Raw genomic sequence first — 57,671 nt, 5'->3', positions numbered from 1 at the left:
CCTGATCGGCTGGGACGGCTTCGCCGAGCGTCGCCGTGACGCCGCCGAGCGGGGGCGACGCATCGGCATCGGGATGGCCTGCTACGTCGAGGGGACGGGGGTGGGGCCGTACGAGGGCGCACACGTCCATGTCGAGACCAGCGGTCGCGTCATGGTGTCGACCGGGCTGACGACGCAGGGGCAGGGCCACGAGACCGCGTTCGCGCAGATCGTGGCGACCGAGCTGGGCGTACCGCTCGAACAGGTGCACATCACGACCGGCGACACGCGTCGCTTCGGGTACGCCGTCGGCACGTTCGCGTCACGGGCGGCGGTCATGAGCGGCAACGCGATCGCGTTGGCCGCGCGGGCGGTCGCCGAGAAGGCCCGCCTCGTCGCAGGCAGGGCACTGGAGGCCAACCCCGAGGATCTCGAGATCGTCGACGGCGTCGTCCGGGTCAAGGGCAGTCCGGAGGAGCGGATCCCACTCAACCAGGTGGCGGTGCTGTCGAACCCGTTGCGCTACTCCTTCAGCAAGGCGGCGCAGGCGGCGACCCAGTTCTCGCTGCCCGCCGATCCGGACGATCCGCCGGTCCGCGACGGGGAGGAACCCGGTCTCGAGGCGAAGGCGTACTACTCGCCACCGCGGTCGACGTTCGCCAACGGCATGCACGCGGTGATCGTCGAGGTCGACCCCGAGACGGCCGACGTGTCCGTGCTCGACTACGCGGTGGTGCACGACTGCGGCAACCTCATCAACCCACGGATCGTCGAGGGGCAGATCCACGGGGGTGTGGCGCAGGGGATCGGCGGAGCGCTGTACGAGCGGATGGCGTACGACGAGCACGGGCAACTGCTCAACGCGTCGTTCATGGACTTCCTGATGCCGTATGCCAGCGAGGTGCCGCCCGTGCGCACCGACCACCTGCAGACCCCGTCGCCGTTGAACCCGCTGGGCATCAAGGGCGCCGGCGAGGCCGGTGTGATCCCGGGTGCGGCGGCCATCGCCGCGGCGATCGAGGACGCGACCGGGCTGCCCGTCAGACGGATGCCGTTGTCACCCGACGAACTGTTCCGACTGCTCGACACCGACGGGGAGGCGGTGCTCGCGCCGGTCGGCGCGCTCGGCAGCAACATCGCCCACCTCGAGGAGGTTCATCGAGCATGAAGGTCAACGGCAGCCACGTCGTGCACGCGCCGAGGCAGCGGGTCTGGGACGCGCTGCAGGACCCCGCCGTGCTCGTGCGGACCATTCCCGGCTGCCAGGAGCTGGCCGAGGCGGGGGACGACACCTACACGGCACGGGTGCACGCCGGCATCGCGTCGATCAAGGGGATCTACGACGGCGAGGTGCAGCTCACCGACCAGGACCCGCCCAACTCGTACACCCTGCGCGCGACCGGCAGTGGCGGGCCCGGCACCATCGACGCGACCGCGGTCGTGACGCTCGTCGAGGACGGCGACGCGACCCGCGTCGACTACGACGCCCACGCCGTCATCGGCGGCCCGATCGCCGGCGTGGGTCAGCGCGTCGTCGTCGGGGTCGCCAAACGCAACGCGAAGAGCTTCTTCGACGCCGTCGACGGCCACCTGGCCGACCGTGGTGAACCGGCGGTCGGCGTCACGCCCGATGCCGAGGACCGGGAGCCGGCCACCGGGGCCCCCACACGGCCCGGACCGCGCGACGGCGTGGTCCACTACCGGCCGCCGGAGCCGCCACGACCGATCAGCATGCTCGCCCAGTTGCTCTCCGCCGCCCTGGTCGGCGCGGCGATCGCGCTGGCCGGTGTCGCGGTCGGTCAGCGGCGCCGGACCTAGACGCATCTGGCAGGCCGTCATGAACGACCGTCTCCACGAGCTCAGCGCCACGCAGGTCGCTTCAGCCATCCGCACCGGTGACGTGACGGCGACCCAGGTCGTGACCGCGTGCCTCGACCGCATCGCCGAGCGCGAGACGCAGGTGCGGGCGTGGGTGCACGTCGACCGCGATGCGGCGCTCGCCGCGGCACGGCTGCGCGACGAGCAGGAGCCCACGGGACCACTGCACGGCGTGCCGGTCGGCATCAAGGACCTCATCGACACGGGCGACGCGCCCACGTCCTACGGGTCGCCGATCTACGCCGGACACCGACCGGCGCGGGACGCGATGTGCGTGCAGCGGCTGCGCGATGCCGGCGCCGTGGTCCTCGGAAAGACCGTTACGACGGAGTTCGCGCTGTTCCACCCTGGACCGACGGCGAACCCGTGCGACCTGACCCGGACCCCGGGCGGCTCGTCCAGCGGATCGGCAGCGGCGGTGGCCGACCGCATGGCGCCTCTCGCGCTGGGCACGCAGACGGCGGGCTCGATCGTGCGGCCCGCGTCGTTCTGCGGCATCTACGGCTTCAAACCGACGTTCGGCGTCATCGGCACGACGGGTGTCAAGCCGATCGGTCCGAGCCTGGACACACTCGGGCCGCTGGCCCGGAGCGTCGACGATCTTGCGGTCGCCGCCGGCGTCATGGCCGACGGTGCTCCGTGGGACGTGCCGTCGGCGCCTCCAGCGGTCGCGTTCGCGCGGACGCATCAGTGGGAGCAGGCCGCTGCGGCCACCCGGGACGTTTTGACGGCGCTCGCCGAACGCCTGGGGTTGCCGCACATCACACTGCCCGACGAGTTCGCCGACCTCGTGGACGCGCAGGCGCTGATCATGGGCGTCGAGGTGGTCACCGCGCTCGATGCCGAGCACCGGGCGCATCCGGAGGTGTTGAGCGAGGACCTGCGCGCTCTGCTGGCGCAGTCACGCGCGATCCGGCCGGACGACCTGGAGGAGGCGCGGGCGTTGGCGGACCGCTGTCGCGGCGCGCTGCCCGCAGTGTTCGCGCAGCACCCGGTCATGCTCGTGCCGAGCGCGATCGGTGAGGCGCCCGAGGGTCTGGGCGCGACGGGTGATCCGGTGTTCTGCCGGATGTGGACGCTGCTCGGCACGCCAGCCGTGGCGGTGCCAGGGCTGCGCGGCCCGGACGGTCTGCCGCTGGGCGTCCAGGTCGTGGGCGACCGCAACGACGACGGCGCTGTGCTGGCCGCAGCGCGATGGCTGGGCGATCAGCTCGCGAAGGAGCCGGTGTGACGCTGCGGATCGGTGTCGACACGGGCGGCACGTTCACCGACGTGGTGGCGTTCGACTCCGCGTCCGGCACCGTCACCATCACCAAGACGCCGTCGACGCCCGACGACCCGGCGCGCGGATTCATGGCGGGGATCCGCAAGATCCTCGCGCGCCTGGGCCGCGACGGCGACGGCGTCGCGTCGGTCAGCCATGGCACGACCGTCGCCACGAACGCGCTGCTGGCCGACGACTACGAGGGGCTGGGCTTCGTCACGACCGCGGGCTTCCGGCACCTGCTCGAGATCGCGCGGCAGAGCGTGCCCTCGGGCTACGGCAACTCGTACTTCTGGGTCAAGCCACCGCGCATCGTGCCGTTGCACCATGTGCGAGAGGTGCCCGAACGGCTCGGTCCCGACGGCGAGGTCGTGCGCGAGCTCGACGTCGACGCGGCCGCGCAGGTCGCGCGCTGGTTCGCCGCGAAGGACATCGCGTGCGTCGGCATCAGCTTCTTGCACAGCTACGCCAACCCCGCGCACGAGCAGCGGGTCCGCGAGATCTTCGCCCGCGAGCACCCGGACTGCACCGTCTCGATCTCGTCCGACGTGCTGCGGGAGTACCGGGAGTACGAGCGCGCCGTCACCACCCTGGTCGATGCGTTCGTCAAGCCACGGGTCGGCCGCTACGTCGCGCAGATCCGGTTCGGCCTCGACGAGGTCAGGCAGGGCGTCCCGTTCTACGTGATGAAGTCCAACGGCGGGGTCATCTCGGCGGAGGAGGTGGCGCAGCAGCCGATCACGACGATCCTGTCGGGTCCGGCCGCAGGTGCGCTGGGAGCCGCGGTCATCGCCGACGCCGTCGGTCATGACAAGGTCTTGACGCTCGACGGCGGTGGCACGTCCACCGACGTGTGCGTCGTCACCGCCGGGGAGCCGGCGCTGACCACCGAGGGGACGGTGGGGCGCTTCCCTACCAAGGTGCCGATGATCGATGTCGTGACAGTCGGTACCGGCGGCGGATCGATCGCGTGGCAGACCGCCGACGGCGCGCTCAAGGTCGGTCCACGGTCAGCGGGCGCGGATCCGGGACCGTTGTGCTACGGCACCGGTGGCACCGAACCCACCGTGACCGACGCGCATCTCGTGCTGGGACGGCTGCCGGACGCGCTGCTCGAGGGGGAGATGGCGCTCGATGTCGACGCCGCGCGTGGGGGAATCACGAAGCTCGCCGGCGCGTGGGGCATCGACGATGTCGAGCGTTGTGCCGAGGGTGTGCTCGAGATCGCGGTGTGGAACCAGGCCAACGCGATCCGCCAGGTGACGGTGAAGCGTGGGCTGGACGTGCGCGACCACGTGCTCGCGGCATTCGGTGGCTCGGGACCGCTGCAGGTGTGCCGACTGGTCGACCTGCTGGGGCTGTCGGCGGCGCTCGTGCCCGCCAACCCGGGCAACCTGTCGGCGTTCGGACTGCTGACAGTCGACGTGCGCAACGACTTCGTGCAGACGTTCGTCCGCACGAACGCGGATCTCGACGTCGGCGAAATCGCAGCCGTCTACGCCGGCCTGCACGACCGCGCGGCCGAGGCATTGCGCGCGGAGCGGTTCGACGGGGCCGATCGCACATACCTCCGCCAGGCCGACCTGCGCTACGCGGGCCAGGCGTCGGAGGTCCGCGTGGATGCACCCGGCGGCACGATCGATGACGCGTTCACGACCGAGGTGGTGCGCCGGTTCCACGACGCCCACGACGCCACGTACGGCTACTGCTACCGCGACGATCCCTCGCAGGCGATCGAGTGGGTCAACGTACGGGTCAGTGGCATCGGTCCGATCGAGCGCCCGAAGGTGCGTCGTCTGGCGACGGGCGACGGCGACGTGGAGCGCGCGCGCATCGGCGTGCGTCCGGTGCACGTCGACGGCCGGTGGCTCGACGCGGATCTGTACCGCCGTGCCGACCTGCTGGCCGGTGATGAGGTGATCGGCCCCGCCGTCGTCCAGGAGTTCTCGTCGACCGTGCCACTCGCGCCCGGGTTCGTCGCGCGCGTCGACGACCTGGCCAACCTCGTCATCCGGCGCCGGGAGGGGGCCGCGTGAGCACCGCACGCTCCGACATCGATCCGATCACCATCGAGATCGTCGAGGGCACGCTCGCCTCGGTCGAGGCGGAGGTCGAGGAGGCCATCGCCCGGACCGCCCGGTCACCGATGATCCGCGACGCGCACGACTTCCGCGCCGGCATCCACGACCGGCGCCTGCGCAAGCTGACGGGGCGCAGCTACAGCGCGCTCGTGCATCCGGTGGTGCGCGACTTCCCGTTGGACACGATGCGTCCCGGCGACGTGTACTTCCACAACGACGTCTACACGTCGGAGGGCGGCATCGGCCACCTGCCCGACCTGTGCGTCACGGTGCCCGTCTTCGATCCCGGTGATCGGGTGCGGGCGAGCGCCAGCGAGCCGGGGGGTGGGGACCGGCGGGTGCGGGCGAGCGCCAGCGAGCCGGGGGGTGGGGATCGGCCAGCCGACGCGCCGGAGGTGGTCGCCTTCGTCCAGGCGTTCGGTCACCACGACGACATCGGTGGCGCGGTGCCCGGGTCGATGCCATCGGACGCGACGGAGGTCTTCCAGGAGGGCCTGATGGTCCCGCCGATCAAGCTGTGGGACGCCGGCGTTCCCAACCGGGCGGCGCTGCGGATCATGACGCGGAACTCGCGGATGCCCGACCACCTCGCCGGCGACCTGGATGCCGAGGCCAGCGCCTGCACGATGGGCGCGCGGCGGTTGGCGGACCTGTTCGCCCGGTACGGCCGCGACGTCGTCGAGGCGTGCTTCGACGCGATCCTCGACCGCACCACCGAGACGTACCGGCGCGAGATCCTCTCGAAGATCCCCGACGGCACGTTCGTCTGGGAGGACTACGCCGAGCACGACGGCGTCGACCCGCCGAGGCTGCACGGCCAACGGATCACCCTGACGAAGTCCAACACCGGGATCGTCATCGACTTCACCGGGACGTCGCCGCAGGCGAAGGGCCCGATCAACCACGCGGGCGACTACGCCAACGGCAACTTCCTGGCCAAGTGGCTCGCGCCGATCCTGCGCAACCTCGCCGACACGCCCGAGCGGATGGCCGAGTTGGACGTCAACGAGGGCGTCGTGCCCCTGATCGAGATGCGCTTTCCAGACAAGGGCACGCTGCTGACGCCGATCTTCCCTGCACCGACCAACGCGCGGACGTTCGTCATCCTGCGCCTGCTGGGTGTGCTTGCGGGCGTGCTCGCCAAGGCGACGGGTGGGCGCATGCCGGCCGATCAGGAGACCATCCGCTACACCGGCGTCTACGGCGACGACGAGGACGGGCGCCCGTACCTCATGCGCGAGGTGCTCGGTGGTGGTTCGGGCGGGCGCTGGTACGCGGACGGGGAGGACACCATCCACGTCGTGCCCGACTCGCGCAACATCCCGGTCGAGTTCGCCGAGAGCCGGCACCCGTTCCGCGTCGAACGACTGGCGCTGGCGACCGACTCGGGCGGACCGGGCGATCACCGGGGCGGGCTCGGGTACGACAAGTGGATCCGCATGCTGCGCGACGCGAGGTACATGTCGATCGCGGACCGCTCGATCCTGTCGTGCTGGGGTGTGGCCGGGGGGATGGCCGGCGCACCGTTCCGCGTGACGATCGACCCGAGCGGCCCCGACGAGCGGGAGATGGAGGGCCTGACGTCGGGAGAGCCGATGCGGGCCGGCGAGGTCGTGCGGATCCGTACGACGGGCGGCGGCGGGTGGGGTGACCCACTGGACCGTGACCCGGATGCGGTGCTCCTCGACGTCGTGCAGGGCAAGGTGTCGCGTGAGGCGGCTACGCGGGACTACGGCGTGGTGCTCGCCACCACCGACCCGACGCGGCGGTGGCCGCCGACCGCGGTCGCGCCCGTCGCGGTGCCCGACGAGCCGGTCGACGTGGTCGACGTGGGGGCCACGGCGGCGCTGCGCGAGCGCCTGCGCACCGAGCGGGGCGACCGGCCATTCTTCGATCGGGGCCCCGGCTATCCCCGCCTCGCGGACGGCGCCGACCGTTCGCCGTTCGATGACCTGTCCGATGCGGAGCGTGCCGCGCTCGCGCGCGGTGACGACGCAGGGGGTGGGTGATGGCCGGACCGTTGGCCGGCGTACGGGTCGTGGATCTCACCCGCGCACTCGCGGGACCGTACGCCACGTTGATGCTGGCCGATGCTGGCGCGGACGTGCTGAAGATCGAGCGCCCCCGGACGGGCGACGACACGCGTGGCTGGGGACCGCCGTTCGCCCATCCGCCGGACGGCGGCGGTGGTCGCGTGTCGACGTACTTCCTGTCGATCAACCGGAACAAGCGCTCGATCGAGCTGGACCTCAAGGACGACGGCGGTCTGCGGCGGCTGCGTGACCTGATCGCCGACGCCGACGTGCTGGTCGAGAACTTCCGTCCGGGCGTCATGGAACGTCTGCACCTGGGGGAGGAGGAGCTCCAGGAGCTGAACCCGCGGCTGGTGTCGCTGTCGATCACCGGCTTCGGCCGGGGCGGCCCGCACGGACATCGTCCGGGGTTCGACCAGATCCTGCAGGGCGAGGGCGGCCTGATGAGCTTCACCGGTCCCGTCGGCGGGCCGCCGACGAAGGTCGGCGTGCCCATCGCCGACATCCTCGCCGGCATGTTCGGCGCCTACGGTGTGGTCGCGTCGCTGTACGAGCGTGAGCGCAGCGGCCGTGGTCAGCGCGTGCACAGCTCGCTGCTCGGCGGGATGATCGCGATCCACACGTTCCAGGGCACGCGGTGGCTGGTCGCCGGTGACGTGCCGGCCACCGGTGGCAACCGGCACCCGTCCATCCAACCGTACGGGACCTTCCGCTGCGCTGACGGACGCATCAACCTCGCCGTGGGCTCGGAGGGCCTGTGGCGCCGGTTCGCGCCCCTGGTGGGCCTCGACCCGGACGACGAGCGGTTCGCCAGCAACGGCGACCGCGTCGCGCGTGTCGACGAGCTCGAGGCGCTGATCGAACAGGCGCTCACGACGGACGGAGTCGACCCCTGGCTCGCACGGCTCGACGAGGCGGGCGTGCCCGCGGGGCGCATCGCCGGGCTCGACGAGGTGTACGACTCACCGCAGGTCGCCCATCTCGGCCTGGTCGACGAGGTCGAGCATCCCACCCTCGGACCGGTCCGCCTCCCGGGTCCGCCGGTGGCCTACAGCAGATCGCAGCGCGAGCCGCCGACACCGCCGCCGCGGCTGGGCGAGCACAACGGGCAGGCGTGGAGGGTGCCGGATGGGTGACCGTGCCGGTCACTCGTGGTCGTGCCCGGAGCTGCGATGACCCGGCGGGTGTCCTCGGCCGACGTCATCGACGCCGTCGCCGGTGGCTTCGCGCCGTGGGACGACGACCTGCGATCGGGCGATCCGCTGCACTTCCACGACACGCGCGGCTACGCCGACCGGCTGGACGATGCGGCAGAGAGGGCGGGCACGTCGGAGGCCGTGGTCACGGGGCGGGCGCGCATCGCGGGCCGACCGGCGGTGGTGATCGTCGGCGCGTTCGAGTTCCTCGCGGGTACCCAGGGGATCGTGGTCGGCGAGCGGGTGGCCCGCGCGTTCGATCGCGCCGCCGCACAGCGGTTGCCGGTCGTCGGGCTGCCGACGTCCGGCGGCACCCGCATGCAGGAGGGCTCGCTGGCGTTCGTGCAGATGCTCAAGATCGCCGCGTCGGTCGGTGCCTACCGGCGCGGTGGTGGGCGGTACATCGCGTGGCTGCGTCATCCGACCACCGGCGGGTCGCTTGCGTCGTGGGGGTCGCTCGCGCACGTCACCTGGGCGCAGCCAGGTGCGCTGATCGGTCTGACAGGTCCACGGGTCATCGAGACGACCGAGGGCGCCGCGCTACCCGATCACGTGCAACGGGCGGAACATCTCGCCGAGCACGGCGTGGTCGACGAGGTCGTCACGGCACGCGCACTGACGACCCGGTTGCCCGCGGCGATCGATGCGCTCGGCCCGGTGACACCCGGCACTCACGCGCCGCGTCACCCCTGGCCCGACGATCCGGTGCCGACGCCCGGCATCGGTCCGCCGACGAGGGCGGACGCGTGGACGGCGGTCGAGGTGTCACGGCGCGGGGACCGTCCCGGCCTGCGCGCGCTGCTGGCCGGTACCGAGGACTTCGTCCGGCTGGCCGGTGATGGCGCGGGCGGACGTGACGACGGGTGCGTGACCGCGATCTGTCGACTGTCGGGCACCCGTCTCGTGCTGGTCGGTCACGACCGGCGACCGGGGGAGCGGGGCGCCGGTCTGGGAGCTGTCGGCCACCGGGCGGCACGCCGGGCCATGGGCGTCGCCGGTGAGCTCGGCCTGCCGCTGGTGACCGTCGTCGACACCCGGGGAGCCGCGGCCTCGGCCGCCGCCGAGACGGGTGGGGTCGCGCGCGAGATCGGCCTGTCCATGATGGCCATGGCCGCGCTGGCGGTGCCGACGGTGGGGGTGCTGCTCGGCGAGGGGTCCGGCGGGTCCGCGCTCGCGTGGCTTGCGGCCGACCGCGTCGTCGCCGCCGAGCACGCATGGCTGGCACCGATCGCACCCGAGGGGGCGTCGGCGATACTGTTCCGGTCGGCCGACCACGCGGCGGACATGGCCCGCCAGCAGGCGATCACCGCATCCGCACTGCGCTGGGCCGGGCTGGTCGACGACATCGTGCCGGAGTACGACGGCTGGATCGGCACGCTGCGCGACCGGGTCGGCGACCACTTGACGTCATTGACGGCCGTCCCCGCGGACGAGCGCCTGCAGCGCCGCGGCGAGCGGCTGCGCCGCCTCGGCACACCAGCCTGACGCACGGCGACCCGGCCCCGGACGTGTGGTCGGACGCGCCGCGAGCTCAGAGCAGGGACCGGTACAGGGCGGCTGTGCGTTCGGCGATCGAGGACCACGAGAACTCGGCCAGGACGCGCTCGCGGCCGGCGCGCCCCCACGCGGCGGCCCGAACGGGATCGCTGACGAGGTCGTTGATCGCGGTCGCCAGGTCGCGGGCGAACTGCTGCGGGTCCGCGGGCGTCCCGTACCCGCCGCCGCCCGAGGCGAACTCGACCAGATGTCCCGTCCGGCCCTCGATGATGATCTCGGGGATGCCACCGACCGCGGATCCGACCACCGCAGCCTCGCACGCCATCGCCTCGACGTTGACCAGGCCGAAGGGCTCGTAGATCGACGGGCACACGAACACTGTGCTGTGGGTGAGGATCTGTGTCACGGTGGCCCGCGGCAGGTGCTCGGCGATCCACCAGACGCCGTCGCGTGCGGCACGGAGCTTCTCGACCTTCGCGACCACCTCGTCCTGCAGTTCCTGCGTGTCCGGCGCACCCGCGCAGAACACGAACTGCGCGGCGGGTACGACGTGCGCGGCGGCGTCGAGCAGGTGCGTGAACCCCTTCTGCCGGGTGATGCGACCCACGAAGGTGACGATCGGGCGTGCGAGGTCGATATCGAGCTGCTCGAGCGTGTCGGTGTTCGGATCCGGCCGGTACTCGTCGGTGTCGATCCCGTTCGGGATGACCGTGATGCGGCCGGGATCGGCGTCGGGGTAGCTGGCCAGCACGTCCTCGCGCATCTGTGCGCTGACCGCGATGACGGCGTCGGCGTTGGTGATGGCCGTGCGTTCCGCGAACGTCGACAGCTCGTAGCCGCCGCCGAGTTGCTCGCGCTTCCACGGGCGCTGCGGTTCCAGGCTGTGCGTCGACAGCAGGTGGGGGATGTCGTACGCGAGCTTCGACAGGTGCCCGGCGAGGTTGGTGTACCAGGTGTGGGAGTGCACCAGATCGGCGCCCTCGACCCCGGCGACCATCGCCAGGTCGGTCGAGAAGTGGCGCAGCGCGGCGAGGTGCTTGGCGTCGCCGTCGAGCGCGGACCACGGTCCGTACGAGGCGGCGACCAGCGGATCGTGACGCTCCGCGCCGAAGCAGTGGACCTCCACGTCGAGCAGAGGCGCCAGCGCCCGCGACAGGTACTCGACGTGGACGCCGGCGCCCCCGTAGACCTCCGGTGGGTACTCGCGGGTCAGCAGCGCGGCGCGCACCATCAGATCCCCGCCCGCCGGCTCGCTGCGCTCGCCCTCACCCGGCAGATCCCCGCCCGCCGGCTCGCTGCGCGCGCCCTCATGCCTCGACCTTGTCGCCCTTGCCGATCACGACCACGCCGCCGTCGGACACGGTGAACCGCTCGCGGTCGCGGTCGACGTCCACGCCGATCTGCGCCCCTTCCGGAACCTGAACGTTCTTGTCGATGATCGCGTTGCGGACGACGGCGTGACGGCCGATGTTCACGCCGTTGAGCAGCACCGATGCGGACACGTCGGAGTAGGAGTGGATGCGCACGCCGGGCGACAGCACCGACCGCCGCACGACGCCGCCCGACACGACGACACCCTGGCTGACCATCGAGTCGAGCGCCTGGCCGCGGCGGCCCTCGTCGTCGAACACGAACTTGGCCGGAGGGCCCGGCTCGTTCCACGTGTAGATCGGCCACTCGCGGTTGTACATGTTGAAGTCAGGGTCCACCGAGATCAGATCCATGTGCGACTCGTGGTACGAGTCGAGGGTCCCGACGTCGCGCCAGTAGTCGCGGTCGCGGTCGGTGGAGCCCGGCACGTCGTTGTCGGAGAAGTCGTACACGTACGCCTCGCCGCGCTCGACGAGGGCGGGAATGACGTCGCCGCCGATGTCGTGGTCGGACTCGTCGTCCCTGGCGTCCTCGGACATGATGCGTCGCAGGGTCTCGATCTCGAAGATGTAGTTGCCCATCGACGCGAAGACGTGGTCGGGGTCGTCTGGCAGCGGTTCGGGGTTCTGGGGCTTCTCGAGGAACTTGGTGATCCGTCCGTCCTCGCCCGCCTGGAGCACGCCGAACTGGTCCGCATCGTCGACCGGCACCCGGATGCCGGCAACGGTCACCCCGGCGCCGGAGTCGATGTGCGCCTGGAGCATCTGCCTGGGGTCGATGCGGTAGATGTGGTCGGCCCCGAAGACGATGACGTGCCTGGGCTGCTCGTCGTTGAGCAGGTTGAAGTTCTGGAAGATCGCGTCCGCCGATCCCTGGAACCAGCGGTTGCCGCGGCGCATCTGCGCCGGTACCGGGGTCACGTAGTTGCCGAGCAGCGGCGACATCCGCCATGTGAGGGCGAGATGTCGGTCCAGGCTGTGGCTCTTGTACTGCGTGAGCACGACGACCTTCAGGAAGCCGCCGTTGGCGAGGTTGGACAGGGCGAAGTCGATGAGCCGGTACTGGCCGCCGAAGGGAACGGCAGGCTTCGCCCGCTCGCGGCTCAATGGGTACAGCCGCGTTCCCTTGCCACCAGCGAGGACCATCGCGAGAACGTCACGTGATGCCATGTGATCGACCGTACCCAACGATTGGCGAAGGTATCGTGCACAGGGCAAACGGAACCCCGAATCGGTCGTGAAGGAAGGGCGACGGATGGTGCAGCCCACGAAGTACCTGCTCGACGAGGCGTCACTGCCCGAACGTTGGTACAACATCGTGCCCGATCTGCCCGCGCCGCCGCCACCGGTGCTGCACCCCGGGCGGCTCGACCCCGTTGGTCCCGACGACCTGGCGCCGCTGTTCCCCATGGCCCTGATCGGCCAGGAGGTGTCGAGCGAGTCGTACATCGACATCCCCGAGCCCGTGCGTGACGTCTACCGCCTGTGGCGCCCGACCCCTCTGATCCGCGCGCGACGGCTCGAGCGGGCACTGGGTACGCCCGCGAAGATCTTCTACAAGTACGAGGGCACCAGTCCCTCGGGCTCCCACAAGCCGAACACCGCCGTGCCGCAGGCCTTCTACAACGCCGAGGAGGGGATCCGGCGGCTGACGACTGAGACGGGGGCCGGCCAGTGGGGCAGCGCGCTGGCGTTCGCCGCGGCGCTGTTCGGCCTCGAGTGCGAGGTGTGGCAGGTCGCGGCGAGCTACCACCAGAAGCCGTACCGCCGATCGATGATGGAGGCGTTCGGTGCGACGGTGCACGCGAGCCCGTCCGATCGCACCGCCGTCGGACGGGCGATCCTCGACGCCGACCCCGACAGCCCGGGCAGCCTCGGCATCGCGATAAGTGAAGCCGTCGAGGTCGCCGCGTCCGACGAGAACGCGCGGTACGCACTGGGCAGCGTGCTCAACCATGTGCTGCTGCACCAGACGGTCATCGGCGAGGAGGCACTGCTGCAGTGCGCCGACGCGGGTGAGACGCCTGACGTGCTCATCGGTTGCACGGGCGGCGGCTCCAACTTCGCCGGTCTGTCGTTCCCGTTCCTCCGCGAGAAGCTCGCAGGCCGCAACGACGTCCGCGTCGTCGCCGTCGAACCGGCGTCGTGCCCGTCGCTGACGCGTGGCACGTACGCCTACGACTTCGGCGACACCGCCGGCATGACCCCACTGGTCAAGATGCACACGCTGGGTCACGATTTCGTGCCCGACCCCATCCACGCCGGAGGGCTGCGCTACCACGGCATGTCGCCGCTGCTCAGCCACATCTACGAGCTGGGCCTGATCGAGGCGCAGGCGCGACCCCAGCGGGAGTGCTTCGCCGCCGGCATCCAGTTCGCGCGGACCGAGGGCATCATCCCGGCACCCGAGCCGACGCACGCGCTCGCGGCCCTCGTCGACGAGGCGCGTCGCTGCGCCGAATCAGGCGAGGCGAAGGTCCTCCTGACAGCGCTGTGCGGCCACGGGCACTTCGACATGTCGGCCTATGACAGCTACCTGGCGGGCGAACTCGTCGATCACGAGTATCCGCAGGCCAAGGTCGACGACGCGCTGACTCGCCTGCCCGCGGTCCCCGCCTGACGCAACCCGAACCGTGGCGACCCACGCCGGCGTCCCGGGGCGGGCTGCCACGCTGAGCCGCGAGCGGGACCCGGCGTCCCGCGGCGCTCAGCGAAGGTGGCGATCGAGCCAGTCGAGCACCTCGCCGTACCAGACGAGGGAGTTGGCGCGACCCTCGACCCAGTGGTGCTCGTCGGGAAAGTGCAGCAGCCGGGCCGGGACGCCCTTGGCGCGGAGCACGCCGTAGAGCGCGAGCCCCTGGTCGATCGGCACACGGTGATCGTTGTCGCCGTGGATGACCAGCGTCGGAGTGGTGTAGTCGGCGTAGTGCGCGGCGGGGGAGCTTCGGAGCGAGGCCGCGTGGTCCTTCCACGGGGCGCCGCCCAGCGCGTCGGCCCATCCGTACGTCCAGTCACCAGCCCACATCCCGCCGAAGTCGGTCACCGCGGCGTGGGCGACCGCGCAGGCGAACCGATCGGTGTGCGCCGCCAGCCACGTGACGAGGTACCCGCCGTACGACCCTCCCGTGATGGCCATCCGTTCGGGATCGACGGCGTCCCGGGCGATCAGCGCGTCGGTCGTCGCGTGGATGTCGGCCGCCGGCAACGTGGGCCACTCGCCGTGGATCGAGCGTGTGAACGCGTGGCTGTACGAGGTCGAGCCGTGGAAGTCCACCGTGGCGACCAGATGGCCCCGGCTGGCCACGACGGCAGCGTTCCAGCGCCACGACCACGCGTCCGCGAACAGCCCGTGCGGCCCTCCGTGGATCAGGTGCACCAGCGACGGCGGGCCGTCGGCGGTCCCCCCGGGCGGGTGCAGCAATCGGACGCCGACGTCGTCGCCCGCCGCCCCGGTGACGACGAGGTCGGTGACCATGCCGAGATCACGGCCCTCGAGCGCGTCCGCGCACAGGTCGGTGACGAGCGTCGTCGTTGCGCCGATGCGGACCACCTCCGGCGGTGCTGTCAGCGCGCTGTGCAGGGCGAGGACGTCGTCGCCGGCGGGCACCGGCGACGTCAGCGAACCGGGCGACGAGGTCGCAGGTCGCAGGTCGCTGACGCGTTCCCCGTCCGCGAGCGGGTGCGCGGAGCGCTCGCGCACGGTGCACAACACGCCCCGCCCCCTGCGTTCGGTGGCGAACACGACCTGTCCGGCGGTCGTGACCTCCCACGCGTCGGGTTGGAGGTCCCAGTCGTCGAGCAGTGGCTCGCGGTCGCCGGTGCCCGGGTCGACGACGAACAGATCGCACGGCGACGCGTAGAACTCCAACTCACGTTGGAAGCCCGCCAGGATGCGGCCGTCCGGCAGGAAGCGGGGCCGCCACACGTGCGCCGGGGCTTCGGGGGTCAGGCACCGTGACGGGCCGCTGCCGTCGGTCGGTGTGACGTGCAGCAGGTAGCGCGGGGCATCGTCGTCGTCACGGACGGCGCACCACGCGACCGTGCGCCCGTCAGGGGAGACGGCGACTTCGTCGCCGGGGTCGCCGAGGCCGGGCAGCATCGCGAACCCGACGTCGCCGGTCAGATCCACCGGGTCCGTGCCGGGCCGGTCGAGGTCGACGCGCAGCAGGTGCATCGTCGTCGCGTCGGTCAGCCACGTGTCCCAGAAGCGGTACAGCCGACGTTCGGTCACGTGCGCGGTGTCGGCGCGTCGCTCCTGAGACTCCCGGTACGCGCGCGTGCCGCCGAGTGACGGATCATCGGTGGACAGGCGTGCCGGGACGATCACGCTCCGCTCGTCGGGCAGCCAGACTGGACGTCCCGCGACGCCCAGGGGCAGGTCCGTGACGCGCTGCGCCTCTCCGCCGTCCAGCGGCAGCACGTGAACCTGCGACCTGTCCTCGTGCTCGCGCACGAAGGCCAGCAACGCACTCGACGGCGACAGGGCCGGGGCGGTGGCCGACGCGTCCTCGGTGGTAAGCGGCGACGGGCCGTCGACGCCGACGCGGTACAGCCGCGTGACCGGATCGTCGCGGGTGGTGTCGGTGACCGGTACGACCACGACCCGACCCCTGCGGTCTGTGACCGGCCGACCGACCCGCGGCAGCGCCCAGAGGTCCTCCGGGGTCAGCCGGTCCGACGCGTCGTGCGAGGGGTCAGATCGAGTCACTGCGGGGCATGGGCTTGTGCAGGTGCGCACGGGCATCGCCGAGCACGCGGACGATGTCCTCGGGACCCTTCACCCTGCGCTGGATCACCCGGCGGTGGTGCGATCGCAGACTGCGGAGGTCGCCCAGCGCCTGCGCCCTGATCAGCGTTGCGAAGCCGTGATCCTCGGTCGGGATCTCGACGTCCCCGGCGGGCACGTCGACGAGTTGGAGCACGACGACCGAGTTCGGTCCACCCTTGTGCAGCTGACCGGTCGAGTGGAGGAACCGCGGACCCCAGCCCGCCGTCGTGGCCACCCGCAGGCTGTCACGCACGATCATGCGCAGCTCGGTCAGACCCGCGGCGACCTTGCGGTCCGGTGGCAGGTACGACTGGATGCTGAAGTAGTCACCGGGCCCGATCGAGTCCAGCAGCTTCCCGAGGTCGCCGTCCTCCGGGTCGGGCAACGCCGTTCCGGCGGCCACCTCGGCGAGCACGTCGTTGGTGTTGCGCTTGCTCTCCGCGACGTTCGGCTGGTCGAACGGGTCGATGCCAAGCAACACCCCGGCCAGTGCCGTGGCCATCTCCCATCGCACGAACTCGCCACCGAGGGCGTACCGGTCGTCGAGCGTGATGCGGAAGACGGGCAGCCCGGCGTCCTCGAGCGCCTCGATGCCCGGTACGGGATCGGCGGCGTGGTCGATCACGACGAATGCGCGGTCGTCGCCGTACACCAGCGGTGACGCGACCGGCTCACCGACGACGGGCACGATGCCGGTGCCCTGCTTGCCGGTCGACTCTGCGATGAGCTGCTCGAGCCAGTCACCGAGGCTCGCCAGCACGGGCGATGTCAGGATCGTCAGCTTGTCCCGGCCCGAACGGGCGAAGCCGCCCATGAACGCCCCGAGCATCAGTGCGGGGTTGTCGGCGCCGGTCTGGGATGGCCCGCAGGCGGTGAGCATCGACTGCCCCGACCGCCAGATGGCGCCGACGTCGACGCCGAGCAGCCTGGCCGGCACCATGCCGAACAACGACAACGCGCTGTAGCGCCCGCCGATGTCGGTCGGGTTGCGGAACACCGCCCGCCAGCCGCGCACCGTCGCCTCCTTGTCGAGGTTGCTGCCCGGATCAGTGATGGCGACCAGGTTGCGGGTGCTCGGCACGTGCCGCTCGGCGTACAGGGCGAACGCCCGGGTCTCGGCGGTGGTGCCGGACTTCGACGAGGCGATGACCAGCGTCGAGTCCAGGTCGTCGGACGGCAGGACCTTGTCCACCACGTCGGGATGGGTGGAGTCGAGCACGACCAGCGTGCGCGCCGACGCGTCGGCGAACACGCGTGAGAACACGTCCGGCGCGAGGCTGGAGCCGCCCATGCCGGCGACCACCACGCGGTCGATCCCGTCGGCGTCGACACCTGCGGCGAGGTCATCCAACGGCGCGTTCCACGCGGGGTCGCCACCGGCGACGTCGAGCCAACCGAGCCGCTGCGCGATCTCGTTCTGAACGTCGGCATCATCGCTGAACACGCCGGCGTCACGGTCCCACAGCCGCTGGACGGTGTCGGCCTGCTGCAGATCGATGACGGCTTCCCGCATGACGTCGTACCGGGCGTATAGATCGGCGGGCTTCATGATGGCTCCTGCGTGGGTTGTGTGTGACCGGGGGTCGGATCCGGTGCCAGCACCTTGTACCCGGCAGCCCCACCACGATCACCTCACCGTCGCACTCGTCGCTCGTCATGTGTGCCGACGACGCGGGCGCCGTCGCCAGGCACCGGTGACGTCATCGGCGCCCGTGGGGAGTCGGATCCGCGGCGGACCCACGATGTAGCGTGGCGCGCCGGCAGGGTCGACGAACGGAAGCGGTGTGGCAGCGAGCGACGTGCTGGTACTGGGCGCGGGCCCGGCCGGCAGGGCCGCTGCCGCCGCGTGCGTGCAGGCCGGCCTCGGCGTGCACCTGTTGGCACCGGCGCCCCACGCGACGTGGACGCAGACCTACGGGGCCTGGCTCGACGAGCTCGGCGCGGCGGGGTTCCCGACCGTCGCGGGACATCAGTGGGACACCGTGCTCGTGCGCACGTCACAGCCGGCGCTGCGTCCAGTCGGCCGTACCTATGCGCTGATCGACAACGACCGCCTGCGTACGACGCTGACCGACCGCGCCCGTGACGCGACGACGACCGCCGGCCGCGCGAGGGAACTGGTGACCGCCGGCGACCGCCTGGTCGTCACGACGACGGCGGGGGAGCGGCTGGCGGCACGGGCGGTCATCGACGCGACGGGTCATCCGCGGTTCGCCGGGCGCACACAGGCGGCTGGGCTGGCGTACCAGACGGCGTTCGGGATCGTCGCGCGGTTCGACCGGCCACCGATCCCACACGGCACGATGTGCCTGATGGATCTCGATGCCAGTGCCTTCGGCGACGACGACCCTCCGACGTTCCTCTACGCGATGGATCTCGGTGACGGCACGTGGCTGGTCGAGGAGACCTCACTGGCAGGGCGTCCGGCGGTACCCCTGGGGCTGCTGCGCCGACGCCTGGAGCAGCGGCTCGCGCACCTCGGGTGCACGGCGACCGACGTGCTGGCGACCGAGCGTGTGGCCTTCCCCATGGACGCTCCGGTGGCGCGATCGGGTCCCGCCGTCGCGTTCGGTTCGGCGGCCGGCATGATCCATCCGGCGACCGGCTACCACGTCGCCACGGCGCTGCAACGTGCGCCCGCGCTCGCTGCCGTGCTGCGCACGGCGTTGTCCGGCGGCGCCGACCTCCACGCCACCGCCCGTGCCGGTCACCGCGCGGTGTGGAGCCATGACGACCTGCGGCGCGACGCGTTGTACCGGTTCGGGCTCGACGTCCTGCTGACGCTGGACGCTCGCCAGACACGGGCGTTCTTCGCCGGGTTCTTTGCGCTACCCGCATCCGACTGGCGTTCGTACGTCTCCCGTACCGCCTCGCCGCTGCGGCTGCACCGCACGATGATCGCGCTGATGGCACGGGTCCCGGCTGACGTCCGACGCCGGGTGGTGCGCGCGGTCGTCGCGGACGGCGCGTGGCGCCGCCTCGGTCCGCTCGTGCTGCCGGCGGCGGTCAGCGGTTGACGGACCGCCAGACCGTTCCCTCGGGTGTGTCGCGCAGCTCGATCCCGGCTGCGTCGGCCGCGTCCCGCAACAGGTCGGCCAAGGCGAAGTCACGCCGGTCGCGCAGCCGGTCGCGCGCATCGACGACCGCGTCGATCATCCCAGCGATCCGAGCGGTCGGATCGGTCAGGCCGTCCGCGGCGGCGGCGCCGAGCCGCACGATCAGACCGCGCAACGTCTCGCGCGCGCGGTCGCCCTCGTCGGTCTGGGTGGTGTCGGCCGACCACGAGGCGATCGCGGCCTCGAGCTCGAGGATCGCCCCGGCGGCCTCCGCGCCGTCCCCCCGCCCGAGCGCGGCATCGAACGCGCGTGCAGCCGCCTTGGCCCGCTCGGTCAATGTCATCGTCGCTGCGTCGCGGTCGCCGTCAGCGGCGCCGTCACCCCCGGGTTCGGCGTGCCTGGTCAGATCGACGGACAGCGGGCCCGCCTGCTCCGTCGTGAGCGACCCGAGCGGCATCTGCGCACCGCTCGGAATGGTGCGCAGGACAACCCCGTCCCGTCGGACGGTGACACCGCCGCGGCCACGCACCGTCGCCGCGTCCGCATCGAGGTCGAGGATCAGCGCCGTGTGCTCGTCGACGCCCAGCACGTACGTGCCCGCGTCGAGCTGACCCTCCATCTGCGCCAGGCGGCGCGCGCCCAGGTAGCAGAACCGCGTGTCGTGGGTGCCGCCCTCGGCGTTGTCGAAGTGTGGGATGACGGCGGCGTCGATGCCGGCGACCCCGAGCAGGTCCAACCCGTCGACCCAGTGGGGCGCCTGCCCGACCTTGTAGATCTCGTAGACGGGTACGGCCGCGCGCCCGAGCCCGACCGCGGCGGCGCTGGCGAACACGACGACACCACCGGTGCGCAGCTTGTCGGCGACGACGTCGGCGAACGCCGAGCCGCGCCACTGCTGCAGCGCATAGGTCGGACTGCCCGGTCCCGCGAAGACGTAGCCGGCGGTCTGCAGCCGCGCCGTCTCGGTCGCGACGGTCATGTCGCCGTCGGACGAACGCAACCCGATCGGCGTGATGTCGCGTCCGACGTTGTGCGCGAAGTACCCGACGGCCCGTTCACTGATCTCGTCGGCGTTCTCCTGGAATCCGTACGGGGTTTCGATCAGCACGGCTGGCACGTCCGCGGGAAGCTGTGCCAGCAGTTCCTTGTGCACCGTGACCATCGTGGGCGCGGTCTCGCCGGAACCCATGATCGCCAGGATGCGAGGCAACGGGGGCATGATGTGCGACTATCCCCGACGCGGCGACCGCACCGCGACCGGCGTGCCGGACGAGAGACGTTGCGGGATCGTGCGCCTGCTCACCATCGGTCACCTCACATGCGGTCGGCCGTGACGTGGTCGGCTCCAAGAGTACGCACCGACGTCGGTGGCCCGCGGGCCACGTGACACGCATCGTCGGTGTCGCGATGGGAACAGTGGCACCCGCAACGTGAGAAGGAGAAGCACACATGGCGCTACGATTGCCGGGATCAACGCCCACGGTCACGTCGGCGGGCGGTCATCTCGCGGGCGCGCTCAACGATCTCGTGACGGCGACGGGCCGGTGGCTGGCGCTGCAGCCCGCCGCGCAGGAGATCCCCGTCTACGCCGAACGCGCGCGCCGCGCGTCGTCGGAGACCATCGGACACGCCACCGACTGGGCAGGTGCCACCGCGTCGCGCGCCCGCGACGCGACATCACAGGCCGCCGGCACTGCGCGGACCCAGCTCATCAACCTCGTCGTGGTCGCAGTGCTGCTGTGGTGGGTCGACCGGCTGCTCGCAGGCTCCGACAGCGGTTAGACCGCCCGCCGTCGCGTGAGCGCCCGGGCACCCGCGAGGTTCACGGTCGATCGAGTCGAACAACATTCCAAGGACGCATTCCCCACGGACGCGGTCTACGGTCCGACCGACGGGGCGACCCTGCGGCTGATCACGTGCGGGGGTCGTTCGCCGGAGCTACGACGACAACGTCGTCGTGTTCGCCACGCTCGTGTGACGGCGAGCCCGGCCGACGTCGCTCACGTGACGGTGGCGATGTCGAGGATCCCGCGGAGACCCATGTCGCGAGCGAACTCGTCGGCCGATGCGAGCAGCCGATTGGCGCGCGCAGGGTCGTGGTCGAGCAGCATGCGGCCGTGCGCGGCATCGCCGAGCGCGAGGTAGGCCGGTGCCCGCATGCGCTCATGCAGTTCGCGGGCCTGCTCGAAGCAGTCGTCCGCCGTGCGCGCCTCGCCCAGGAGGCCGTGCAACATGCCGCTGTAGAACGCGCCGGCCGGGAACGGCGCCCACGGCACTCCTGACATCAGGTGGCGCACCGGCTCGATGGCGTCGATGAACGGCGCGGCCCAGTCACGGTCGCCAAGCGTGACGACGGCGGTTGCGCCGGCCGCCAGCCCGATGGTCCCGAGGAACAGCTCAGGCAGCCGGGCCAACCTCTCTCTACGCACACGCTCGAGCAGCGCGCGGGCCGCGCCGTCTGCGCCCGCGTCGGCCTCGACCCATGCCAGCGTCAGCCGCATCGGCTGCCCCCCGTACCGCTCGTAGGCGGCCACCGCGCGCTCCCGCGAGTCAGCGACCCGACCGTCGAGCCAGTCGGCCAGCAGCAGCTGCCATCCGTGGTTGCCGACCGACGCGTCGCCCCAGGCTCCGACCTCCAGCGCGTGGTCGGCGAGCTTGCGGGCGTCAGCCGTCCGCCCGTCAAGCAACGCCACACAGGCCGCCAACTGTGTCCCGACGGTGGCGTCCCCCGCCGCGAGCCGCGGGTCGGACAGATCGAACGACGCCGCAGCCTCGCGGTAGGCGGCGCCGTCGGCTCGCCAGAAGTCAGCGGACGAGATCCCGACCAGGTCACCCGGTGCCACGGCCAGCGGCACCGCTGTCGCGGTCGCGCCGAGCTCACGACGGACCTCGTCAAGCTGATCGATGGCGAGTGGTGCCGTGATGGCGACGTGTCGCGCGACCAGCACGGTGGCGAGCAGCGCCGGATCACCCGAAACACGGGCGCGGGCCACGGCGTCGGCGGTGATGCGGTCGCGCTCGGCCAGCCCGGCGGTGAAGATCGAGAACGCGGCGAGACCAGCCTGCAGCGCCGCGCGGCGGTCCTCGTCCGTGGGCGGGCACCGGCTGATCGCCAGTCGCAGCAGGCGCTGCGCGGTGTCATCGGCGTTATCCACCCACGGATTGCCGCCCCAGCAGCGCAGCGCCGCACGGGACAACAGGTCGAACCGTCCCTCCTGGTCAGCCAGGCGAGCGGCCTCCTCGAAGTGGGGGACGGCCTCGGCCAGACGCGACGCGTGGTTCAGGCACTCACCCAGCTCGATGTGCAGTCCCGCGCGCAGCTGTGGCATCGCCGAGAGATCGACGCGCAGCGCATGCTCGAGCACCGCTGCGGCCTGGTCCGGCTCGCCGGCGGTCAGCGCGGTCCGGGCGGCGTCGCGGGCCGCTCCGACCGCCGTGTCGACGCCGAGCAGCGGCGCCGCCCGCAGCATGTGGGCGGCCACCTCCGTCCCGGGTGCTCCATCCGCGCGGAGGACGTCCGCAATCGTCGCGTGCAGGCGGGTGACGCGCGCGGCGGACGGACGTGTCGCCAACGTGTCGGCGATCAGGGCGTGGCTGAACTGGAACCTCTCCGGGTCACCCGACACCTCCAACAACATTCGGGCGGCGACCGCCTCCTCGGCGGCTTCGAGCGCGGCGGCGCTGTCGAGGCCGGCGACGCGGGCGACCAGTTGCAGGTCGAACCCGTGCCCGACCAGGGCGCCGATGGTCAGGAGCCGGGTCGTGTCGTCGCGCAGATGCGTCGTACGCTCCGTCACGAGATCCCGGACTGACGTCGGCACGCCCGTGTCGCCGCCTCCGGCGCGCGCGCGGCGTATCAGCTCGACGGCGAAGAACGGGTGCCCGCGCGTACGTTCCCACAACTTCTCGGCGTCGAGGCTCGAATTGGACCGCGATACGAGGTCGGCGATCGTCGGAGTGGGCAGCCCTTCCAGGCGCAGAGCGGTGACGCCCGGAAGTCGTTCGAGCGCGCCGGTCGTGACCTGCCTTCCACCGGTCGGGACATCGCGGTACGTCGCGATCAGACAGGCCGCGCCGAGATCCGGGACACGCAGCAGATGCTCGAGCAGCGCCGCGCTCATGGCGTCGGCCCACTGCAGGTCGTCCACGACGATCAGCACAGGCGTGCGTCGCGCCGCATTTCGGAGGAGGTTCGTCAGCCCCGTGAACAGGCGGAACCGCTCGGCGTCCTGGTCCGCGTCCCGTGGACCGGGGTCATCGGCGAGGAAGCCCAGGGCTGCGATGTGGCGGGCCAGCTCCGGAGCGAACACGCCCGCGTCCGCCGCGACGATGGAGCGGTCGACCTCGGTGACATAGGACGCCGCCACGTGCTGGAGCGGTTCGAGCGGCGTCGTCGCATGGCGCTCGCACCGGCCGGCGAGCACCAGCCCGCCGTCGTCGACCACGCGGCGCGCCATCTCCACTGCGACCCGTGTCTTGCCGGCGCCGGGCTCACCGCCGAGCAGCACGGCGCGCCGCCGCCCGTCCCGCGCCGCCCGCCATGCGTCCTCGAGCACGGCCAGCTCGCCTCGCCGACCGACGAACGGGAACTCGTCGTCCACCACCAACCCGGTGTCCGGCGCAGGTGGCGGCGGTAGCCGCCGCCAGTCCAGCGCCCAGCAGTGGATGGGCGTGCCCAGGCCTTTGAGCGTGCGGGGTCCGCGATCACGCAACGGATGCTGTGACCACGAGCCCGCCAGCGCGCGGACGACGTCGGCGACCAGGATCTCCCCGTCGTCGGCCGCGGCCACCAACCGTGCCGCTTCGATGACGGGTGTGCCGGAGACGTCATCGTCGGTCTCACGGACATCGCCCGCGCTCACGCCCACGCGTGCGTCGATCGGCACATCGACGCGTTCGGCGAGCGCATCGAGACGCGCGGCCAGCCGGCCGGCCGCGCGGAGCGCGTGGTCGGCGGCCGGGAACACCGCCAGGATCCCATCGCCGAGCCCCTTGACGATCCTGCCTCGCTCGGATCTGATCACGTCGGCCTGCACGACCTCGGCACGCGTCAGGACGTCCTCGGCGTCGCGTTCGCCCAGTGTGGTCCGCAGCCTGGTCGACTCGACGATGTCGGTGAACAGGACGGTCAACGTGTCGAGCCGCTCGGCGTGCATCCGGTTGGATTCTACGGTCGACCGCCGGATCCACCCATGGCGTTTCGATGTTGGCGGATCGGGTGGCTGGCGCGGCTGTCACGCGTCGTTGTTGCGGTCCTTGCGCACGCGCCTGATCGGGCGGGTCTCGTCATCGTCGTCCTGCGCCGCCATCGGGGCCGTCAGATCGGGCTCGAATGCGCGCGTCTCATCATCGTCCGATGCATCGCTTGACCGGTCCGAGTCCGCCGGTGGGGGAGGAAGGTCCGAGGTCGACCGGATCACCAGATCCTCGGCCTCGCGCTGGCGTCGGGCTTCCTCCTCGGCCTCGCGTTGGCGTCGGGCTTCCTCCTCGGCGTCGCGTTGGCGGCGGGCTTCCTCTTCGGCCTCGCGCTGGCGGCGGGCTTCCTCCTCGGCTTCGCGTTGGCGGCGGGCTTCCTCTTCGGCTTCGCGCTGACGCTCACGCTGCTGCTGCGCCTCGTCGCGCACGCGGACAGCCTCGTCGTCCAGGCGGGTGAGTGCGCGCTCCCAGCGGTCGCGCATCGGTGCGATGCCGCCTCCACCGACCGCAACGACGGTGACACCGACCACGATCGCCAGCACGGCGTAGAACAGACCGGTGACGATCGTCGGCGCCACGGCGAGCTGGTCCAACGCTGCGAAGACCCCCAGGCCAACGATCAGGACGTACGCGGCGGTCGCCAGCGCGCCGCCGTAGGACAGGCCACCGATCAGCGCTCTGATGATGTCGCGTACCGCCGCAGCGACGGCGGCCGCCACGATGAGCAGGGCGATGGCGACCACGATCCGCGGGACGAAGGCGATCAGCCGCTGCAGCAGCGACGAGGCCGGGTTCGGGCCGAAGATGCCGAAGGCGAGCTGCAGCACCAGCAGCATCAGCCCGTAGAACACGAGCATCGACAACAGCCCGCCGACGTCGTGGCCGGACCGCGCCAGCGCCTCCCGGATGCCACCGCGATCGAGCGCCCGCCCGACGCCGAACCGCTCCAGCAACGCATTGACCGCCCGCTGCAGCGCCCGTGCGACGAGGTAGCCGACGAACAGGATCGCGATGAACGCGAGCAGCTTGATCAGCAGCTCGGCGGTCCCGATGAGCGTCGGTCGGACGAGTTCGGTCTGGGCGAGGACGATCACGGGTGCTCCTGCGGTCGGTGTACGCCGATCAGCGTTGCCGTGAACGTCCCCTGGCACGCATGCGCCCGCACGTGCGGGGATCGGCAGTGAACCTGCGCGGTGAGCCGTGAGGCGGATCGTCGCCCAGGGCGCGGCCTTCAGCCGTCCGTCAGGCGGAGGACCGTGCCCTCGAGCGACAACGCGTACAGCTCGAGATCCGCATCCTGTCCATACGACACGAGCGATGGCACGCGAACGTCGAACGCCCGTTGCTGCACGACCGCCCCGTCCTCGACGACGATGGCCCGCACGACCCCGTCGCAGAAGTCGCTGTAGACGTACGCACCTTCGAGACCGGCGACGTCATCGCCGCGGTAGACGTAGCCACCGGTCACCGAACAGCGACCGTCGTGTGGGTACTCGAACACCGGCGGCACGGCGTCCGGCGCCGGCGCGTCGGTCAACCGTTGGGTGCCCTCGAACGCGTTCCACCCGAGGTTCGTCCCGCCCGCCCGGTCGAAGGGCAGGCGGTCGATCTCCTCGACCGCGCTCTGACCGACGTCGCCGATCCATACGTCGTCGGTGTCGGCGTCGAACGAGAACCTCCAGGGGTTGCGCAGCCCGTACAGCCACAGCTCGTCGCGGCCGTCACCGTCCACGAACGGGTTGTCCGCCGGGATGGTGTAGGGCGCGTCCGCCGACGGCGACGGGTCGATGCGCAGGATGCCGCCCAGCAGCGTGGACCGGTCCTGGCCGTTGCCGCCCGGGTCGTTGGCCGAGCCGCCGTCACCGAGACCCAGGTACAGCAGGCCGTCGGGACCGGTGACCACGTTCCCGCCGTTGTGGTTGCTGAACGGCTGCTGCACCGACAGCAGGTTGCGGCGGTCGCCCGCCGCGTTCCCGTCCAGCGTGTAGGCATCGAGCTGACTGTCGCCGGCGAGGTCGGTGTAGGACACGTACAGCGTGTCGCCCGCCGGCGAGAACGCCAGTCCCAGCAGACCTCGTTCGCTGTCGTCGGTGGTCTGATCGGTGATGTCGAGCACCGGTGTCGCAGCGGCGGTGCCGTCGACCACCCGCACGACCCGGCCGGCACGCTCCGCCACGTACAGCGCATCGTCGCCAGGACGGACCGCCATCGCGATCGGACCGTCCAGCTCGACGACCGGTCGGGCGACGAGGGTGACAGCGGCCAGGTCGGGGTCCGCCCGCTCATCCCGATCGCTCGACGGCGCCGGCTCCGGCGTGCGTGACGCGGCGGGGATGGACGACGGTGCTTGTGCCGATGGTGTCCCGACCACCTGCTCGGACCCGCCGGTGCCGCCGTCGACCGACGGCGAGCACGCGGTGCTCGCGACGATGACCGCCGCGACCATCGCCGTGCGGCGCGATCGGAGTGACACCCAGCCATGATGGCATCCGAACAGGTGCCGATCGGCATATGAGCGATCGCCCGGGGGCACAGTCCGACGAGACTTCCGCACCCGATCTCGACCCGGACTGGAGACCACATGTCGTCGGTGGACGTCCTCCTCGCAGCCGCCGAGGGCAGCAGTGGAGGAGGCGGAGGCGGCGGCGAGCCGCTGTGGGTCTGGGGCGCGTTCTTCGCGCTGATCGCCGTGCTGCTGCTGATCGACCTCAAGGTCGTGATGCGTGAGGCGCACGAGGTGTCGACGCGCGAGGCGGCCATCTACAGCGCGGTGTGGATCGCGCTCGGGGTCGCGTTCACCGGCGTGATCTGGGTCTGGATGGGTGGTTCGGCCGCCCAGGAGTACATCACGGGCTACCTGATCGAGAAGAGCCTGTCGATCGACAACGTGTTCGTGTGGGCGGTGCTGTTCACGTTCTTCGCCGTGCCCAAGAAGTACCAGCACGGTGTGCTGTTCTGGGGCATCTTCGGCGCGGTCGTGTTCCGGCTGGCGTTCATCTTCGCGGGTGTGGCGCTGCTCAACTCGCTGAGCTGGATCGTGTACGTGTTCGGTGCGTTCCTGCTGTACACCGGTTACAAGCTGTTCACCAGCGACGACGTCGAGATAGATCCAGAGAACAACCCCGTGCTCGTGCGGATCCGGCAGTGGCTGCCGGCCACCGAGGACTACCGCGGCGACAGGTTCTTCGTCGTCGAGAACGGCAAGCGGATGGTGACGCCGCTGCTGACCGTCCTCGTCTCGATCGAGTTCACCGACATCCTGTTCGCGGTCGACTCGATCCCGGCGATCCTGGCGATCACGAAGGACCAGTTCATCGTCTTCAGCTCCAACGCCTTCGCCATCCTCGGCCTCCGCGCCCTGTACTTCCTGCTCGCCGGCATCAAGGACAAGTTCATCTATCTCGACAAGGGACTGGGGGTCATCCTCGGATTCGTCGGCGTCAAGTTCATCGCCGAGGGCGTCGGCGGTGAGCGCTTCCACATCCCGACCTGGACGTCGCTCGCCGTCATCGCCGTCGTGCTCGCCCTCACGTTCTGGCTGTCGTGGCGGCACCAACCGGACGATGTCGAGGGCGACGCCGACGCCGGCACGGAGACGAAGGACGCCGTGACCTCGGAGGGCAGCGGCGACTAGACCGGACCCGACCTGCGATCCAGGCCGCCGATGCGCCCCGGCGGCCCGCGTCGCATGCTGGTGCCGTGCCTTCGGATGGTTCCGCCGACGCCCGCACGCGCCTGTCACGAGGTGGCCAGCTGGCGCGCCTGTCGGCTGCGGCTGGCAAAGGCCTGCTCGCGGCGCGTCGTGCACAGCGCCGCGGCGACGTCGCCGGCGTCGGGCTGTCCCACGACGACATCGCCGACATCGTGCTGGACACGCTCGGCTCGATGAAGGGCGCGGCCATGAAGGCCGGTCAGCTGCTGAGCTACCTCGACCTGCCCGTGGACGAGGCCACCGCCGCCCGCTACCACGACCGCCTGTCCGAGCTGCAGGACGCGGCGGCACCGTCGGACGCGGCCACGATCGCAGGTGTGATCCAAGCCGAGTACGGCGCTCCCGCGGACGAGGTCTTCGCCGCGTGGGAACCGACGCCGTTCGCGGTCGCCTCGATCGGGCAGGTGCACCGTGCGCGGCTGGACGACGGCTCCGAGGTCGCGGTGAAGGTGCAGCATCCCGGTGTCGCCGAGTCGACGCTCGCCGATCTCGCGAACCTCGAGCTGCTCGTTCCGATGCTCCGGGTCCTGAACCCGCGACTCGAGCCCGGACCGCTGCTGGCCGAGGTTCGCGCCCGCCTCGACGAGGAGCTCGACTACCAGACAGAGGCCCGGTACCACCAGGCCTTCGCCGAACGGTACGACGGGCACCCGTTCGTGCGCGTGCCCAGGGTGCACCATGACTGGTGCCGGCCCCGGGTGCTGGTGACCGACTACGTCGACGGCGGCGCCTTCGGCGACGTGGCGCGGACCTGTGACGACGCGACGCGCAACCGCTATGGCGAGATCATCTTCCGGTTCGTCTTCGGTTCGCTGTACCGCTTCCGGATCTTCAACGCCGATCCGCACCCTGGCAACTACCTCTTCCCAGGCGACGGCACCGTGGTCTTCATCGACTTCGGCAGCTGCAAGACGTTCAGCACCGCCGACCGGGAACGCCTGCATGCCGTGCACCGCGCCGTGCGCGACGACGAGGCGGCGCAGCTCGACCGTGCGATGCGTGGTGCCGGGCTGCTCGGCGGCCGGTTCGGCGGGGACTTCGACGTCGTGCGCGACTGGTTCCGCCTGATGCACCGGCCGATGGGGACCGACGAGCCATTCACGTACACGACGGCGTATGCGCGCGAGGTCACCGCCGCCAGCATGGACCCCGACGCGGGCTACGTTGAGACGCTTCGCCAACTGAAGATGCCGGCGTCGTACCTGATGCTCAACCGCATCCAGTTCGGCCTCACGTCCCTGTTGGCCCGGCTCCAGCCGACCGCATGCTGGGGCGACATCCTGCTCGAGATCAGCGAGGACGGCGAGCCGACGACCGAGCTCGGCTGCATCGAGCACGACTTCATGGCGTCGTCGCCGTACCGGGCGTGACGCTACGGCGTCACCTGCAGTGGTCGGATGCGGCCCTTGTCCTCCATGCGGATCATCACCCGCGTGATGTAGCTCGCCAACTGACCACGTGTCACGGATCCGCCGGGGTCGAAGCGCCGGTTGCCGACGCCGTTCATGATGTCGGCCGCCGCCACGGCGTTGATGGACTCCTCGTGCACCGACGCGTTGTCATCGCGGAACTGGTTGCCGCCGAGTGGCAGCGCGGTCCGGTTCATGAACTGATACGAACGGTCGAGCAGCGAAGCCATCTGCGCGCGGGTGACCTTGCCGCACGGCTCGTACCGCGCGTCCACGTAGCCCTGGAGGATCGACGTCTCGTTGAGGCGGGCGACGGACCGCTCACCCGGGCAGTCGGCGGACGCGTCCTTGAAGTCCTCGAACCGGGCATCGCCCGCGCGCGGGAGGCTCCTCAGGTTGACCCCGTTGGCCTCGAGGCGGTTCGCAGCGTCGATCATGTTGGCCATCGCGATGGCGGCCTGGCCCCGCGTCACCGCCTCGCCGGGGGAGTAGAGGGTCTCCGACGTGCCCCCGACGATGACCGCGGCGTCCATGCAGGCGATGGCCGCGTCGTGCGTCGGGCCGACGTCGTCGTAGGGCGTGGTGTCGGGCGCGGCCGCGCAGAAGTCGCTGGTCACGACCACGGTCTCGCGGCTGGCCTGAAGGCCCTGCTGCGTGCCGGACCGCGACTGCTGGCCACCGCTGCTGCCGGACTGGCCGGCGTCGGAGGCGTTCTGCGATCGGTTGGACCCGTTCTGTGACCCGCTGTTGCCATCGCCGGTGCTGGCCGGGCCGGAGTCCGATGATCCGCCGTTGCCGTCGCCGCCGTTGCCGTTGGTGCCGGAACCGCCCGACGCCGGCGGGACCTCGACCGGTTCGCCACCCAACAGCCCGCCGCCGATCTGGTTGCCGGTCGCGTTGACGCCCAGGTAGATGGCCAGGAGTATCAGCAGTACTCCGAACACCTGGTCAAGCTTCATCGGTCGGTCGCCATCTCCGCGGCTGGGTGGTCGATCACCCTCACGTACCCGCACAGGCTAGTCCCACATGCCTGTCGGACCTGGCAGGCTCGACACGGGCCGCGGGCGGGCGTGCATCCCACCGACCGTCTAGCCTGCAGGGATGGCTGCAGGTCGTCTGGATGCGATCCGGGACACGTTGGATGCGGTGCTGGCGGAGGCCGAGGGTGTCGGGGCGGCGGCTGCGGGCACAGCGCGGACGCGGCCGCTGCGGGGTGGACTGACCGCCGCTCGTGCCGTCGACCTGTTCGTCGATCAGCTGCGGTCGCGCGAGCTGGACATCGCCGCCCGTCACCTTCGCGCCGCCGGTCGTGGCTACTACACCATCGGTAGCGCCGGACACGAGCTGAACGCGGTGCTCGGCGCCCTGCTGCGACCGACCGATCCTGCGTTCCTGCACTACCGGTCCGGTGCGTTCATGATGGCCCGGGGCCGTCAGACCCAAGGATCCGACCCAGTGGGTGACGCCGTGCTGTCGCTGCTGGCGGCCGCCACCGATCCGGTCTCGGGCGGTCGTCACAAGGTCTGGGGCAGTCGCCCGTCATGGGTCGTGCCGCAGACGAGCACGATCGCCTCGCACGTGCCGAAGGCGACCGGGTTCGCCTTCGCACACGACTTGGCGGTGCACATCGGCGTCGACGTCGGCCTGCCGGACGACGCCATCGTGCTGTGCTCGTTCGGGGACGCGTCCGCCAACCATGCCAGCGCGCTGGCGGGCATCAACGCAGCTCGGTACACCGCCCGGCTCGGCAGCGGCGTGCCGGTCCTGTTCGTGTGTGAGGACAACGGTCTGGGGATCTCGGTCCGCACGCCATCCGACTGGATCGCGGGCAGCTTCTCCGGGCTGCCCGACCTGACGTACGTACGCGCGTCGGGTGAGGTCGACGAGGTGTGGGAGCGCGTCGAGCAGGCCGTCGCACACTGCCGGACGCGTCGCGCGCCGGTGTTCGTGCACCTGCCGACCGTCAGGCTGGGCGGCCATGCGGGCAGTGACGTCGAATCCGCGTACCGGTCCGCGCGGGAGATCGCCGACGACGTGCGGCGGGACCCGCTGGTCGGTGTCGTGCACAGGTTGCTGGCGACTGGCGCCGCGGGCCCGGAGCAGCTGCGGCGCGTCATGGGTGATGTGCGCGCCGAGGTCGACCGTGCCGTCGACCGCCACGCCGATCAGCAACCGCTGCGCGACCGGTCGCGGATCATCGCGCCCATCGCGCCGTTCTCGGGGGACACGGTCGCCCGCGAGGCCGGCGGCAGCGCCGACGTGCGGCAACGTCGGGCGCACTTCGACGACCAGTTGCCCGAGCAGGCGACGGCGCCGTCGCGGCGCACCCTCGCCGCGTGCATCAACGCCGCGCTGCACGACGAGATGCTGCGGCGGCCGGACGTCATCGTGTTCGGCGAGGATGTCGCCCGCAAGGGTGGCGTCTACCACGTGACCGCCGGGCTCCAGGAGGCGTTCGGCGCGCGCCGTGTGTTCGACACGCTGCTCGACGAGACCACGGTGCTCGGCGTGGCGCAGGGCGCTGGCCTGCGTGGGCTGTTGCCGGTCGCCGAGATCCAGTACCTGGCGTACCTGCACAACGCGATCGATCAGTTGCGGGGTGAGGCGGGCACCACCGGGTTCCTGTCCGACGGACGATTCCGGTCGCCGATGGTCGTGCGCATCGCGAGCTTCGCGTACCAGCAGGGCATCGGCGGGCACTTCCACAACGACAACGCCGTCGCGGCGCTGCGCGAGATCCCGGGCCTGATCGTCGCCGCACCCGCACGGGGCGACGACGCCGCGAAGATGCTGCGCGGCGCGATCGCGATGGCTCGGGTCGACGGTCGGGTGGTGTGCTTCCTCGAACCGATCGCGCTGTACCACGCCAAGGATCTGCACGACGGTGACGACGCCTGGCTCAGCGACTACCCGCCGCCCAGCGACCACCTGCTGCCGGGCACCGTGGGCGTCCACGGCGCCGCCCACGACGACCTCGCGATCCTGACCTTCGGCAACGGGGTCCGCCTCGCGCTGCGGGCAGCGCACCGCCTGGCGCGGGACCACGGTCGCGGTGCCCGGGTCGTCGATCTGCGATGGCTGGCGCCCCTGCCCTGGGCGGCCATCGACGAGCACGCGGCCGCGTGCAAGCGTGTGCTCGTGGCCGACGAGTGCCGCGCGTCCGGTGGCGTCGCCGACGCCGTCGTCGCGCACCTCACGGAACGCCACTTCGACGGTCCGGTCGACGCCGTGCGGTCCGCCGACAGCTACGTACCGCTGGGTCCCGCCGCGGACCATGTGCTGCTGTCGGAGGACGACATCGTCGACGCGGCGGTCAAGCTGCTCGCACGTTGACCGCCTGCGTCCCGGGTCACAGCAGCTGCACCCACAGATCACCGGCCGCGCGCAGCACGCGTCCCAGCAGGCCGGGCGCCAGCAGGACCAGCAGCAGCACGACCGGCATCGCGTAGCGGGTCATCCGTCGCCAGCCGGGCAGCATGCGGCGCGGAAGCACGCGCTCGACCACCGCCGAGCCGTCGAGGGGAGGGACCGGCAGCAGGTTGAACGCGGCGAGCACGGCGTTGATGATGCCGAAGCGGAAGATCAGATCGAGCACCAGCGGATCGCCGTCGGGCAGCAGCGCGCGCAGGACGAGCGCGGCGACGCCGGCCAGCACGATGTTGGTGGCCGGTCCGGCCAGGCTGACGAGCAGGCCGTGGTCACGCGGTCGGCGCAGGCGCGATGTCGTCACCGGGACCGGGCGGGCGTAGCCGAAGGCCGTGCCCGTTGTGAACACCAGCAGCGCGGGCAGGATGACCGTGCCGAAGGGATCGATGTGGGGCACCGGGTTGAGCGTCAGCCGGCCCGCCTGCCTGGCCGTGTCGTCGCCGAAGCGCAGCGCGACGAGCCCGTGCGCGACCTCGTGCAGGATCACCGACGGCACCAGGACCACCAGGAACAGTACGACCGAGAGCACTTGCTCCATCAGTTCGCCGGGACGCGCAGGGTGTCGAAGGTCACCGCCGTCAGCTGCTCGGACAGGTCCCACAGCCTGCCGCCCGCCGACGCGTCGGTCGCCGTCGGCGCGGTGCGCACACGCGTCGGCAGACCGCGCGTCTCGTTGCGACCGTCTGGACCCCAGTAGTCGCCGCCCCGCGCGTTCACCAGTGCGGCGGCCGCGACGGTCGGCAACGCGCCGTGGGCGGCATCCCGCGCCAGCAGCCGGTTGCCCAGCTCGACCAACCTTGCGCCGCGGTCGTTGCCGCGCATCTGAGGTCGCCGCCCCTGCAGCGCGGTGGCCGCCCAGCCCGGATGGGCTGCCAGCGCGGTGAGGTCGACACCGGCGTCGGTGGCGCGGCGCTGCAGCTCGAACGTGAACAGCAGGTTCGCGAGCTTGCTCTGGCCGTACGCGTGCCATGGCCGGTATCGCCGGTGCACCCAGTTGGGGTCGCCGAACGCGAGGCTGCCCATGCGGTGGGCGCCGCTGGCCACGGTCACCACCCGCGGATGGTCGCCCCTGCGCAACGAGTCGAGCAACAGGCCGGTGAGGGCGAAGTGGCCGAGGTGGTTGATCCCGTCCAGGTGGGGGACATGGCTGCGGGTCCACTCGCGCGCGGCGTCCATCGGTGCGTCGTGCCCTTCGTCGTCGGTCAGGGCCACGCTAGCTGGCCCTCAGGCGATCAGCGCGGGCTGCGGGGCCGACGGTCAGCGCAGACGCGGTACCCATGGCATCGTCAGGGCTCCGGGTGGGTGCAGCGTGCGGTCGAGCACGCGCAGCCACGATGCCAACTCGGCGGGGACGGCGGCGGCCAGCAGCAGCGCGACGTCGTGCTGCGCTGGATCCCGTGGACCCTGACCCCGTAGGCGCGCGAGCACCGAGCGGCCGGCGGGTCGCCGGAGCCGCAGCGGTGCATCGGGTTCGAGGCCGAGACCTCCGCGGACGGCATCGAGCACCTCGCGATGGCCACCGAGCACGTCGACGAGCCCGTGCGTGTGTGCCTGCGCGCCCGTCCAGATCCGTCCACGCGCGACACGGCGCACACGCTCGATCGGCAGGCCCCTGTCGTCTGCGACCTTTGCCGTGAAGTCGTCGTAGATGTGGTCGAGCTGGTGCTCGAGACGTTGGCGTTCGCTGTCGGTGTACGCGGACGCCGACGAGTGGAACCGCGCGTGCGCGCCACGGGTGACGGCCTCGGTGTGCACGCCGACGTGCTCCTCCAGGCCGGTGCGCACCGCCTTCCCGCTGATCACTCCGATCGAGCCGGTGACCGTGCCGGGGCGGGCGACGATGCGGTCGGCGGCCATCGCAATGTAGTACCCGCCGCTGCCGGCGATGTCGCCCATCCAGGCGATCACCGGCGTACCGCGATCGCGGGTCCGGCGGACCTCCCGGCGGATCGCGTCGGACGCCACGACCGAGCCCCCGGGACTGTCGATGCGCAGGATGACGGCCGCCACGTCGTCGTCGGCCGCGACGCGGCGCAGCTCGGCGCAGAGACGATCACTCGTGACACCGCCGGCCAGCAGCTCACCACCGCGGACGGTGATCGAGCCGGTGGCGTCGAGGACGACGACCTGTGGCGCCCCACGCCGGTGCCACCACCGTCGGGGTCGGATCATGCGGGCGTACCTGTCGACGGGCAGCAGCGACACGTTCGTGGCGACCCGTCTCCGCACGTCGTCGATCGACTCGTCCAGGTAGGCCAGACGATCGACCAACCCGCGTTGCGTCGCTTCCTCCGCCAGCAGGGGGGACGCGTCGATGGCCGCACGGACATCCGTGACGTCGAGGTCACGCGCGGCGGCCACCGCCGCGATGATCTGGGACGCCCAGTCCGCCACCAGGCCGTCGAGCGCTTCGCGGTGCGCGGCCGTGAAGCCGCGTTCGGTCAGCACGTCCGCCGCGTTCTTGTACTCGTGCCGGTGCGCGAACTGCGGCTCGATGCCGGCGCGGTCCAACGCGTCGCGCACGAACGTCACCTCCGCGGCGACCCCCAGGAGCGCGAGCTCACCGGTCGGCTGCAGGTGGACCTCGCTGAACGTGCTCGCCAACAGGTAGGGCAGCGTTCCGTTGCCGCGCTCGCCGAAGGAGTCGGCGTGCGCGACGCACGGCCGGCCGGTGTCGGCGAACGCACGGATCGCGGCGGCCAGCTCCTGCACCGTCGCCAGACCACCGATGCCGTCGCCCACCCGCGCGAGCAGCGCGGCGACACGTGGGTCGGTGGCCGCGGACCCGAGCGCGTCGATCACGTCAGCCAGGGTCGGTCGTCCACGTGCCCGCAGCGCGGCCGGGCCCGGGGACTCGGGTCGCAGCGGTCGGGTGAGGTCCAACGTCAGCACCAACGGACCGCCACGCTTCGCAACGGCGGTGCGCACGGTGTCGGTGAGCGCCGCGCCGCGGGAGCGCAGACCCGCCCTCACCGCTGGTCCACCGGACGTTGCGACCGCCGTCGCACGCCGCACGGCGCGGATGATCTCGGCTGGCGGCATCGTCCCACGATAGCGGCGGGTGCCGGCCGGAGGCGTCCGACTGCAACATCCGCGGCCACGGCGGATCTTCTGGATGCGCCCAGCCGCCCCACGGGCGTGCCGGATCGGCGGTTCAGGCCAGTGGGTCCGGCGAAAGGACAACGCCGTCGGGATCGCCGTAGACGTGGTGGCCGGGGATCCACAGGACACCGGCGAACGAGACCGGCACCTCCCTGGCACCGCGCCCACGCTTGTCGCTGCGACGGGGGTGTGGTGCCAGCGCGAGCACCGCGACGTCCAGTTCGGCGAGCTCATCGATGTCACGGACGCACCCGTTGATGATCACCCCGGGCAACCCGCGTTCGACGGCGATACCGCCCAGCCGGTCGCCCATCAGCGCGCACGCGGTCGACCCGCCGCCGTCGACGACGATCACCGTGCCCTCGGGCACGTCGCCCAGCGCCTGCTCGTACAGCACGTTGTCCTCATGGCATGTGACGGTGGCGATGGGACCGGCGAACCGCATCCGGCCACCGAAGTTGCGGAAGATCGGTGCGCAGTGGGCGAGCAGGTCACTGTGGGCGTCGCTGAGGTCGGTGACGGGATCCATCCGCCTCACGATAGCCGAGCGGCTCAGGCGGCAGCCAGATCACGTGCAGCACCGCGCAGCGCGGGCAGCAGATGTGCGCGGCGGCGGACCACGTTGCGCGCGCGGTGGCTCAGGCCGATCGCGGCGGGGTAACTGCTGTCCGGCCGCGTGACCAGCGCCGCCACGCACGCGACCCCGTTCCGGTACTGCTCGCACTCGGTGAAGATGCCGCTGCGCACCGCGGACAGTTCGTCGAGCAGGTCGTCGCCGTTACGCACGGTTGCCGCGGTGAACGGGCGCAGCCCCGTCTCGCGCAGGTACCGTCGTCGCCCCGGTGCGGTGAGGGTCGACAGCAGCGCCTTGCCCAGCGCGGTGGCGTGCGCCGCCTCGTCGAAGCCGACGACCAGGTCCTCCAGCGGCGGGGACCCCGGCCCCTCGACGACGTCGGTTATCGTCACACGACCTTCGACGAAGCTTGCGAGGTAGGCGCTGTGGCCCGTGACGTCCACGAGGTCACGCAGCACGGTGCCCGCGCTGGGCGGCGTGGCGACCGCCACCGGCAAATCGGCGAAGCGCTCGGCCAGCGCCGGTCCGAGCACATAGTCGCCGGACGGCAGCCGGTCCAGGTAACCCTCGTACCGCAGCGTCCGCAACAGGTGGTACGTGGTGCCCAGGCGGAGGCCACACCGGGACGCGAGCCGCTTGGCGTTCACGCCCGTGGGATGATCGCCGACCGCCTCGAGCAGCCGCAGCGCCCGCGATACGCTGCGGATGAGATCGGACGGCGGTGTCGACTGGAACATCGGGGCCCTCACCCGGGTGGTGCGCCATCAGCGTACGCAACGGTCGCCAACGCGCAACGGTGCGTTCGGGCCGATGGCCGCCAGGTCCGTCAGACGCGGGTGGTGCGCCGGTCGCGGTCGCGCTCGGCCAGTTCGAAGTCGTCGGCCGTCGACGGCAGCAGCAGCAGCACGACCACCGCCGCGTCGAGCATGCCGACCAGGACGCCGTACCAGGCGTTGGGAGCGCGAGGCACCGCCTGCAGACCGGTGAGCCCCGCGGCCAACGACACGAAGCTGAGCATGCCGAACGTCACCAGCGCCGCGTGCCGGGCGCCCTGCCGCCGCCGGGCCACCCCGAGGCACTGCAGGGCCGTCAGCATCGACAGCGCGAGGATGACGACGCTCACGATCAGCGTCGCGCTGCCCTCCTCGCGGCCCGACAGCCCGAGCAGGACGGCATCGCGACTGGCGTTCGTCGGGTCGACGCCGATGATTGCGATCCCCGCGTACACGATGAACGCGACCGTGACCACGCCGATGGTCAGGGTCGCGGCCACGGTGGACGCGGAGGGTGGGCGGGACGAACGGGTGCGCATGACCGGATCGTAGCGATGGTCGCGGCCCAGGGGAACGCGTTCACCATCTGAAAACCGGGCACTTGCGTCCTGCTCGGGCTGCGTCCACGGTCGAACGACAGCCCCGTGCCACGCGACGAGGTGCCATGGACCAGGCAACCACGATCATGGACGCGCTGCGGGACGTGTACGACCCGTGCTGCGAGGACCGGGAGCTGTCGGTCGTGGACATGGGTCTCATCGAAAACATCCATGTCGACGACGACCGTGCCGCGATCGACCTCGTGCTCACCTCGGGCTGGTGCCCGTTCATGGTGCCGCTGGTCGACACGATCCGCGACCGCATCGCCGCCCTGCCCTCGGTGGCCGACGTCGACGTCCGCCTCGTGTGGCACACGGCGTGGACCAGCGACCGGTTGACCCCGCTCGCCCGGGAGCGCCTGCAGTTCCTCCCGCCCCCGAACGCCACCGCGGGTGGCGGCCCGGTGCCATGACCGCCGGGTCGTCACCCACCCCGCCAACCGACCACGAGGTGACACCGTGACTGACGCTCCGGCAGGTTCGACGCTGCAGACCTCCGACGGGGACAAGCCGTTCGTGTTCGACTGCGTCGCACACGTGTTCAACATGGACAAGAAGAACGCGCTGGGGTCGGCGGGGGAGTCGTTCATCGACCACCTGTACGCGTTCCACGCCACGCTCACGCCGGAGGGGCTGCCGGTGATGCAGCCCGACGAGTACATGCGGCAGTGGTCTCCGGAGGAGATCCACCGGATCGTGTTCGACGAGTCGGACACCGACATGCTGGTCGCACAGCCACTGCCACTGACCGATCTGTTCGTCGACGGCCTGTCACCCTGGGAGGAGTGTGCGCGCATGGCGCAGACCTACCCCGACGACACGGTCTTCTGGGGGTCGGTCAACCCGATGGAGGGCCGCCGTGCGCTGGACCTGATGGAGATCCAGGTGCACGAGCACGGCGCGAAGGGTTTCAAGCTGTACAACACGCGCTACGACTACGGCTCACCGATGCCGTGGCGGATGGACGATCCGCAGATCGCGTTTCCCATCTTCGAGAAGGCGCTGGAGCTCGGCATCGACCTGATCGGTGTCCACAAGGGCGTCCCGCTCGGTCCGCAGCCCGTCGAACACACCCAGACGTGGGACATGGACCAGGCGGCGGCCAACTTCCGCGACATCAACTTCGTCATCTTCCACGTCGGGCTGCCCTTCATCGACGAGACCTGCTGGCAGCTCATCCGCCATCCGAACCTGTACGCGGCGCTGGCGGCGACGGTCAACTTCGTGGTCAGGGCACCGCGACAGTTCGCCGAGTGGTTGGGCAAGCTGCTGTTCTGGTGCGGCGAGGACAAGATCATCTACGGCAGCGAGGTGCCGATCTGGCATCCGCAGTGGGCGCTCGAGGCGTTCTGGAACTTCGAGCTCCCCCAGGACCTGGTGGACGGGTTCGGCTACCCCCAGCTGACCGAGCAGGCCAAGCGCAAGATCCTGGGTGAGAACCTGCTGCGGCTGCATGGGATGACGCTCGACGACGTGCGTGGCGGCGCCGGCGACGGCTGACGGCACCGACCGGCGCTGTCCCGACGGCCGCCGTCGAGGCGCTCGGATTGGGAGCCGGTCCGGGCGGTGGCACTGCCGGCGGCGGTCACGTGCGGGGAGACGCAGCGCTAGCGTGAAAGGGGTGAGCACCACCTCTGATCGTGGCGCGGTCGTGCTGCTGGGCACGCTGATCGCGCTGACCGTCATCGGATCCAGCGCGGTCGCCGTGGCGATACCCGTCGTGCGCGCCGACCTGGGGCTGTCCGTCAGCGACGCGGCATGGATCTTCTCGGTGTTCTCGCTGTGCTTCGCGGTGGCGACCGCGACCTTCGGTCGGATCGCCGATCTCGTCGGGCTGCGTACGCCGCTCGTCGTCGGCGTGTGCCTGATGGCTGCCGGGTCCGTGCTCGTCGGCGTCGCGCCATCGTTGCCGGTCCTGCTGGCCGGTCGCGTGGTGCAGGGGGTGGGCGCGGGGGCGGTTCCGGTCCTGGTCAACGGCATCGTCGCGGCACGCTGGCAGGGCGCCACCCGTACGGCGATGTTCGGCTCGCTGCTCGCCGTCGTCGCCACCGTGAGCGGTTCGGGACCGGTGATCGGCGGTGGGATCGAAGCGGCGCTGGGCTGGCGATGGGTGTTCGCGCTGCCCGCGGTCAGCGTGGCGCTGATCGCGCCGATCGCGCGGCTCGCACCATCCGATCGCGGATCGGGCCACTTCGACGTCGCCGGGGCGGTCGCTACCTCCGCCATGATCGCAGGACTGCTGGCCGTGCTCCAGGCGCCGACGGCGGGCGCCGTCGTCGGCGCCGTGGGTGTGGCACTGCTGGCGGTGGGAGTGCCCGCGGTCATCCTGATCGCCAGCAGGCGGCCCGACGGGTTCCTGCCACGAGAGGTCATCGCGAACGGCCGCATCATGCGCGCGGCCGTCGCCACGCTCGCGCTGCTCGCGACCTACTTCGCCATGCTCCTCGCCGTGCCGGAACTGCTGGCGGCCGAGCGCGGGTGGTCGCCGTTGCAGATCGGTCTGGCGCTGTTGCCAGCTGCGGCGGCCGGTGCGGTCGCTTCGCAGATCACCGGACGGGTGGCACCGACCGTCGGCCGTGGCCGCACCGCGTCATCTGTCGCGCTCGTGGCCCTTGCGGGCGTCGCGGTCGCGTCCGCGTCGCCCACCAGTGTCGTCGCGTTGGTCGTCGGCATGAGCGGCGCGTCGATCGGGTTCGCGGCATCGCAGGCCGCACTGGTCGACGAGGTCGTCGATGTGGCCCCGGCACGCGTCCAGGGCGCGGCGCTCGGCGTGTTCAACATGGTCACCTTCGTCGGCGGATCGATGGGCCCCGCAGTCATCGGCGGACTGAGTGGCGTCGTCGGCCTGCCGGTCGCCGTCGCCGCGACGACCCTCGGCCCGTTGGGCGCGCTGGCCCTGCTGGGCCTGCCACGTCTTCGTCAGGTCTCGGAGGCGCTGAGCGACTGACGATGGTCGCGCGCGCCATGACGGTCCGCATCCGGCAACCGGAAGCTGGCGGCTGGCTCGTGTCGAGCGATGGTGGACGCGCAGGGGGCCGGGTATGGTCCGGAAGCGGCTGTCAGGAAGGAGTGCCGTCCGGTGGCGGATCCGGCGCACGAGAACTTTCACCTGAGATCGGCACTCATCGGTGGGGTCATGACGGCGATCATCGCCTTCGGTGGACTCGCGACGGTCGGCCGGATATCGCCGTTCCGGGCTATCGCGCTGCTGGAGGCGATCGTGCCGACGATCCGGTTCCTCAGCTCGGCGACGCTGACCGGCGGCATCACGATGCTGGCGTTGATGCTGACCCTGCTTGCGTTCACGGCGACGCACACCGAGGACTTCACCGACATCCACTACGACCGCATCCGACAGATCTCCACGGTGGACGCGCTCCTGATCATCCTGTCGATGATCCTGCTGATGGTGCTGTCGGTGCCCCTCGAGGAGGCCGAGACGCTTCGACGCGTCTACACGTGGATCTACTTCGGTATCGTCCTGCTGACGTCCCTGCTCGGAGGTCTGCTGATCGCGGTCGTCGTGATGGTCAACTCGACGATCCGTGAACTGCTGCGGGCGTTGCACCCGCACCACGAGAGCGCGTTGATCCACAGTCGCGACCGGGGGATCGCCGACACCGAGGTTGGCGACTGACCGGTGGCCGGCCGGACGTTCAGGTGCGGCGCGACAGTTCGTCCCGAAGGGCGTACAACGCGGGCAGCTGGCTGAGGTCCTTCGGCCGTCCCGCGGCCTCCTTCGAGGCGATGATGTCGTCGAGCCCGGCCACGTACACCGCCGTGCCGGCCACCTCGATGAGGTCGGCGTGGCCGATGAGTCGGTCGTAGCCGCCGATCGCGCGGAGCTCGCGGAGGACGTCGATGTAGCCGATGGGCGACGCGAACTGCTCGACGCGCGCCGTCATCTCGTCCGCGCGCGGAGGTGCGATGTCCTCGTCGGGCTCGGTGTAGCGCACGGCACCGAGGTGCTGAAGTGCGGCGGTGAGGCGCTCGAGGTTGTCCTGTGTGAGCTCCGGTGCCACGTCGATGTCATACGTCATCGACGGAGATCCGCGCAGCGTCGCCGCGATGCCACCGACCAGCACGTAGCGCACGCCGTGTTCGTCGAGGGTCCGCAGGATGCGGTCAGGCTCGAAGAACTTCGCCGGTGCGAGACCGGCGGTGTCGCTCACGGACGAGACGCGCCCATGGCCGCGCGTCGTTCGAGTCCGACCCTCATCAACGGCCAGTAGGCGGAGACGTTGCGCAGCCGCTCGGTCGGCGTGAGGGTCAGCATGTGCCGCACCAGTGCCCGGTCATGCGGATCACTGAAGTCAGCACGAGCGCGCAGCGGATCGGCGAGAGACAGAGGGCTCATCGCGCGGCATTCTCGCACGGCGGTCCTGCGATCACCCCGCAGGCACTACCACTCCGGTACAGCAGGCATTGGACCGATGGCCGAACGGACGGCGGAAACCTGTACCACCGCACACGACGTACGTCAGTGCCTACGACAATGCGTAGTGTCGATCCTGCTCAGCGTCACAAATGGGGGCAGAATCGACCCGCGTCGGCGTTGCCGAGGTGCGCGGCGAGGTGCCCAGAACGGCAACAGGTGATCCCCGTACCCGCCGGGGTCCCACGCTGCTCGACTGGCTGGCGGTCGGCACCGGCTACGCCGACACGATGACGACCGTTGATCGGCCTGCCGAGCGGGCTGGATGCGCGCATCCGTGTCGGCACCAATGAGATCGTGTTCGCGGTCGCGGGACTGCTCGCGTCGATCGGTCCGTGCGGGCGACGTGTCCCTCGCGTCGTCAGAGGCGGACGTGCTCGGCGATGTCGGCGTGCCTGAACACCGTCGTCTCCTGCATCGTCAGCTGTAAGCCACCGCCCGCTGCGGTCGCACGGCGGTACATGGCGAGCGCGAGCGCCACGTCGACGTAGGAGAGCCCGACCGCGTTGAAGTAGACGCGCTCGTCGGCCGATCGCCTGCCCGGCTTCTCGCCGGACACGACCTCACCGAGATTGGCGTGGATGTCGCTGTCCTCGAGCCGACCCGCCGCGTACATGCGGCTCAGTGTCTGCGTGCGGTGCTTGACCGTCTCCCAGTCGTCACACACGATCGTCTCGCACTGTTCGGCGACGGCGAACTCGTCCTCCCACCCTCCCACGTGGCTGTAGAACGCCCCAGGCTTCATCCAGGCGGCCTCCAACAGGGGCGCCTGTGCGCTGGTCGCCGTCACCAGGATGTCCGCGTCACGCATCGCCCGCTCACGGTCACCTCGCGTCGGCACGAACGTCATGTCCGGCAGCACTTTGGACAGTTCGGCTACGAACACGTCCTCCTCCTCGCCCGTCAGCGCCGCGACGCGGCATTCAGCGAGCGAAGGACGGATCGTCTTCATGGCCAGCAGGTGCATCTTGGCCTGTTCGCCGGCACCGATGAACCCGATGCTGACCGCATCGGGTGACGCGAAGTGCTCCGCCGCCAACGCGCCCATTGCGCCGACGCGCGCGTTGGATGCGAGCGTGCCATCGAGGACGGCGATCGGGAACCCGCGCTCGATCTCGGACAGGATGAAGACTGCCGTCAGGTTCTGCAGTCCGTACAGCGGGACGTTCGGCGGGAACACCGACACCCACTTCACGCCGCAGACCTTCTCGTGCGTCAGCGTCGCCGGCAGGCAGTTGATGCGCTCCTGCGTCCGCTGGTCGAAGATCTGCACGATCTTGTCGGGGAACAGCACGTCGCCCCTGGCGTGGGCCGTCAGTGCTCCGGCCGCCGCATCGATCGCCATCCTGAAGTCCAGGCAGCCGGCTTCGAGCAGATCCTCCTGCGAGAGGTAGGTGAAGCGGATCGCGTGTGCGTCGTGCTCGGTCATTCGACTCGTCCCTCCTGCTGGCGCAGTTCGTTCACCGTCGCATCGATCATGTCCCAGCGGGCACCTCATGACCAGCGTCAGCCGTCGAGCATCTCATGTCACGTCCGACACACGGGGCTGCTGTCGGACGTGACAGGACGACGTTCGTGTCCCCTTCTGCGACGGACGGACCTCAACGGACCTTGCAGGCCTCCCCCCGCGGGTCGTCGAAGATCATGGTCACAGCACGCCGAAGTCGAGCAGCGCCTTCACCCCGAACACCGTGCCGAAGACCAGGCTGAGCGCGATGGCGATCGTGTCGTCGTGGGCGCGCAGCCAGGCCGTGATGGCTTCCAGACCGCTCGACGACCGGTCGGGGAACGCATAGGCGGCGACAGCGATCGCGAGCGAGGGCGACACGACGACCGCGACGAAGACGACGTAGGTGACGATCGCCGCGAGTCCCCTGACGGGCGACGCACCGATGGCACCGATGGCGCCGAGCGTGAACACCCACTGTTTGGCACTGACGAGGATCAGCAACGCCCCGTACACGAACGCCCGCGTGGGCGTCACCGACCGGATCATCGACATCCACTTCGGCGGAGCCGCCTGCGCCTCCTCCTCCTCCTCCTCCTCCTCCTCCTCCTCGCCGCCGCCCAGCGCCTTCTCCGCCGCGGTACCGAACATCAGGATCGAGAGCACGAGCAGGACCGTCGCGACGATCGTGGATCGCCCCGTTCGCCCGACCGTCGCCTGGGCGGGAACAACCCACCCGAACAGGGCGCCCTGCATCAGCCGCGTCGAGACCATCCCCGCCAGCCAGGCCACCGCGGTGATGGGGCCGTGGGGACTGCGCACCAGCAGCAACGTGACCGCCACGACGGCTGGCACGATCCCGGCGCCCAACGCGAACGGGATCAGATCAGCCACGAGTGACGTCATCTCGCCCTCTCGCGTCGAGATGCCCAGGATCAGGGCCGGGCTGCGTGCACCGCGGCCGTCATCCTAGGTGCCCGGTCCGGTGCGATCGCGATGGCGGGCGCTCGTGCCGCCCTGGTTACCGGCCAACGACCGACTGCCGCGACGTGCGCCGAGACTTCGCGCGCGCTGTCGAAGCGGGGCCACGTCTGCGTCCCCATGGTGAGACGACGGTGCGCACCCACCGCGCGCCGACAACCCCAGCGAAGAAAAGACGCACCATGGCGAAGTACCACCTGACCTACACCGGCGGGCGGACACCCGAGACGCAGGAGGAGCAGGCGGCGGTCATGCAGGCCTGGGAGTCCTGGTTCGCCGATCTCGGCGACGCGGTCGTCGACGGCGGCAGCCCGCTCGGTCCCGTACAGACGATCGACCCGGGCGGGGCGCTACGCGACGGCGGCGCCGTCAGCGGCTACAGCATCATCGCAGCCGACGACCTGTCGGACGCGGTCACCAACGCCAAGGGCTGCCCGATCCTCACCGACGGCGGCACCGTCGAGGTGGGTGAGTGCGTCGAGATGTGACGTCAGCGCGGGCGGGTCCTCGCCGGACAGGCCGTCGACCGACTCGCGGATGAGTCCGCGTGGCCGATGTGCCTGGCGTACTCCTCGATGATGTCGATCATCACGGCCGCGCAGGCTGGATGGTTGATCCCACCGGTGAACCAGGCCCTGGCCGAGGTCGGCATCGGCGAGGACCGCCGCGACCGCCGCGACCGCCACGCGCGAGCCGACGACCGCCTGCCACCACCAGGTCGATGGGTGCGCAGGCGTGTCGTGCGCCGCCGAGTGCCACTCCCAGTCCGTGTCGTCGAAGTCGGCGGTCGCCCGCGACGGGTGGTCACATGCCGGACGGCTGCGCCAGCGCCGGCGCCGTGTGCAGGCGCGTGACGTTGCAGACCGACGCGCGCAGAGGCGAGCTCCCGCTGATCGGGTCGCTGGGTCCCTGACGCAGGACCAGGTTGAGGTTGGCGCTGTCCGGTCCGTACGGCGCGTAGCCTGGAAGGTCGATCTCCGCGCACGCCTGCCACCAGCCGTGCTGGCCGCACACGACGTGCGGGTCGAGGCTGGTGTTGAACCTCGCGCGGGCACGCACGCTGCCATACGGCGTCTCCAGCCGCACCCAGTCCCCGGCGGCGATGCCGCGAGCGTCCGCCGTCCCGGGATGGATCTCGAGCTGCGGTTCGGGCGCGGCGCGGCGCAGGCTCGCCACGTTGCGATGCTGCGTCTCACAGAAGTGCAGTGACTTCGCGCATGTCAGCACCAGCGGGAAGCGCTCCGCGAGATCGGGGCGCGATCGCGGGCTGGTCCGCGGCTCCTCGAACTCCGGCAGCGGGGGGTGTCCGTGGTCGAGCAGCACCTCCGAGTACAGCTCGACCTTGCGCGACGCTGTCCGGAAACCGCGCGGCGTGCCGTCGCCGTTCGTCTCGGCGTACTTGCGGTGGCGGGTCTCCAGCGGCAGACGCACGCCGGCGGGCTCGGCGCGAAGTTGATCGAGCGTGATGCCGCTCGGGGCGAGCTGGTGGCTCCATGCCGCGTCGACATCGCCGTCCCAGAAGTGGTCGCCCAGCCCCAGGCGGACCGCGAGCGCGAAGATGATCTGCAGGTCCGAGCGCGCCTCGCCGCGTGGTGGCACCAACGGCGCGCGCAACTGCACCAGTGAGTGCGCCTCCTGGCTCACCTCGAACCCGATCTTGAGGCCTTCGGCCTCGAACGCGCTGGTCACCGGCAGCACGATGTCGGCCAGTTCGGCGGTCGGGTTCATGAACAGGTCGGCGTGGACGAAGAAGTCCAGCGCCGTGAGCGCGTCGCGGCCTCGGGCACTGTCGCCGTGCGCCATCACCATGTTGGCGCCGAAGTTGACGAAGCCGCGCACGCGGTAGGGGTCACCGTCGAGCGCGGCGGTGAACACGTCCTCGCCGGTGACGAACTCGAATCGTGCGGGACCGAGCGGGCGTCGGACCACGCCCACGGCCTTGGCCCGCTGCTCGGCGGACAGCAGTTCGGCGCCCTCGATGGGATTGGTCGGCACAGCGGTGAACGCGACGTTGCCGCCACGCACGTCGAAGCTGCCGGTCAACGCGTACAGCTGGTTGATGGCGCGCGCCATCTGGGTCGTGTTGCTGTGCTGCTCCAGTCCGCTCCACGTGTAGAACGCCACCGGCCGGGCCTCCCACAGCGTCCGCGCCGTCGCTTCGATGGCGGACGCGGGCACGCCGGTCACGGCCTCCGCCGCCGCGGGATCCATCGCGCGGCACTGCGAGGCGACCAGCTCGAACGCCGGCGCACAGGTCACCGCACCGGACGTCGTCGCGATCTCGCGAGCGCCGAACAACGCCAGGTGCGACTCGTCGACCACGAGGCGCCCGGCCGCGGGGTCGTAGGGGACCGGGACCCCGCCGACGTCGTCCCACGCGACGAAGCTGTCCGGATCCCCGGACGGCGACAGCGCGTCAGCGCGCAGCAGCCGACCGGTGTCGGACCGCACGAGCAGGGGCGCGTTGGTCCAGCGACGGACGAACCCTTCATCGAACCATCCACGATCGATCATCACGTGTGCCAGCGCCAGCGCCAGCGCTGTGTCGGTCCCCGGGCGCACCCGCAGCCAGTGGTCGGCGCGTCCCGCCAGTCCCGCCCTCCGTGGGTCGACGACGACGAGCCGGGCGCCGCGGCGGACCGCGGCGACCGTGCTGGTCGCGTGCACCAGGCGCGAGACCGACGGGTTGTAGCCCCAGAACAGGATGCAGCCGGCGTGGTCGAGGTCCGGCATGTACACGCCCGGCACGGGGGCTCCGTAGGTGTAGAGCGACGCGAGGTACCGGCCCCATCCGCACAGCTCCATGTAGACGCACTGGTTGGGGCTGCCGAAGGCGCGGCGCAGCCGCATCACCCAGTCGACCGCGTCGCTCATGGCTGACGTCGACGGCGACGTCGCGCCGAACACCACGCACTCAGGTCCGTGGTCGTCGGCCAGCGCCTCGAGCCGCGCCGCGACCACGTCGAGCGCGTCGTCCCACGAGATGCGCTCCCATCCCGGGTCCGCGGAACCCTTCGGCGTCGTGCGTCGCATCGGGTGCAGCAGCCGCTCGTCGTGGGCAACGATGTCCGGCGCCGCTCTGCCCTTGACGCACAGCGCCCTGCCGGTCGGATGGGACGGGTCGGGCTCCAGCGCGACGAACCGTCCGTCACTGACCGTCGCTTTCGCGCCGCAGCGCGACACGCACAACGGACAGAAGGTCGGGACCTGCGTCGTCGCCTGGGCAGTGGCCATGGCTGCTCCATCCCGGAGGCGTGAGCGGTCCCACACACGCCGGTCCGGCGGGACCGAACGCCTCGCGCGCCCCTGATGCTACGGGCGGCACCGACCTCGCGGTAGGGGCGGTTCCGTCCGCGGTCGTCGCCTCAGCTCTCGTATGTGATGCGGAACACCGGGTAGTGGTCCGGCGTCCGTTCGTGAGCACCTGCGTCCGACGCGTTGACGATCGACCGGACCATGCCGACGCCGTCCCGTCGGCGTCCGATGGCGGCCGAGGTACCGGCGTTCGCGCGGTCGTGTCAGGGCGGTGACCGCGCATCAGCGCGCCCGGCTGACGTAGCCTGCCGACGCAACCGCAAGCGCGAGGAGGACGCCATGTTGACGGTGCGCTGGCACCCCGTGGATGGGCTGGTCCGGGAGACGATCGGATCGGGTGACGTTGACCGGCTGCTCGCTGGGGACGCTCCGGCGGACAGCGTGCTCTGGTTGGACGCCTCGCAGCCCGACGAGGACGAGTTGGACGCTGTCGCGGCGATCGGCGGCATCACCCGGCAGGCACTGTCGAGGCTGCTGCGATCGCCGCGCCCGGGCGTCCACGGCCGCGAACCGGCGACAACGGTCGTCCTCTCGTCGACCGGTACGCGCGACGGGATGCTGCACGCCGAGGTGCTTGTGTTGATCGCGACGTCGACCGTGGTCGTGACGTGCGCTCGTTACGGCGGCGCCGGCGCGTTGACGGACGAGGTCGCCGAGCGGCTGGCAGCGTCGGACACCCCGACGGCGGGCGATGTGCTGGAGGCGGTCAGCGCTGTGGTCGTCGATGGCCTCTGGGACGACAGCGATCAGCTCGATGACCGTTTGGCGACGGCCGAACGCGCGTCGGTCGACGACACCGACGACGTCCATGGCGCGCTGCAGGCGCTGCGCCACGACATCCTCGTGCTGCACCGCGTCGTCGGACCCCTGCGGCGCGTGCTCGCCGAGATGATCGACGCGGGTGCCGCGGTGCTGGGCGCCGAGGACGTCGCCGCGTTGCGACGCAGCCACGACGCCATCGTCGAGCTGCGCACCCAGATCGACACACAGCTGCTGCTGCTGAACGGGCTGTCCCACACGCAGGTGCTGGCGGCATCGAACCGGGCCAACGAGGTCATGCAGGCCACGTCGTCGTGGGGGGCGATCCTCGTGGTCGCGACGCTGATCACCGGCGTCTACGGCATGAACTTCCAGGCGATGCCGGAGCTGCGGTGGGAGCTGGGGTATCCGTTCGCGCTGCTGCTGATCGTCGCCAGCACGCTGGTGCTGTACCGGCTGTTCAGATCACGCGGCTGGCTGTGATCCGCGCACCCTCACCACGACGCAGGGGGATGCAAGGTCCTCCGCCGCGCGGCCGGAGGCCGAGAGGCCTGTCCACCACGCGGCGGCCGCCATACTGTGGACGGTGAAACGGCGATCTCAGTGGTCCGGCTGGACGTCGCCGGACCACGAGGAGGTGCACCATGGAGCTCGAACAGCGCGATCCCTCGACGCGTGAGTCGACGTATCCGTTCCCCCGCCACTTCGGACTGGCCGAGATGCTGGACCGCTGGGAGCCGCTGCGGTGGTTCGCCGAGCAGCGCGACGCGATGGCGATCCCGGTGGAGGAGTTCGTCGAGGACGATCACCTGGTCGTCCGCGCCGAACTGCCGGGTGTGGACCCGGACGAGGACATCTCGGTCTCGGTCGACGCCGGGTTGCTGCACATCCGTGCCGAGCGACGCGAGCGGGACGAGGACGACAAACCCGACCGGTACCGCTCGGAGTGGCGCTACGGCGCGTTCTCACGCACCATCCGCCTCCCCGCCGACGCCGGCGCCGCTGACGTCGACGCGTCGTACGAGGACGGCATCCTGACGGTCCGCCTGCCCATCGACCGTGACCGAGGCGAGCGCACGCGGGTGCCCGTGCGTCGCGTCTGACTAGGACGCGACGGCGTGCCGGCGGGCTCGGCGGACCCGAACCCGCCGGCGTCGCCCGCCGACGGGGGCGCGGCTACGGCAGGCGGACGTAGCCGTGCCTGGCCTTCCACAGGAAGTACTTCTCGAACGCCAGCTTCATGGCGTGCGACTGCGGCCCCGGGATCATGACGCCGGCCCGGCGCGGCGGCAGCATCTTGTCGGCCAGGATCATCACGCCGTTGTTGCCGGCGTCCATCACGCAGACCGCCGGGATGTCGCCGAACTCCTTGTGCGCGACGGGGTCCTGACCGCGCACATGGGCGGCGATGTTCTCCGCGGCGGCGTGCGCCTGGATCTCGGTGGGGAACCCGGTCTTGGGCACCCCGGTCGGGACGGCCGTCTGCCACGGGACGGCCACCGCGGCCGCCACGCCGACCGCGTAGATGTCGTCGTAGGCCTTCGACTCATAGGTGTCGTGGACCGGCACGTAGCCCTTGTCATCAGCGAGACCCGGCGTGTCGGCGATCACCTGCTGACCCAGGAACGGTGGGATCACCATCGCGTATCGGAAGGGCATCGAGGAGCCATCGTCGAGGCGGAGCTCGCCGGGCTGGACCTCGTCGATGGCCGTGCTGAGCGCGGCCGTGATGTGCTCCTTGCGCAGGAACAGCTTCAACAGCTTCTCGCCACCAGGCAGCCCGCCGATGCCGAAGTGGCCCAGGAACGGCTCGGCCGTCACATAGGTCAGCGGTGCACGGTCCTTCAGCTTCGCCCTGCGCAGCTGGTAGCTCATGTTGAACAGGAACTCGTAGGCAGCTCCGAAGCATCCGGCGCCCTGCGTGGCCGCGATCACCACGGGGCCGGGGTCTTCGACGAACCGACGCCAGCCTTCGCCGGCGGCCTCGGCGTCCTCCAGTGTGGTGATCGTGAACGCGTTGCCATCCGGTCCGAGCCCGGGCACGACCGAGAAGTCGTTGCGGTAGCCGGTGGCGATCACCAGGTAGTCGTAGGTGAATGGCCCCGCCGTCGTCTCGACGGCCTTCGCGGGTGGATCGATGGCCGTCGCCGCACCGTGGACGAAGTGCACGTCGTGGCTCTCCAGGGTCGGAGACACCGGGAACGTGATGTCCTCCGCGGTCCGCTCACCGAACGGCAGCCAGATCAGAGACGGGTTGAACAGGAAGTGGTCCGACGCGCTCACGACCGTGACGTCGACGTCCTCACCGAGCTCGTGCTTGACGCTCAACGCGGCCGTGAGACCGCCGAAGTTCGATCCGAGGACGAGGACGTCTGTCATCGTGACACCTCCAGCGAGGTCCGCCGCATGCCGGCGCGTGCAGCCTACAGTCTGCTGACCGGCCGCAGCGACGTCGGGGCCCAACCACCTGTCGAGGCCGGGACCTTCGGCGGCCCGCGCCGGACAACGGCCCACGCCGCGCCAATGACACGGTCCATCGTCGCATGCGTGCGGGACCAAGTGCCGTGCGGGTGACAGGTAGAACGCCGCAGACTCGACCTCCAGGGTTGCTACGCCGGAGGTGTGTGATGGGTCGCATCGTGGTGGGTGTGGACGGCAGCGATGGCGCGGACCGTGCGCTCGAGTGGGCGGTCGGCGAAGCGGAACTGCACGACGCGGAGATCGAGCTCGTTCTCGGGTTCGTCATGCAGGTGCACCGCGCGGCGATGACGACGTCCAGCAGGGACATCGCCGAGGCGACCATGGAGGCGGTCATCGAGCACAACGCCAAGGCGCTCGGGCGGGTCGCGTGGACGACAGCCGTCGTTCCCCTGCTCGGCCGACCGTACGCGGATGCGGTGCTCGAGGAGAGTGACGACGCCGACCTCGTCGTCGTCGGATCCCGCGGGCTCGGAGGGTTCACCGAGCTGCTGCTGGGATCCACCAGCCACCGGGTCGCCGCACACGCAACGTGCCCGGTCGCGGTGATCCGCGATGCCGGCGGCGGCGCGGACGTCGCGTCCGTCGTGGTGGGCATCGACGGCTCGCGGGCCGCGCGGCGCGCCCTGCGGTGGGCACTGGCGGAGGCGGCACTGCGTGGTGTCGGCGTCACGCTGGTCCACGGCTTCGCCCTGCCCGACACCGCCCTGCTCAGCGGTGTCGCGACGCGGGAGCACATCGAGTCCGCGCGCGCCGAGGCCCGCACGTCAGCGGACCGCGTCGTGGAGTCCGCGCTTGCGGCGGTCGGGGTTCCCGACGGCGTCACGGTGACGCCGCAGATCGTGCCCGGCACGCCGTCCGGGGCGATCCTCGCGCACGCGACCTCCGCGGACCTCACGGTGCTTGGCACGCGCGGGTTCGGTCGCGTGCGTCGGGCAGTCCTGGGATCGACGAGTCACCAGGTCCTCCACCACGCCCCAGGCACTGTCGTCGTCGTTCCGTAGTGCGCGTCCACCGGACAGCGCAGGAGTGAACGGAGGACAGCGCAGGAGTGAACGGGGTCTTCATGGCACAGGTCGTAGCGGGAATCGACGGATCACAGCACTCGTTCGAGGCGCTTCGGCTCGCGGCTCAGGTGGCCCGCTGCCGCTCGGCTGCACTGCACGTCATGTACATGTACGAGCCGCTGCGCACCGGACAGGCGTCCGCTGCGGCACTGGTGGTCGCCGCTGGCACGTCGATGACGTTCCCGACCGATGAGGCCGTGATGCGTGAGGCGACCGCTCGTGACGAAGAGGAACGCCGCGCCCATCACGACCACGCCGAGGGTCTGCTGCGCCAGTTCATCAACCAGGCCGAGGTCGACCTGAGTGGGCTCGAGGTGCAGCGCACCGCGTTCAGTGCACCACGCCATGTGCCCCGTGCTCGTGGTGAGGGGATAGCGAGGAGATCCGCATGAGAGGACTGGACGGGCAAGGTCGCGCTCGTCACGGGCGGAGCCAGCGGGATCGGCCGCGCGAGTGCGCAGCCGTCGTCGCGTACCTCGCCAGCGACGATGCGGCCTTCATGACCGGTTCGGAGGTGTACGTCGACGGCGGCTACATGGCCCGCTGACGCCAGTCGCCCGCAACTTCCCATCGGCAACGACCTTCCGGGCACACGTCGGCGCCTGAGGCCGACTGTCACGATGACGATCCGGACTGCGGGCTGGCTGCCGCGCTGCCGGGCAGCCAGTACTGGGCGACCGGGAGGCGGGTGAAGTCGGCCGACTCGTACAGTGCGCGGGCATGCCCGTCGTCACCGCCGGTCTCGACCATGATGACCGGCGCGCCCTGCTCGCGGAGATCCGCCACGGCCCGGTCCAGAAGCGCTCCGCCTACGCCCCGGTTGCGCGCACGTGGATCGACGCCGATGACCAGGATCTCGTCGATCGTCCTCTCGACATCGGTCCAGGCGCGCCGGGCCAACGCGACCAGTGGCTCGACGTCAACGTCATCCTGCGGGCGTAGCCTCGGCATGCACGGTCCTTCGGTCACGCGTCGATCTCAGCCATCCGCAGCCGCACCATGTCGGCGATGATGTCCGCCGGCACTGGATTGTCGGTGGTGAATCCGACCGCTCCCTTCGTGACGCGGAAGCCGTCCAGTCGACCGGCGACGGCCTCGACGACGTCGGAGCTGAACGGCAGCAGGCTCAGGTGGGATTTCGTGACGGACACGCCGAGCAGCGGCCGGCCGCGCCACCGGAAGGCCGGCACGCCGTAGCTCCTGCCCTGCTCGGCATCCGGGACGACCGCCAGGACCTGCGCGATCACGTTGGACACCGCGGCACGGCGATCCGGGTCGAGGTCGTCGAGCAGTTCATCGAACATGTCGAGCTTCCTGGTCCGTGCGGACGATGCCCGGCCGCGCGCGGGGGGTGGGACCACAGGTACTCGATACCCACGTCGGACGCGGCCAGTCTGGGGTCGCACCCGATGTCCGACCACGCTCAGCCGACTGGCGATGATGTGAAACTGGTCGACACGGGGCTGTCCCGGCGCCGTGCCGCGCTGGTCACTTCGCCGTCGGCGGATCCTTCGGCCCTGCGAGCCAGCGTCCGACGTGGTCAACTGGGGCGACGTGAGGCTTGCGATGGGAGATGACGTGGTGGACACGGGCGAGGCGTGGTCGCGGGTTGCCGACCGCCTGTCGGCGCTGGCGCTGAAGTTGAAGCTGCACGCGGACGAGGAACTGTCGCGGGCGGACCTGTCGTCGAAGGTCGGCTTTGACAAGGCCCGGGCGGCGGTCAACGAGGCACTGGACGGCATCCAGGCCGCCTCTGACGACGAGGCGGTCCGCGCTGACGCCCGCGACGCCAAGCAGGCGTTCCTCGACGCGGTCGACGCCACCGTCCGCGAGGTGGAGCGCCGTCTGCGCTCCGACGGGACGTCGTCGTCCGGCTGACGGCGCGTGCCGTTCACGCCCGCCCGATCCTCCACACGGTCCGCTTCGACGACCCTCGCGTCCACCGCAGCGATCGTCGCGGTGCGGGAACGGATCACCGGTGGGTCCGGTGGGGACATCGGCGAGCACGTCGGGCTGGTGTCCCGGCACGGCCGATCGGCACCTCCGGTTCCAGCGCGCCGCCACCTGGGAAGGTGCCCCGCGGGCGCGCGTTCACCGGCCCGGACGGCATCAACCTGGACTGGGTCTGGCAGGCGCGCGTCGGGGTGCGACAGCGCGGCGCGGACGACCTCGGGGGAGTGGAGGCGTTCCCCATCGCGCGCACGCCGGCCCGTCGCGCGCCTGCACGTGGCTGCAACGCATCGCACGGTGGTCGGCGGCCAGCGATCGCACCTTCTGGGCGACCGTGTGTCGCGCGGAGGCCCACGAGCGGAACGGGCGTCGCGACCGGGTGCGCCTGCGACGTCGCCAGTTCGAGGATCCGGTACGACGGGCCGTACCTGTTCATCGGTGTTGGCGACTACCCGCCCGTGACGCCCGTTCCGAGGGATGGCCGATGCGGGCCGTCATGACCGTCGGGCGCGGCGGCCGTGTGTCTGTGGAGGCGTCCGGCCATGACGCGACCGTACGGCTGCGTTCACGGCGCCCGTTCAGTGTCGGAGCCGGTGGGGTGCTGATGCTCGGCCGTACGCGAGCCTGCCGTCGGAGGTCCACGTGCACAGCCGGGGCGCTGTGCACGTGAAGATCGAGGCGGTCACCCGTCACAACGACCGGAGCACCTCGCGCTCACCGACGTTGTCGGCCACCGCTCGGGCCGCGTCCCGCTACCACCGGGGTAGGACCTGGACATTGGCCGCGCGGTCAGATCGCGGTCAACCCCTCGCTCGGCAGCGCCAGCACCTGGCCCGGGACGATGTGGTTCGCGTCGGCGACGATGTCGCGATTGAGGTCGAAGATCTCAGGCCAGCGACTGCCGTCGCCGAGAGCCGCCGCTGCGATCTGGAAGAGCGTCTCGCCGGACTGCACGAGGTGCACGTTGAGCGCACTCCAGGTGTTCGGTCCGACGATCCCGTCCACGGCGAGGCCGACAACGTGCTGGAACTGCACGACCGCAGCCTCGGTCGCGGGTCCGAACACGCCGTCGATCACTACGTGGTGGCCGCGCTGACGAAGGACGTTCTGCAGGCCCTTCACAACGCCGCCCTTCGATCCTCGCCGGATCGTCTGCGGAAGATCGGTCATTTGCGGAACGTGAGTCATTGGTCGTCTCCTCGTTGTCGGAGCGCCGAACCGCAGCCTGGGTGTCCGTTCGTCATGACCACGGATCGGCGTGTGCCCGGGGTGGGGTCCCGCGGACGTCGGTAGGTGGATGTCGCACGCGGCCCTGCTGATACATCACAATGCAGACGTGGTCGTCGGCGACGTCAGCGGCCGGGGCGCTGTGGTCAACGTCTGAAGTGCGGACCTCAGCTGCCGTGATGTGGTCGGCGCTGCGAGTGTGCCGCGCGGTCGCGGTCAATGTCGGTTCACGGACAGTCGGGCCGGAATGAGCCGTTGGTCGCCAGAGACAGGTTTCGACGCCCCACACCCGCGCGAAGTGATCCGCCCGTCCGAAGCCGTCCGGATCAGGCGTTGTCAGGATGCGGATCGACGGGTGCGAACGCCTGGATCTCGGGCAGCCGGTTGGGCGGCACGTCGACACTTCGCACCACGACCGGTGCTGGCGAGCGGCCCCGGCCCGGCCGCGGCCCGCCCTTGGTTGATCTGCTCGTCGATCCCGTCCAGCGGTGACGGCGGGTGCACGGTGTCGAGCTGTGTTCGACCAGCGGCCGGCTACGCGAGCAGGCACGCAACGGCGGCTGGCCGCTGCCTCGACGAGGCGTGTTCGCGATCGGCGAGGCGCACGTCACGATCACCGACGCAAGAGAACGCCAGCGGGACGCCGTCATCGATCGTCCGCATCGCCGGTGATGTCCTCGAGCACGGCCAACCTGCTCGAGTCCGGCCCGAATCCGGGTCAGGACGCGGCGGCCGGTGCGTCGAGGAACGTCGTGACCGCGTCCAGCACCAGGTTGGTGCGGGCCAGGCCGAAGAAGTGCGTGGTGCCAGGGAACACGGCCAGCTGTGAGGCGGGGACACCGACGAAGTCGCCGTTGACGTCGCCACCGCGCAGTTGCAGGAAGCGGACCGCATGCTCGAGGGTGACGGCGTCGCAGTCACCGACCGTGATCAGGGTCGGCGCGGCGATCCCTTCGATCTCCGCGTCGGCCCAGCCCGTGAACCCCTGGTCGAAGGTGCCCAGTTTGTCGAGCAGGTCCTGCAGCTTGTCGGGGTTCGGCGACTTGGCCAGATAGTCCTGCTCCATCGGGGTGCCGGCGATCATGTCGACCGTCATCTGGCCGACCGCCTCTGCGTTCTCGGGTCGATCACCGTCCGGGTGGAACGAAACGGACGACACGATCAGCTTGCGGATCAACTGTGGGTGCGTGATGGCGAGGTGGAGAGCGACAGCACCGCCGACGCTGAACCCGAAGACGTCGACGCGACCGATCCCCACGTGCTCGAGCATGTCAACGACGTCGGACGTCAGATCGGCGGCCGTCAGGGGGCGATCGATGTCGTTGGTCCGGCCGTGGGCCTGGAAGTCCGTGGCGATGACCTGCCGCGTCTGCGCCAGGCCGGGCAGTACCTGACCAAACTGCAGGTCGATGTTGAACAGTCCGCCGTGCAGCAGGAGCAGCGGCGTCCCGCCCGACCCGTGGATCTCGTAGTACATCCGCAGGCCGTTCACCGGTGCGTACCCGGTGTCGGGGCGGCCAGTGGTCGATGGCTCGGTCATGATGTCCTCCTCGTTGCGGGCGGCACCACCGGGCGCTGGCGGGCAACTCGGGGCGCGCGATGGCGGACTGCAGGGCTCCGGGCGATGGTCGCCGTCAGGTGCTCGGAGGCCTGCCGGGGACCGTCACGCTGATGTCGTCTGATGGGATGGAATGCCACGCCGCGTCCGCGGTCACTGTCGGGTCGGCCATGGTGGACAGCCTCGCACCTCGGAGTCCGAACGTGAAGTTGCACTCCGCGGCGCCTGGGTCCGACCGAGTGGTCGGCACTGCGGTCACTGTGGTCCGATCGACGCGGAGGGTGCCTGCAGCTCCACTCGTCATGCTGCGTCCAATACCACCCGGCGTCCGGCCCGTGAGCGAGTCGGGTCGTCAGCCAACATCCGGCGGTGGCGGCTGTCAATCCGCCGGCTGTCGCCACGGGCCACCCGCCGGCGGGGGAGTGGCGCACCGATCGTGACCGCATCTCGTGTCGTTCCCACTGACATCGCCTCTCGGTCCCTCCGCTCGGCTCGGTCCGAGCGTTGGTCGTCGTGCCGGGATGTCGAGCATCAGCAAGGT

At 70.8% G+C, this 57,671-nt stretch carries 49 protein-coding genes (1 of these 49 running past the window's edge); 24 read left to right on the top strand and 25 right to left on the bottom strand.

Translation table 11 applies throughout. The annotated features are described in order from the left end of the window. The 7 genes in view from cutA to VFZ70_05205 are tightly spaced (at most 36 nt apart) and all read left to right on the top strand, a layout consistent with a single transcriptional unit that may run on beyond the window. Nucleotides 1-1,147 carry the 3' end of an aerobic carbon-monoxide dehydrogenase large subunit gene (gene cutA, locus VFZ70_05235; protein HEX6255196.1) on the top strand. Its footprint begins 1,295 nt before the window's first position, so 1,147 of the gene's 2,442 nt are visible here — the last part of the coding sequence; its start codon lies off the left edge, out of view; its stop codon occupies nt 1,145-1,147. Continuing rightward, entirely contained in the window at nt 1,144-1,797 is a 654-nt protein-coding gene (locus VFZ70_05230) for a carbon monoxide dehydrogenase subunit G (GenBank protein ID HEX6255195.1), read from the top strand. The genes cutA and VFZ70_05230 overlap by 4 nt, the downstream gene beginning before the upstream one ends. Nucleotides 1,798-1,816: 19 nt before the next feature. Then, complete coding sequence (locus tag VFZ70_05225; protein ID HEX6255194.1) at nt 1,817-3,088, top strand: amidase; 1,272 nt, start codon at nt 1,817-1,819, stop codon at nt 3,086-3,088. Next, nucleotides 3,085-5,157 carry a hydantoinase/oxoprolinase family protein gene (locus VFZ70_05220; GenBank protein ID HEX6255193.1) on the top strand — a complete coding sequence of 691 codons (2,073 nt, stop codon included), beginning with the start codon at nt 3,085-3,087 and terminating at the stop codon, nt 5,155-5,157. The genes VFZ70_05225 and VFZ70_05220 overlap by 4 nt, the downstream gene beginning before the upstream one ends. After that, nucleotides 5,154-7,211 (top strand): hydantoinase B/oxoprolinase family protein, encoded by a 2,058-nt coding sequence (locus tag VFZ70_05215; GenBank protein ID HEX6255192.1) that lies wholly within the window; start codon nt 5,154-5,156, stop codon nt 7,209-7,211. The genes VFZ70_05220 and VFZ70_05215 overlap by 4 nt, the downstream gene beginning before the upstream one ends. Further along, on the top strand, nt 7,211-8,371 hold the full coding sequence (locus VFZ70_05210) for a CoA transferase (protein ID HEX6255191.1): 1,161 nt from the start codon (nt 7,211-7,213) through the stop codon (nt 8,369-8,371). Before VFZ70_05215 ends, VFZ70_05210 begins: the two co-directional genes overlap by 1 nt. Before the next feature lie 36 nt (nt 8,372-8,407). Continuing rightward, nucleotides 8,408-9,916, top strand: a complete 1,509-nt coding sequence (locus VFZ70_05205; GenBank protein ID HEX6255190.1) for a carboxyl transferase domain-containing protein — start codon at nt 8,408-8,410, stop codon at nt 9,914-9,916. Between the two features lie 46 nt (nt 9,917-9,962). Here the strand turns inward: VFZ70_05205 and glgA are convergent, their stop codons facing one another. Together glgA and glgC are read right to left on the bottom strand one after the other, a co-directional pair. Further along, entirely contained in the window at nt 9,963-11,159 is a 1,197-nt protein-coding gene (gene glgA, locus VFZ70_05200; protein ID HEX6255189.1) for a glycogen synthase, read from the bottom strand. A gap of 76 nt (nt 11,160-11,235) precedes the next feature. After that, nucleotides 11,236-12,468: a glucose-1-phosphate adenylyltransferase gene (gene glgC / locus VFZ70_05195; protein ID HEX6255188.1), complete on the bottom strand. Its 1,233-nt coding sequence runs from the start codon at nt 12,466-12,468 to the stop codon at nt 11,236-11,238. Between the two features lie 85 nt (nt 12,469-12,553). Here glgC and VFZ70_05190 point away from each other — a divergent pair, with 85 nt between their 5' ends. After that, nucleotides 12,554-13,918, top strand: a complete 1,365-nt coding sequence (locus VFZ70_05190; GenBank protein ID HEX6255187.1) for a TrpB-like pyridoxal phosphate-dependent enzyme — start codon at nt 12,554-12,556, stop codon at nt 13,916-13,918. Nucleotides 13,919-14,005: 87 nt separating this feature from the next. Here VFZ70_05190 and VFZ70_05185 read toward each other — a convergent pair whose 3' ends face one another. Next, entirely contained in the window at nt 14,006-15,898 is a 1,893-nt protein-coding gene (locus VFZ70_05185; protein HEX6255186.1) for a S9 family peptidase, read from the bottom strand. Between the two features lie 94 nt (nt 15,899-15,992). Beyond that, nucleotides 15,993-17,615, bottom strand: coding sequence for a hypothetical protein (locus VFZ70_05180; GenBank protein HEX6255185.1), 1,623 nt, complete (start codon nt 17,613-17,615; stop codon nt 15,993-15,995). Nucleotides 17,616-17,850: 235 nt separating this feature from the next. Here VFZ70_05180 and VFZ70_05175 point away from each other — a divergent pair, with 235 nt between their 5' ends. Further along, the gene (locus VFZ70_05175; protein HEX6255184.1) at nt 17,851-19,083 is read left to right on the top strand and encodes a lycopene cyclase family protein; all 1,233 of its coding nucleotides are present in this window, start codon (nt 17,851-17,853) and stop codon (nt 19,081-19,083) included. On the opposite strand, the gene VFZ70_05170 is transcribed toward VFZ70_05175, so the two are convergent. Then, a complete protein-coding gene (locus VFZ70_05170) occupies nt 19,073-20,341 on the bottom strand; it encodes a hypothetical protein (protein ID HEX6255183.1) in 1,269 nt (422 codons plus the stop codon). The genes VFZ70_05175 and VFZ70_05170 overlap by 11 nt on opposite strands. Nucleotides 20,342-20,571: 230 nt before the next feature. On the opposite strand from VFZ70_05170, the gene VFZ70_05165 reads away from it, so the two are divergent. Next, nucleotides 20,572-20,904 carry a hypothetical protein gene (locus VFZ70_05165; GenBank protein ID HEX6255182.1) on the top strand — a complete coding sequence of 111 codons (333 nt, stop codon included), beginning with the start codon at nt 20,572-20,574 and terminating at the stop codon, nt 20,902-20,904. Between the two features lie 218 nt (nt 20,905-21,122). Here VFZ70_05165 and VFZ70_05160 read toward each other — a convergent pair whose 3' ends face one another. From VFZ70_05160 to VFZ70_05150, 3 genes are all read right to left on the bottom strand, one after another. Then, nucleotides 21,123-24,278 carry an AAA family ATPase gene (locus VFZ70_05160; protein ID HEX6255181.1) on the bottom strand — a complete coding sequence of 1,052 codons (3,156 nt, stop codon included), beginning with the start codon at nt 24,276-24,278 and terminating at the stop codon, nt 21,123-21,125. 78 nt (nt 24,279-24,356) lie between these two features. Further along, nucleotides 24,357-25,412: a hypothetical protein gene (locus VFZ70_05155; protein ID HEX6255180.1), complete on the bottom strand. Its 1,056-nt coding sequence runs from the start codon at nt 25,410-25,412 to the stop codon at nt 24,357-24,359. 137 nt (nt 25,413-25,549) lie between these two features. Further along, a complete protein-coding gene (locus tag VFZ70_05150) occupies nt 25,550-26,791 on the bottom strand; it encodes a PQQ-dependent sugar dehydrogenase (protein ID HEX6255179.1) in 1,242 nt (413 codons plus the stop codon). A 108-nt stretch (nt 26,792-26,899) separates the two neighbouring features. Between VFZ70_05150 and VFZ70_05145 the strand changes: the two genes are divergently transcribed. Together VFZ70_05145 and VFZ70_05140 are read left to right on the top strand one after the other, a co-directional pair. Next, nucleotides 26,900-27,952: a TerC family protein gene (locus tag VFZ70_05145; GenBank protein ID HEX6255178.1), complete on the top strand. Its 1,053-nt coding sequence runs from the start codon at nt 26,900-26,902 to the stop codon at nt 27,950-27,952. Between the two features lie 65 nt (nt 27,953-28,017). Then, on the top strand, nt 28,018-29,400 hold the full coding sequence (locus VFZ70_05140) for an AarF/ABC1/UbiB kinase family protein (protein HEX6255177.1): 1,383 nt from the start codon (nt 28,018-28,020) through the stop codon (nt 29,398-29,400). Nucleotides 29,401-29,402: 2 nt separating this feature from the next. Here the strand turns inward: VFZ70_05140 and VFZ70_05135 are convergent, their stop codons facing one another. Next, entirely contained in the window at nt 29,403-30,398 is a 996-nt protein-coding gene (locus VFZ70_05135) for an S-layer homology domain-containing protein (protein ID HEX6255176.1), read from the bottom strand. Nucleotides 30,399-30,540: 142 nt separating this feature from the next. On the opposite strand from VFZ70_05135, the gene VFZ70_05130 reads away from it, so the two are divergent. Continuing rightward, complete coding sequence (locus tag VFZ70_05130) at nt 30,541-32,772, top strand: thiamine pyrophosphate-dependent enzyme (protein ID HEX6255175.1); 2,232 nt, start codon at nt 30,541-30,543, stop codon at nt 32,770-32,772. 16 nt (nt 32,773-32,788) lie between these two features. Here VFZ70_05130 and VFZ70_05125 read toward each other — a convergent pair whose 3' ends face one another. The 6 genes from VFZ70_05125 to VFZ70_05100 form a co-directional block, all read right to left on the bottom strand. After that, nucleotides 32,789-33,403, bottom strand: coding sequence for a site-2 protease family protein (locus tag VFZ70_05125; protein ID HEX6255174.1), 615 nt, complete (start codon nt 33,401-33,403; stop codon nt 32,789-32,791). Continuing rightward, nucleotides 33,403-34,077, bottom strand: coding sequence for a hypothetical protein (locus tag VFZ70_05120; GenBank protein ID HEX6255173.1), 675 nt, complete (start codon nt 34,075-34,077; stop codon nt 33,403-33,405). The genes VFZ70_05125 and VFZ70_05120 overlap by 1 nt, the downstream gene beginning before the upstream one ends. Nucleotides 34,078-34,122: 45 nt before the next feature. Further along, complete coding sequence (gene sppA / locus VFZ70_05115) at nt 34,123-35,907, bottom strand: signal peptide peptidase SppA (protein ID HEX6255172.1); 1,785 nt, start codon at nt 35,905-35,907, stop codon at nt 34,123-34,125. A gap of 112 nt (nt 35,908-36,019) precedes the next feature. Beyond that, nucleotides 36,020-36,496 carry a ribonuclease E activity regulator RraA gene (gene rraA / locus VFZ70_05110; protein HEX6255171.1) on the bottom strand — a complete coding sequence of 159 codons (477 nt, stop codon included), beginning with the start codon at nt 36,494-36,496 and terminating at the stop codon, nt 36,020-36,022. 23 nt (nt 36,497-36,519) lie between these two features. After that, nucleotides 36,520-37,278, bottom strand: coding sequence for an IclR family transcriptional regulator C-terminal domain-containing protein (locus VFZ70_05105; protein HEX6255170.1), 759 nt, complete (start codon nt 37,276-37,278; stop codon nt 36,520-36,522). Nucleotides 37,279-37,367: 89 nt separating this feature from the next. Then, nucleotides 37,368-37,853 (bottom strand): hypothetical protein, encoded by a 486-nt coding sequence (locus VFZ70_05100; GenBank protein HEX6255169.1) that lies wholly within the window; start codon nt 37,851-37,853, stop codon nt 37,368-37,370. Between the two features lie 125 nt (nt 37,854-37,978). On the opposite strand from VFZ70_05100, the gene VFZ70_05095 reads away from it, so the two are divergent. From VFZ70_05095 to VFZ70_05080, 4 genes are all read left to right on the top strand, one after another. After that, entirely contained in the window at nt 37,979-38,326 is a 348-nt protein-coding gene (locus VFZ70_05095) for a metal-sulfur cluster assembly factor (GenBank protein ID HEX6255168.1), read from the top strand. A gap of 46 nt (nt 38,327-38,372) precedes the next feature. Beyond that, the gene (locus VFZ70_05090; GenBank protein ID HEX6255167.1) at nt 38,373-39,413 is read left to right on the top strand and encodes an amidohydrolase family protein; all 1,041 of its coding nucleotides are present in this window, start codon (nt 38,373-38,375) and stop codon (nt 39,411-39,413) included. A gap of 121 nt (nt 39,414-39,534) precedes the next feature. Then, nucleotides 39,535-40,860 carry an MFS transporter gene (locus VFZ70_05085; protein HEX6255166.1) on the top strand — a complete coding sequence of 442 codons (1,326 nt, stop codon included), beginning with the start codon at nt 39,535-39,537 and terminating at the stop codon, nt 40,858-40,860. A gap of 189 nt (nt 40,861-41,049) precedes the next feature. Next, complete coding sequence (locus tag VFZ70_05080; protein HEX6255165.1) at nt 41,050-41,550, top strand: hypothetical protein; 501 nt, start codon at nt 41,050-41,052, stop codon at nt 41,548-41,550. A gap of 19 nt (nt 41,551-41,569) precedes the next feature. Here the strand turns inward: VFZ70_05080 and VFZ70_05075 are convergent, their stop codons facing one another. The 4 genes from VFZ70_05075 to VFZ70_05060 all read right to left on the bottom strand — a co-directional run bounded on the left by VFZ70_05075 (nt 41,570) and on the right by VFZ70_05060 (nt 44,689). Next, nucleotides 41,570-42,085 carry a hypothetical protein gene (locus tag VFZ70_05075; GenBank protein HEX6255164.1) on the bottom strand — a complete coding sequence of 172 codons (516 nt, stop codon included), beginning with the start codon at nt 42,083-42,085 and terminating at the stop codon, nt 41,570-41,572. Beyond that, nucleotides 42,082-42,270, bottom strand: a complete 189-nt coding sequence (locus VFZ70_05070) for a hypothetical protein (protein ID HEX6255163.1) — start codon at nt 42,268-42,270, stop codon at nt 42,082-42,084. The genes VFZ70_05075 and VFZ70_05070 overlap by 4 nt, the downstream gene beginning before the upstream one ends. A gap of 439 nt (nt 42,271-42,709) precedes the next feature. Then, nucleotides 42,710-43,777, bottom strand: coding sequence for an ornithine cyclodeaminase family protein (locus VFZ70_05065; GenBank protein ID HEX6255162.1), 1,068 nt, complete (start codon nt 43,775-43,777; stop codon nt 42,710-42,712). A 219-nt stretch (nt 43,778-43,996) separates the two neighbouring features. Further along, a complete protein-coding gene (locus tag VFZ70_05060) occupies nt 43,997-44,689 on the bottom strand; it encodes a GAP family protein (GenBank protein HEX6255161.1) in 693 nt (230 codons plus the stop codon). Between the two features lie 269 nt (nt 44,690-44,958). Here VFZ70_05060 and VFZ70_05055 point away from each other — a divergent pair, with 269 nt between their 5' ends. After that, nucleotides 44,959-45,264, top strand: a complete 306-nt coding sequence (locus tag VFZ70_05055; protein ID HEX6255160.1) for a hypothetical protein — start codon at nt 44,959-44,961, stop codon at nt 45,262-45,264. Between the two features lie 316 nt (nt 45,265-45,580). Here VFZ70_05055 and VFZ70_05050 read toward each other — a convergent pair whose 3' ends face one another. Next, a complete protein-coding gene (locus VFZ70_05050) occupies nt 45,581-48,010 on the bottom strand; it encodes a molybdopterin-dependent oxidoreductase (protein ID HEX6255159.1) in 2,430 nt (809 codons plus the stop codon). A gap of 360 nt (nt 48,011-48,370) precedes the next feature. On the opposite strand from VFZ70_05050, the gene VFZ70_05045 reads away from it, so the two are divergent. Beyond that, a complete protein-coding gene (locus VFZ70_05045; GenBank protein ID HEX6255158.1) occupies nt 48,371-49,333 on the top strand; it encodes a CorA family divalent cation transporter in 963 nt (320 codons plus the stop codon). 161 nt (nt 49,334-49,494) lie between these two features. Next, nucleotides 49,495-49,953 (top strand): Hsp20/alpha crystallin family protein, encoded by a 459-nt coding sequence (locus tag VFZ70_05040; GenBank protein HEX6255157.1) that lies wholly within the window; start codon nt 49,495-49,497, stop codon nt 49,951-49,953. Between the two features lie 73 nt (nt 49,954-50,026). Here the strand turns inward: VFZ70_05040 and VFZ70_05035 are convergent, their stop codons facing one another. Further along, nucleotides 50,027-51,229 carry an FAD-dependent oxidoreductase gene (locus VFZ70_05035; GenBank protein HEX6255156.1) on the bottom strand — a complete coding sequence of 401 codons (1,203 nt, stop codon included), beginning with the start codon at nt 51,227-51,229 and terminating at the stop codon, nt 50,027-50,029. Between the two features lie 248 nt (nt 51,230-51,477). Here VFZ70_05035 and VFZ70_05030 point away from each other — a divergent pair, with 248 nt between their 5' ends. The 3 genes from VFZ70_05030 (at nt 51,478) to VFZ70_05020 (ending at nt 52,942) form a co-directional block, all read left to right on the top strand. Then, nucleotides 51,478-52,332, top strand: coding sequence for a universal stress protein (locus VFZ70_05030; protein HEX6255155.1), 855 nt, complete (start codon nt 51,478-51,480; stop codon nt 52,330-52,332). Between the two features lie 62 nt (nt 52,333-52,394). Then, nucleotides 52,395-52,787, top strand: a complete 393-nt coding sequence (locus tag VFZ70_05025; GenBank protein ID HEX6255154.1) for a universal stress protein — start codon at nt 52,395-52,397, stop codon at nt 52,785-52,787. Continuing rightward, complete coding sequence (locus VFZ70_05020; GenBank protein ID HEX6255153.1) at nt 52,784-52,942, top strand: SDR family oxidoreductase; 159 nt, start codon at nt 52,784-52,786, stop codon at nt 52,940-52,942. Before VFZ70_05025 ends, VFZ70_05020 begins: the two co-directional genes overlap by 4 nt. Before the next feature lie 68 nt (nt 52,943-53,010). Here VFZ70_05020 and VFZ70_05015 read toward each other — a convergent pair whose 3' ends face one another. Together VFZ70_05015 and VFZ70_05010 are read right to left on the bottom strand one after the other, a co-directional pair. Next, nucleotides 53,011-53,346 carry a GNAT family N-acetyltransferase gene (locus VFZ70_05015; GenBank protein HEX6255152.1) on the bottom strand — a complete coding sequence of 112 codons (336 nt, stop codon included), beginning with the start codon at nt 53,344-53,346 and terminating at the stop codon, nt 53,011-53,013. A gap of 14 nt (nt 53,347-53,360) precedes the next feature. Further along, nucleotides 53,361-53,699, bottom strand: coding sequence for a DUF1801 domain-containing protein (locus VFZ70_05010; GenBank protein HEX6255151.1), 339 nt, complete (start codon nt 53,697-53,699; stop codon nt 53,361-53,363). 262 nt (nt 53,700-53,961) lie between these two features. Here VFZ70_05010 and VFZ70_05005 point away from each other — a divergent pair, with 262 nt between their 5' ends. Continuing rightward, entirely contained in the window at nt 53,962-54,273 is a 312-nt protein-coding gene (locus tag VFZ70_05005; GenBank protein HEX6255150.1) for a hypothetical protein, read from the top strand. A gap of 861 nt (nt 54,274-55,134) precedes the next feature. On the opposite strand, the gene VFZ70_05000 is transcribed toward VFZ70_05005, so the two are convergent. After that, entirely contained in the window at nt 55,135-55,515 is a 381-nt protein-coding gene (locus VFZ70_05000) for a peptidoglycan-binding protein (GenBank protein ID HEX6255149.1), read from the bottom strand. A gap of 775 nt (nt 55,516-56,290) precedes the next feature. Next, nucleotides 56,291-57,112: an alpha/beta hydrolase gene (locus VFZ70_04995; GenBank protein HEX6255148.1), complete on the bottom strand. Its 822-nt coding sequence runs from the start codon at nt 57,110-57,112 to the stop codon at nt 56,291-56,293. Nucleotides 57,113-57,671: the final 559 nt, after the last annotated feature.

This window comes from Euzebyales bacterium, from assembly GCA_036374135.1.
In the GTDB taxonomy this organism is placed as follows: Bacteria; Actinomycetota; Nitriliruptoria; order Euzebyales; family JAHELV01; genus JAHELV01.
Note: the sequence above shows the minus strand (reverse complement) of the source record. Positions and strands in the feature narration are given on the sequence as shown.

Excerpts from the sequence above, each read along its gene's own strand:
- VFZ70_05230 (HEX6255195.1), top strand. The coding sequence starts at position 1,144 with ATGAAGGTCAACGGCAGCCACGTCGTGCACGCGCCGAGGCAGCGGGTC.
- VFZ70_05225 (HEX6255194.1), top strand. The coding sequence starts at position 1,817 with ATGAACGACCGTCTCCACGAGCTCAGCGCCACGCAGGTCGCTTCAGCC.
- VFZ70_05210 (HEX6255191.1), top strand. The coding sequence starts at position 7,211 with ATGGCCGGACCGTTGGCCGGCGTACGGGTCGTGGATCTCACCCGCGCA.
- VFZ70_05205 (HEX6255190.1), top strand. The coding sequence starts at position 8,408 with ATGACCCGGCGGGTGTCCTCGGCCGACGTCATCGACGCCGTCGCCGGT.
- glgA (HEX6255189.1), bottom strand. The coding sequence starts at position 11,159 with ATGGTGCGCGCCGCGCTGCTGACCCGCGAGTACCCACCGGAGGTCTAC.
- glgC (HEX6255188.1), bottom strand. The coding sequence starts at position 12,468 with ATGGCATCACGTGACGTTCTCGCGATGGTCCTCGCTGGTGGCAAGGGA.
- VFZ70_05190 (HEX6255187.1), top strand. The coding sequence starts at position 12,554 with ATGGTGCAGCCCACGAAGTACCTGCTCGACGAGGCGTCACTGCCCGAA.
- VFZ70_05180 (HEX6255185.1), bottom strand. The coding sequence starts at position 17,615 with ATGAAGCCCGCCGATCTATACGCCCGGTACGACGTCATGCGGGAAGCC.
- VFZ70_05170 (HEX6255183.1), bottom strand. The coding sequence starts at position 20,341 with ATGCCCCCGTTGCCTCGCATCCTGGCGATCATGGGTTCCGGCGAGACC.
- VFZ70_05165 (HEX6255182.1), top strand. The coding sequence starts at position 20,572 with ATGGCGCTACGATTGCCGGGATCAACGCCCACGGTCACGTCGGCGGGC.
- VFZ70_05160 (HEX6255181.1), bottom strand. The coding sequence starts at position 24,278 with ATGCACGCCGAGCGGCTCGACACGTTGACCGTCCTGTTCACCGACATC.
- VFZ70_05145 (HEX6255178.1), top strand. The coding sequence starts at position 26,900 with ATGTCGTCGGTGGACGTCCTCCTCGCAGCCGCCGAGGGCAGCAGTGGA.
- VFZ70_05135 (HEX6255176.1), bottom strand. The coding sequence starts at position 30,398 with ATGAAGCTTGACCAGGTGTTCGGAGTACTGCTGATACTCCTGGCCATC.
- VFZ70_05130 (HEX6255175.1), top strand. The coding sequence starts at position 30,541 with ATGGCTGCAGGTCGTCTGGATGCGATCCGGGACACGTTGGATGCGGTG.
- VFZ70_05125 (HEX6255174.1), bottom strand. The coding sequence starts at position 33,403 with ATGGAGCAAGTGCTCTCGGTCGTACTGTTCCTGGTGGTCCTGGTGCCG.
- sppA (HEX6255172.1), bottom strand. The coding sequence starts at position 35,907 with ATGCCGCCAGCCGAGATCATCCGCGCCGTGCGGCGTGCGACGGCGGTC.
- rraA (HEX6255171.1), bottom strand. The coding sequence starts at position 36,496 with ATGGATCCCGTCACCGACCTCAGCGACGCCCACAGTGACCTGCTCGCC.
- VFZ70_05105 (HEX6255170.1), bottom strand. The coding sequence starts at position 37,278 with ATGTTCCAGTCGACACCGCCGTCCGATCTCATCCGCAGCGTATCGCGG.
- VFZ70_05100 (HEX6255169.1), bottom strand. The coding sequence starts at position 37,853 with ATGCGCACCCGTTCGTCCCGCCCACCCTCCGCGTCCACCGTGGCCGCG.
- VFZ70_05095 (HEX6255168.1), top strand. The coding sequence starts at position 37,979 with ATGGACCAGGCAACCACGATCATGGACGCGCTGCGGGACGTGTACGAC.
- VFZ70_05080 (HEX6255165.1), top strand. The coding sequence starts at position 41,050 with ATGACGGCGATCATCGCCTTCGGTGGACTCGCGACGGTCGGCCGGATA.
- VFZ70_05070 (HEX6255163.1), bottom strand. The coding sequence starts at position 42,270 with ATGAGCCCTCTGTCTCTCGCCGATCCGCTGCGCGCTCGTGCTGACTTC.
- VFZ70_05065 (HEX6255162.1), bottom strand. The coding sequence starts at position 43,777 with ATGACCGAGCACGACGCACACGCGATCCGCTTCACCTACCTCTCGCAG.
- VFZ70_05055 (HEX6255160.1), top strand. The coding sequence starts at position 44,959 with ATGGCGAAGTACCACCTGACCTACACCGGCGGGCGGACACCCGAGACG.
- VFZ70_05050 (HEX6255159.1), bottom strand. The coding sequence starts at position 48,010 with ATGGCCACTGCCCAGGCGACGACGCAGGTCCCGACCTTCTGTCCGTTG.
- VFZ70_05045 (HEX6255158.1), top strand. The coding sequence starts at position 48,371 with ATGTTGACGGTGCGCTGGCACCCCGTGGATGGGCTGGTCCGGGAGACG.
- VFZ70_05040 (HEX6255157.1), top strand. The coding sequence starts at position 49,495 with ATGGAGCTCGAACAGCGCGATCCCTCGACGCGTGAGTCGACGTATCCG.
- VFZ70_05035 (HEX6255156.1), bottom strand. The coding sequence starts at position 51,229 with ATGACAGACGTCCTCGTCCTCGGATCGAACTTCGGCGGTCTCACGGCC.
- VFZ70_05030 (HEX6255155.1), top strand. The coding sequence starts at position 51,478 with ATGGGTCGCATCGTGGTGGGTGTGGACGGCAGCGATGGCGCGGACCGT.
- VFZ70_05025 (HEX6255154.1), top strand. The coding sequence starts at position 52,395 with ATGGCACAGGTCGTAGCGGGAATCGACGGATCACAGCACTCGTTCGAG.
- VFZ70_05020 (HEX6255153.1), top strand. The coding sequence starts at position 52,784 with ATGAGAGGACTGGACGGGCAAGGTCGCGCTCGTCACGGGCGGAGCCAG.
- VFZ70_05015 (HEX6255152.1), bottom strand. The coding sequence starts at position 53,346 with ATGCCGAGGCTACGCCCGCAGGATGACGTTGACGTCGAGCCACTGGTC.
- VFZ70_05010 (HEX6255151.1), bottom strand. The coding sequence starts at position 53,699 with ATGTTCGATGAACTGCTCGACGACCTCGACCCGGATCGCCGTGCCGCG.
- VFZ70_05005 (HEX6255150.1), top strand. The coding sequence starts at position 53,962 with ATGGGAGATGACGTGGTGGACACGGGCGAGGCGTGGTCGCGGGTTGCC.
- VFZ70_05000 (HEX6255149.1), bottom strand. The coding sequence starts at position 55,515 with ATGACCGATCTTCCGCAGACGATCCGGCGAGGATCGAAGGGCGGCGTT.
- VFZ70_04995 (HEX6255148.1), bottom strand. The coding sequence starts at position 57,112 with ATGACCGAGCCATCGACCACTGGCCGCCCCGACACCGGGTACGCACCG.